The organism is Flavobacterium resistens (assembly GCF_900182645.1).
Taxonomy (GTDB): domain Bacteria; phylum Bacteroidota; class Bacteroidia; order Flavobacteriales; family Flavobacteriaceae; genus Flavobacterium; species Flavobacterium resistens.
In genome coordinates, this window is sequence record NZ_FXTA01000008.1 from 1 (window position 1) to 57,671 (window position 57,671).

Annotated in this window: 32 protein-coding genes (1 of these 32 running past the window's edge); 14 read left to right on the plus strand and 18 right to left on the minus strand. The window is 32.5% G+C overall.

Annotation, left to right across the window (positions count from 1 at the left end; genetic code table 11):
* Nucleotides 1-10,688 (minus strand): non-ribosomal peptide synthetase (locus tag FN795_RS20900; protein WP_142452429.1); only part of this gene is annotated, 10,688 nt, incomplete at its 3' end.
* Between the two features lie 1,026 nt (nucleotides 10,689-11,714).
* On the opposite strand from FN795_RS20900, the gene FN795_RS20905 reads away from it, so the two are divergent.
* The 3 genes from FN795_RS20905 (at nucleotide 11,715) to FN795_RS20915 (ending at nucleotide 17,450) form a co-directional block, all read left to right on the plus strand.
* Nucleotides 11,715-12,755 carry a glycosyltransferase family 2 protein gene (locus tag FN795_RS20905; RefSeq protein ID WP_142452430.1) on the plus strand — a complete coding sequence of 347 codons (1,041 nt, stop codon included), beginning with the start codon at nucleotides 11,715-11,717 and terminating at the stop codon, nucleotides 12,753-12,755.
* 1,106 nt (nucleotides 12,756-13,861) lie between these two features.
* Entirely contained in the window at nucleotides 13,862-16,660 is a 2,799-nt protein-coding gene (locus tag FN795_RS20910; RefSeq protein WP_142452431.1) for an outer membrane beta-barrel family protein, read from the plus strand.
* Between the two features lie 4 nt (nucleotides 16,661-16,664).
* Nucleotides 16,665-17,450 (plus strand): GLPGLI family protein, encoded by a 786-nt coding sequence (locus tag FN795_RS20915; RefSeq protein ID WP_142452432.1) that lies wholly within the window; start codon nucleotides 16,665-16,667, stop codon nucleotides 17,448-17,450.
* 169 nt (nucleotides 17,451-17,619) lie between these two features.
* Here FN795_RS20915 and FN795_RS20920 read toward each other — a convergent pair whose 3' ends face one another.
* Nucleotides 17,620-18,267, minus strand: a complete 648-nt coding sequence (locus FN795_RS20920) for an FMN-dependent NADH-azoreductase (RefSeq protein WP_142452433.1) — start codon at nucleotides 18,265-18,267, stop codon at nucleotides 17,620-17,622.
* Nucleotides 18,268-18,420: 153 nt separating this feature from the next.
* On the opposite strand from FN795_RS20920, the gene FN795_RS21505 reads away from it, so the two are divergent.
* Together FN795_RS21505 and FN795_RS20925 are read left to right on the plus strand one after the other, a co-directional pair.
* On the plus strand, nucleotides 18,421-18,561 hold the full coding sequence (locus FN795_RS21505) for a hypothetical protein (RefSeq protein WP_154275403.1): 141 nt from the start codon (nucleotides 18,421-18,423) through the stop codon (nucleotides 18,559-18,561).
* 52 nt (nucleotides 18,562-18,613) lie between these two features.
* Nucleotides 18,614-19,534 carry a hypothetical protein gene (locus FN795_RS20925; RefSeq protein ID WP_142452434.1) on the plus strand — a complete coding sequence of 307 codons (921 nt, stop codon included), beginning with the start codon at nucleotides 18,614-18,616 and terminating at the stop codon, nucleotides 19,532-19,534.
* Between the two features lie 240 nt (nucleotides 19,535-19,774).
* On the opposite strand, the gene FN795_RS20930 is transcribed toward FN795_RS20925, so the two are convergent.
* Nucleotides 19,775-20,899, minus strand: coding sequence for a LytR/AlgR family response regulator transcription factor (locus FN795_RS20930; protein ID WP_142452435.1), 1,125 nt, complete (start codon nucleotides 20,897-20,899; stop codon nucleotides 19,775-19,777).
* A 189-nt stretch (nucleotides 20,900-21,088) separates the two neighbouring features.
* Between FN795_RS20930 and FN795_RS20935 the strand changes: the two genes are divergently transcribed.
* Both FN795_RS20935 and FN795_RS20940 read left to right on the plus strand, forming a co-directional pair.
* Nucleotides 21,089-22,069, plus strand: a complete 981-nt coding sequence (locus FN795_RS20935) for a heme-binding domain-containing protein (protein ID WP_142452436.1) — start codon at nucleotides 21,089-21,091, stop codon at nucleotides 22,067-22,069.
* A 2-nt stretch (nucleotides 22,070-22,071) separates the two neighbouring features.
* Complete coding sequence (locus tag FN795_RS20940) at nucleotides 22,072-22,542, plus strand: hypothetical protein (RefSeq protein ID WP_142452437.1); 471 nt, start codon at nucleotides 22,072-22,074, stop codon at nucleotides 22,540-22,542.
* A 181-nt stretch (nucleotides 22,543-22,723) separates the two neighbouring features.
* Here FN795_RS20940 and FN795_RS20945 read toward each other — a convergent pair whose 3' ends face one another.
* Nucleotides 22,724-23,182 carry an RNA methyltransferase gene (locus FN795_RS20945; RefSeq protein ID WP_142452438.1) on the minus strand — a complete coding sequence of 153 codons (459 nt, stop codon included), beginning with the start codon at nucleotides 23,180-23,182 and terminating at the stop codon, nucleotides 22,724-22,726.
* A 225-nt stretch (nucleotides 23,183-23,407) separates the two neighbouring features.
* Here FN795_RS20945 and FN795_RS20950 point away from each other — a divergent pair, with 225 nt between their 5' ends.
* Nucleotides 23,408-23,998, plus strand: a complete 591-nt coding sequence (locus FN795_RS20950; protein WP_142452439.1) for a hypothetical protein — start codon at nucleotides 23,408-23,410, stop codon at nucleotides 23,996-23,998.
* Nucleotides 23,999-24,030: 32 nt separating this feature from the next.
* On the opposite strand, the gene ppk1 is transcribed toward FN795_RS20950, so the two are convergent.
* Nucleotides 24,031-26,055 (minus strand): polyphosphate kinase 1, encoded by a 2,025-nt coding sequence (gene ppk1 / locus FN795_RS20955; protein WP_167498112.1) that lies wholly within the window; start codon nucleotides 26,053-26,055, stop codon nucleotides 24,031-24,033.
* A gap of 435 nt (nucleotides 26,056-26,490) precedes the next feature.
* On the opposite strand from ppk1, the gene FN795_RS20960 reads away from it, so the two are divergent.
* Nucleotides 26,491-27,795, plus strand: coding sequence for a hypothetical protein (locus FN795_RS20960; protein ID WP_142452441.1), 1,305 nt, complete (start codon nucleotides 26,491-26,493; stop codon nucleotides 27,793-27,795).
* A 135-nt stretch (nucleotides 27,796-27,930) separates the two neighbouring features.
* On the opposite strand, the gene FN795_RS20965 is transcribed toward FN795_RS20960, so the two are convergent.
* The 9 genes from FN795_RS20965 to FN795_RS21005 all read right to left on the minus strand — a co-directional run bounded on the left by FN795_RS20965 (nucleotide 27,931) and on the right by FN795_RS21005 (nucleotide 46,855).
* Nucleotides 27,931-28,776, minus strand: a complete 846-nt coding sequence (locus FN795_RS20965) for an outer membrane beta-barrel protein (protein ID WP_167498113.1) — start codon at nucleotides 28,774-28,776, stop codon at nucleotides 27,931-27,933.
* A 40-nt stretch (nucleotides 28,777-28,816) separates the two neighbouring features.
* Nucleotides 28,817-34,444, minus strand: a complete 5,628-nt coding sequence (locus FN795_RS20970; protein ID WP_142452443.1) for an MBG domain-containing protein — start codon at nucleotides 34,442-34,444, stop codon at nucleotides 28,817-28,819.
* Nucleotides 34,445-34,503: 59 nt separating this feature from the next.
* Nucleotides 34,504-34,884, minus strand: a complete 381-nt coding sequence (locus FN795_RS20975) for a Crystal protein ET79 (protein WP_142452444.1) — start codon at nucleotides 34,882-34,884, stop codon at nucleotides 34,504-34,506.
* Between the two features lie 209 nt (nucleotides 34,885-35,093).
* Nucleotides 35,094-36,071 carry a helix-turn-helix domain-containing protein gene (locus FN795_RS20980; RefSeq protein WP_167498114.1) on the minus strand — a complete coding sequence of 326 codons (978 nt, stop codon included), beginning with the start codon at nucleotides 36,069-36,071 and terminating at the stop codon, nucleotides 35,094-35,096.
* Between the two features lie 702 nt (nucleotides 36,072-36,773).
* A complete protein-coding gene (locus FN795_RS20985) occupies nucleotides 36,774-37,724 on the minus strand; it encodes an aldo/keto reductase (protein ID WP_142452446.1) in 951 nt (316 codons plus the stop codon).
* 232 nt (nucleotides 37,725-37,956) lie between these two features.
* The gene (locus FN795_RS20990; protein ID WP_142452447.1) at nucleotides 37,957-38,796 is read right to left on the minus strand and encodes a porin family protein; all 840 of its coding nucleotides are present in this window, start codon (nucleotides 38,794-38,796) and stop codon (nucleotides 37,957-37,959) included.
* Between the two features lie 52 nt (nucleotides 38,797-38,848).
* Complete coding sequence (locus FN795_RS20995; RefSeq protein ID WP_142452448.1) at nucleotides 38,849-45,058, minus strand: T9SS type A sorting domain-containing protein; 6,210 nt, start codon at nucleotides 45,056-45,058, stop codon at nucleotides 38,849-38,851.
* A gap of 15 nt (nucleotides 45,059-45,073) precedes the next feature.
* The gene (locus FN795_RS21000; protein WP_142452449.1) at nucleotides 45,074-46,207 is read right to left on the minus strand and encodes an ABC transporter substrate-binding protein; all 1,134 of its coding nucleotides are present in this window, start codon (nucleotides 46,205-46,207) and stop codon (nucleotides 45,074-45,076) included.
* Between the two features lie 54 nt (nucleotides 46,208-46,261).
* Nucleotides 46,262-46,855 (minus strand): phage tail protein, encoded by a 594-nt coding sequence (locus FN795_RS21005; RefSeq protein ID WP_142452450.1) that lies wholly within the window; start codon nucleotides 46,853-46,855, stop codon nucleotides 46,262-46,264.
* A gap of 480 nt (nucleotides 46,856-47,335) precedes the next feature.
* On the opposite strand from FN795_RS21005, the gene FN795_RS21010 reads away from it, so the two are divergent.
* The 3 genes from FN795_RS21010 to FN795_RS21020 all read left to right on the plus strand — a co-directional run bounded on the left by FN795_RS21010 (nucleotide 47,336) and on the right by FN795_RS21020 (nucleotide 50,141).
* Entirely contained in the window at nucleotides 47,336-47,800 is a 465-nt protein-coding gene (locus FN795_RS21010; protein ID WP_142452451.1) for a hypothetical protein, read from the plus strand.
* A 602-nt stretch (nucleotides 47,801-48,402) separates the two neighbouring features.
* The gene (locus FN795_RS21015) at nucleotides 48,403-48,780 is read left to right on the plus strand and encodes a hypothetical protein (protein WP_142452452.1); all 378 of its coding nucleotides are present in this window, start codon (nucleotides 48,403-48,405) and stop codon (nucleotides 48,778-48,780) included.
* 80 nt (nucleotides 48,781-48,860) lie between these two features.
* Nucleotides 48,861-50,141, plus strand: a complete 1,281-nt coding sequence (locus FN795_RS21020; RefSeq protein WP_142452453.1) for a hypothetical protein — start codon at nucleotides 48,861-48,863, stop codon at nucleotides 50,139-50,141.
* Between the two features lie 168 nt (nucleotides 50,142-50,309).
* Here the strand turns inward: FN795_RS21020 and FN795_RS21025 are convergent, their stop codons facing one another.
* The 3 genes from FN795_RS21025 to FN795_RS21035 all read right to left on the minus strand — a co-directional run bounded on the left by FN795_RS21025 (nucleotide 50,310) and on the right by FN795_RS21035 (nucleotide 54,008).
* Nucleotides 50,310-51,386 carry a Ppx/GppA phosphatase family protein gene (locus tag FN795_RS21025; protein ID WP_142452454.1) on the minus strand — a complete coding sequence of 359 codons (1,077 nt, stop codon included), beginning with the start codon at nucleotides 51,384-51,386 and terminating at the stop codon, nucleotides 50,310-50,312.
* Nucleotides 51,387-51,477: 91 nt separating this feature from the next.
* The gene (locus tag FN795_RS21030) at nucleotides 51,478-52,749 is read right to left on the minus strand and encodes an MFS transporter (protein WP_142452455.1); all 1,272 of its coding nucleotides are present in this window, start codon (nucleotides 52,747-52,749) and stop codon (nucleotides 51,478-51,480) included.
* Between the two features lie 272 nt (nucleotides 52,750-53,021).
* Nucleotides 53,022-54,008: a BstXI family restriction endonuclease gene (locus FN795_RS21035; protein ID WP_142452456.1), complete on the minus strand. Its 987-nt coding sequence runs from the start codon at nucleotides 54,006-54,008 to the stop codon at nucleotides 53,022-53,024.
* Nucleotides 54,009-54,764: 756 nt separating this feature from the next.
* Here FN795_RS21035 and FN795_RS21040 point away from each other — a divergent pair.
* Nucleotides 54,765-55,667 carry an AraC family transcriptional regulator gene (locus tag FN795_RS21040; protein ID WP_142452457.1) on the plus strand — a complete coding sequence of 301 codons (903 nt, stop codon included), beginning with the start codon at nucleotides 54,765-54,767 and terminating at the stop codon, nucleotides 55,665-55,667.
* 78 nt (nucleotides 55,668-55,745) lie between these two features.
* On the opposite strand, the gene FN795_RS21045 is transcribed toward FN795_RS21040, so the two are convergent.
* Nucleotides 55,746-56,768 carry an LLM class flavin-dependent oxidoreductase gene (locus tag FN795_RS21045; RefSeq protein ID WP_142452458.1) on the minus strand — a complete coding sequence of 341 codons (1,023 nt, stop codon included), beginning with the start codon at nucleotides 56,766-56,768 and terminating at the stop codon, nucleotides 55,746-55,748.
* Between the two features lie 502 nt (nucleotides 56,769-57,270).
* On the opposite strand from FN795_RS21045, the gene FN795_RS21050 reads away from it, so the two are divergent.
* Nucleotides 57,271-57,671 carry the start of a catalase gene (locus FN795_RS21050; RefSeq protein ID WP_142452459.1) on the plus strand. It continues 1,741 nt past the right edge of the window, so the window shows 401 of its 2,142 coding nt (coding positions 1-401); its start codon is at nucleotides 57,271-57,273; the stop codon falls past the right edge of the window.

Genomic DNA, 57,671 nt, shown 5'->3' on the forward strand with positions numbered 1-57,671 from the left:
TTCAAGATCGCTAAAAAAATTTGTTCTACTGAAGCATCAAAAGCTATATTGGAAAATTGCGCAATATTTTCGTTCTCTTTTATGTTGAATTCCCTAGTTTGGTTTGAAATAATATTTACAATATTTTTATGTTCCACCATCACCCCTTTAGGATTACCGGTAGTTCCTGAAGTGTAAATAACGTAGGCCAAATCGTTAGGCTTATTTATCTTTAAAATATTTGATTTAGTATATTTATCTTGGATCTTGTAAAAGATTTCTAATGCCTGTTCATCGATAACAATTTTACAGTTACTATCTTTTTCTATGTAAGCAATCCTTTCTTGAGGGTAACTTGGATCAATTGGCACATAAGCGGAACCTGATTTTAGTATTCCCAAAATAGCCAGTATCATTTGCTCGCTTCGCTCTAACTTTATTCCGATTAGATCGTCGGCTTGTATTTTGTAGGTTTCTCTTAGATAATACGCTAATTGATTTGCTTTCTCATTGAGTTGTTTGTAGGTCAATTGTACTTCCTCAAAAACAACAGCGATGTTATCCGGAGTTTTATCGACTTGCTCTTCAAATAAATCGATGATGGTTTTATCTTTTGGATAATCAACTTTGGTACCATTAAAGTCTACTAATAATTGTTGTTTCTCTGCTTGAGATAAAATTACCTCCCTATTTAAAACATTATTTGGTCGAGTTACAAGTAAATTTAAAAAGTTATAGTAATAACTATGTAATTGCTCTACTGTTATTCCTCCTTTTAGTACACGTTGCTGATGCCATAATATATTTATACCAGCCTGTATAGGACAAATTGTCAAATCTAGAAAAGTATTGGATAATGTAAAATTAATATCCGTAAATTCAAATTCTTTAACTTTACTTATCTCTTGGAGATTAAGGTCATTCAATATGTGAAAATCGATATAATTAAAGAATGTATCAAAAAACGGATTCTCTCCCTGGTTATTAAGTGAAAATCGAGTATGTAATTCAAATAAACTAATTCCTTCAAACTGTTTCTGTACGTTTACAAAATGATTTACTTGTTTTACAAAATCTAATATTGTTCCTTTTGTTCCATTTAAACGAAACGGTAGTGTATTTAAAAAACACCCTAATATTTTATCACTATCTTCTAATAAAGGTCTTCCGTTTGTGACTAGACCGGCCAAAACATCATTATCATATGTTAACATTTGTAATGCATAGAGATAGGCTGAAAAATTTAATATTTTCATACTTATCCCTTGACTAACTACAAATTCCTGAATGGAATTATATAGTTTTCCTTCCAATACAAAATTGTAGTGATTGGATACAACTTCTTCAGTAAAAATATCTAGACGCTTATAATCATTTAACTTTTCTTTCCAATAATTATATTGATTGTCACTCTCTTTTATACATTTTTGATTAAAGACATAATCTTTATAGCTCAATGAAAGCTTTTCCAAAGTCATTATACCTTCTTTCTGTATGCTGATGTATGTATTATTAAGTTCGGTTATTAAAGATGCAAGGCTCCAACCATCAAGAATAGCATGATGAAATTGGAACAATAAATGCCATTGTTGTTCTCCCAATTTATAAATCTTCATACGCCAAAGACCTGGTATAGAAATATCAAATGGCTTTTCAGTTCGCTCCTGAATCATAAACTCATTGATCAGTTCCTGTTGGACCTTTTTATCTTTTGTCGAAATATCTTCGCTCTCCAATGATATATCAATATTCTTATAAACAAGATGTACAGGCACACTGTAATTGTCTATATTGAATGCGACACGAAGTATTTCGTGTTTTTCAACCAATAATTCTAATGCTTTGATAAATATGGATTCATCAAAATCCTGTATAGGAATAGGAATTAAAAACTGATCATGATATACACCTAGGTTTGTGTTCAGAAATGAGGAATATAACATACCTTGCTCTATATCACTCATGGGAAAAATAGCAATAATCTTCTCTGAATCTAATTCCTTAGATAAATTTTCAAAACTTGCTTCTACTTGTATCTTTATTAACGGAGAAATTGTACTTGTCTGGCGCTCTAATTTTATAGATAATAATTCCTTAATAGAAGGAAATGCATAAATATCTGATAATTTATAATTTAGCCCCAAGAAATTATTAATCCTGCTTAAAAGACGTATTGAACGTATCGAGTCACCCCCTAAATCAAAGAAATTATCCGTAATTCCTATTTTCCCCACTCCCAATACTTCTTTCCATATTTCAGCTAACTGCTCCTCAATTTCATTACTTGGGCCTAAAAATTCCTTTCTTATGATATCATTATCAGAGATGTTTGGCAAAGCCTTATAATTTATTTTCCCATTTGAAGTTAATGGTAATTTATCTAACACAATATAAAAACTAGGAATCATATAATCCGGAAGTTTATTTTGGAGAAAATGTCGCAATTCATTTTTATCGAAATCATTAGATGCAACCAAATAAGCCACCAGTACTTTTTCCTGATGCATTTCTTTTACGACAACCAAAACTTGATTAAAATTCGCTGAATATTGAAGTATGACATTCTCAATTTCGACAAGCTCAATTCTAAATCCTCTAATTTTAACCTGTTGGTCTTTTCTTCCTAAAAACTCAATATTTCCATCTGGTAACCATTTACACAAATCTCCTGTATCATACAATCTCTCACCTTGCACAAATGGATTTGAAATAAATTTTTCAGCTGTAAGTTCTGCTTTATTCAAGTAGCCTCTCGCTACTCCAGCTCCGGATACGTACAATTGACCTATTACACCGGTAACGACTGGTTGCAAATTTTTGTTCAATATATAGGCAAAACTATTTGGAATAGGTTTCCCTATCGGAATTGTGGTGTATTTTACATTTTGTATCTCAAAAGTTGTAGAAAATGTTGTGTTTTCTGTAGGTCCATAACCATTTACTATTTTTATGGCCGGATACCTTTCAAATACTTTTTCAGTATGCTTTGGTGACACAACATCGCCCCCAATAATTAGTTGGTCAATGTTTTCAAAAATCTTAATATTACTTTCTACCACTTGACTAAACCATGAAGCAGTCATCCAAAGACTATTCACCTTATGTGTTTTTACAACATCTTCTAATTTAGACAAATCAAGTAAATTGTCCTGAGTGGTTAATATTAATCTTGAGCCATTCAATAAAGTTCCAAAATACTCGATCGTAGTGGCATCAAAAGATACGGAACCAGTACTTAGCAAAATATTCTTTGGACTCAATGGAAAATAAGAACAAGGTTTAACTAATCTAATAACATTACCATGCTCCACCATTACTCCTTTTGGTTCTCCAGTCGAACCAGAAGTATAAATTACATAAGCCAAATCTGATGTTGAATTGATAAGATTTGGATTTTCACTATTAAATCTAAACCTTTGTAAATTAAAAAGTGCTAACTCATCCTCATCAACAATCACTTTACAATTGATATCTTTTTCAATATAAGCTATTCTTTCCTGTGGGTAATTGGTATCTATTGGCACATAAGCGGCTCCTGACTTTAGGACACTTAAAATTGCAATAATCATTTGTTCGCTTCTATCTAACTTTATACCAACAAGATCATTTTGCTCGATGAAATATTCGTTTCTTAAGTAGTGAGCCAATTGATTGACTTTTTCGTTAAGTTCCTTATACGTGAGTGATATATTACCAAAAACAATAGCAATATTGTCAGGAGTATTAATAACTTGCTCCTCAAATAAAGTAACTATTGTTTTATCGTTCGGATAAGAAACAACTGTATTGTTAAACTCTGATATTACTTGGAATTTTTCTATTTCTGTTAAGAATTCTACTTCTTGAATATCTTTTGTTGTTTCATCCAGTAATCCATTCATTAGATTTTCGAAATGATGAAACATTCTTTCGATTAAACTGACATCATAGATATCTGTATTATAATCAATCATTAATTCTAAGCCATCTTTTTCAGTAAAAGCAAAGCGAATATCAAATTGAGTAGTTTTTCTTAAAAAACTGTACTCATTTACTTCAATACCAATTAGTTCTTCGTTGTTAAGATTTTTTAATTGTTTTTGATTTTGTAAAACAACAATAACATCAAACAAAGCAGAACGACTGGTATCTTTCTTTAAATTTAATTTTTTAATTAATGCATCAAAAGGATAACCTTGATGATTGTATGCTCCTAATAAAGTTTCTTTTTCTTGATTTAATAAATCTAAAAAGCTATTATTCTCTTTAAAGAGTGTTCTTATTGCTAGTGTATTTAAATACAAACCTATTTGATCCTCTAAATCAGGATGCTCACGTCCTGCTATAGGAGTACCTACTACAATATCATCTTGACCACTGTATTTATGTAAAAGCACTTTGACTCCTGTCATAAGAGTCATAAACAAAGTGGATTGGTGTTTCTCTGAAAAACCTTTCAGTTTATCTAAAAATGGCTTGGAGAATTCATGTATTAAACTTGCTCCATTATAAGTTTGGACAGATGGTCGTTTTTTAAAACTAGGTAAATCTAAAACAGGTAACTCTCCTGAGAATTGATTCAACCAAAAATCTTCTGATGATTTTAGTTTTTCTTGCTGTAACTCATAATTAAGCCATACTGCATAGTCTTTATATTGAATTGTTGATTCAGGTAAATTGACTTGTTTTCCTTGCGTTAAAGCATTATATGTTTGTATAATTTCAGCGATTAATAATTCCAATGACCATCCATCTCCAATTATATGGTGCATGGTTAAGAAAAGTAGGTGCTCATTCTCTCCTAATTTAATCAGAGAGGTACGTAATAATGGTGCTTCTTCTAAAATAAAAGGCTCATTGTTTTTTTCCTGCAAATAATTGGCTACAACCTCTTCTTGATTTTCTACTGCGCTAAAATCGATTTCTGAAATTCTAAAGTTTACTTGTTCAATCGGTGTGATGTACTGAGAAATCAACTCCTCTTCATTTTTTTTAAAGTAAGTTCTTAAAATCTCATGACCTAGAATTAATAATCTAAAAGAGTCCTCAAACCTATTTATATCTATAGCACCAATTAACCTAACAGCTCCTGGCATATTATAGACTAATGAACCATTTTCTAATTGACTTAATATCCACAATCTACTTTGTGAAGCTGTTAATGGATAAGAGAGTGCTTCAGCTGCTTTGGGAATGCGTAAATATTCGCTTTGTTTTAATTGTTTGTTTAATGCTTTTATGGTTGGATTGGCAAAAAATATTTTAAAGGATATCGTTTGTCCTAATTGCTTAAAAATTTGATTGATAACTTGAACTACTATCAAACTATGTCCTCCCAATTCAAAGAAATTATCTGTAATTCCTATTTTTTGAACTCCTAATACTTCTTGCCATATTTCTACCATTTTTTGTTCAATGGCATTTCTTGGGGCTACATATTCTTTCTTAATGATGTCTTCTTCATTAATACTCTGCAAAGCTTTGCGATCTATCTTGCCATTAGGTGTTAATGGTAGTTCTTCTAAAACAACATAAAAGCTCGGCACCATATAATAAGGCAATCTCTCTTGCAAGAAACTACGCAGGTCGGATTTATCGATCTCACTACCAGATACCAAATAGGCAACCAGTATTTTCTCTTGGTTCATTTCTTTCGCCTCTACAGCTACTTGAATTAATTCCTTTGAATACTTTAAAATAAAAGTCTCAATCTCTCCCAACTCTATTCTGTAACCGCGAATCTTTACTTGATGGTCGTTTCTGCCTAAAAACTCAATATTACCGTCAGGTAACCATCTCCCGGAATCACCCGATTTATATATATTCCCATATTTAGATGTACATATAAATTTGTCCTTAGTAAATTTATCATTGCCTAAATAACCTAGTCCTAACCCAATTCCTCCAATACATATTTCCCCTATCACACCTATAGGAACTTGGTTTGATTCTTTATCTAATATAAAAATCTTCGTATTCCTTATAGGTCTACCTATTGGGATTAAATCTATTTCATCTTTTTTAAGCTGATACTCTACTGAAACATCACTCGCCTCACTAGGTCCATAACTATTGAAAATATCTACATCATATTTCTTTAAGAAATCTCTAATCAATTCTAGTTTAATTGATTCCCCTCCAAGTATAACCTTTTTTAACGAAATAAGGTCTTCCTGATTCTCCTCTAATAAACTGTAAAATAATGTAGGCGCGCAGTTAATAACTGTAATTTGTTGTTTTTTAATAAAGCTTTTTGCGCTTATTGGGTCAAAATCAGAATCTATATAGATCCTTGCACCAACAATAAGAGGTGCAAAATAATTTTTTTGAGTTAAATCAAAACTTAGATTACTGACAATACTTATTCTATCTCTTTCATTAATTTTCTCTGCATACCATTTTACAGTGTTTGTAAATCCCTTGTAAATATTTATCGCACCTTTTGGATTACCAGTAGATCCAGATGTATACATAAGATATACTATATCATCTAAATTTATTTTAATATTTGGTTTTTCTTTCGATTCGCTAATAAGTACATTTCTAGTTTCATCTCTAAATTTGTTGTCAATTAATAATTTACTTTTTGAATCATTTAAAATATAATTGAATCTTTCTGCAGGAAGAGAAGAATCAATTAATACATAAGCATAGCCTGCCTTTAAAATTCCGAATAGTGAAATAATTAAAAACTCAGATTTTTCGATACTTATACCAATGAAATCACCTTTAGATAGATTACTAAATTTTAATAAATAATTCGCTAATTGATTTGCTTTCTCATTTAGTTCTTTGTAGGTCAATTGTACTTCTTCAAAAACGACAGCAATATCATCTGGAGTTTTATCAACTTGCTCTTCAAATAAATCGATGATGGTTTTATCTTTCGGATAATCAACTTTGGTATCGTTAAAGTCTACTAATAATTGTTGTTTTTCCTTATCTGTTAGGTAATCTACATCTTGGATAAGTCTTTCAGGTTGTTCTAATGATTCTGTAAGAAGATTTTCAAAATGAAGAAACATTCTTTCTATCAAGTATTCATCATAAATATCTGTATTGTACTCAATTGTAAGATCCAATCCGTCTGCTTCAACGAAGGTAAAACTAATATCAAATTGGGATGTTTTATTCTTAAACTCGTAATTACTTACTTCAAGGTTAATGAGTTCTTCAATATTAAGATTATTTAACTGCCCTTGGTTTTGCAATACCACCAAAACATCAAATAAAGCCGAACGACTGGTATCTCTTTTTAATTTCAATTTCCCTAATAATGCATCAAAAGGATAATTTTGATGGTCATAGGCACTTAATAAAGTCTCTTTTTGTATTGCTACCAAATCTAAAAAGTTACTTTCGTCCTTTAACTGGGTTCTTATCGCAAGCGTATTCAAATACAACCCTATTTGATTCTCCAAATCAGGGTGCTCTCTTCCTGCTATTGGGGTTCCTATTATGATATCATTCTGACCTGTATATCTATGTAACAAAGCATTTATGCCCGCCATTAAAGTCATAAATAAAGTAACATCGTACTCCTTTGAAAAAGTCTTTAGCTTCTCTAAAAAAGCTATTGGAAATTTATGATTTACATTATTTCCGTTATACGTTTGCACCAGCGGACGGGCTTTAAAATTTGGTAAATCTAATACCGGTATTTCTCCAGTAAACTGTTCAAGCCAATACTGTTCTGATACTTTATATTTTTCCTGCTGCAATTCTGAATTAAACCAAACCGCATAATCTTTGTATTGAATGTTTAATTCTGGTAAATTGGCTTGTTTTCCTTGCATTAGTGCGTTGTACGTTTTTACAACCTCTGCAATTAATAGCTCAATTGACCATCCATCGCCAATAATATGATGAAGAGATAAGAAAAATACATGCTCGTCTTCTCTTAATTTGATTAAAGAAGCCCTTATAAGTGGTGCTTTTTCCAAATCGAAAGATTGACTGTTTTTCTCTTGTAAATAATTAGCAATTTCTTCCTCCTGATTTTCAACTGAACTATAATCTTTCTCAGTTATCTTAAAGTTTCCTTCCTCCGTAGGTGCAACATGTTGTTGAACTTCTCCCTCTTCATTTGTTTTAAAATAGGTTCTTAAAATTTCATGACGTTGAATTAATAATCTAAAGGATTCTTTAAATTTTTTGACATCAATAGTTCCAGTTAATTTAACAGTGGCAGGCATATTATAAGCCAAAGAAGATTCTTCTAACTGGCTCAATATCCACAACCTGTTTTGGGATGCCGTTAATGGATAAGAGAGTGCTTCCTGAGCTTTAGGTATTGCCAAATAATCATTCTCCAATAATTGTTTACTTAATTCCTCTATGCTCGGGCTTGTGAAGAATGCTTTAAAAGATACCGTTTTTCCTAATTGCTTGTAGGTTCTATTGATTACTTGGGCAATAATTAAACTATGACCTCCTAACTCAAAGAAATTATCGGTTACGCCTATTTTTTCTATTCCTAATACTTCTTGCCATATTTCTACCATTTTTTCTTCAATGGCATTTCTTGGCGCTACATATTCTTTTTTGATGATGTCTTCTCCAGTAACACTCGGAAGGGCTTTTCTGTCTATCTTGCCATTAGGTGTTAAAGGCAGACTTTCTATCTCTACATAAAAACCAGGCACCATATATTCAGGCAGCTTGTTTTGCAGATAAGTTCTAAGCTCTGATTTGTCAATCTCTGTTTTGGATACATAATAAGCCACCAAAGTTTTGTCCTGGTTGATTTCTTTGGCTTCCACTACAACCTGTTGTATCTCCTCTGAATATCCAGATATGGCCGTTTCTATCTCTCCTAGTTCTATACGATAACCTCTTATCTTGACTTGATAATCGTTTCTGCCCAAAAATTCAATGTTGCCGTCTGGTAGCCACCTGCCTAAATCACCGGTATCATACATTCTTGCTCCTTTTATAAAAGGATTCGAAATGAATTTTTCTGCTGTGAGTTCTGGTTTGTTTAAGTAGCCTCTGGCTACACCTACTCCCGATACATACAGTTTTCCTGCAACTCCTATAGGTAATGGCTGCAATGACTCGTCTAATATGTAAACCTGTGTGTTGGAAATAGGACTGCCGATTGGAATGATTGATTTATCAATATCATTTTTTGTCACCTTATAAAATGACACACAAACAGCACACTCTGTAGGGCCATATGCATTATAATAATCAATTCCTGATTCTAAAACAGCTATTGCTTTAGTAGGATTAGCCGATTCACCAGCTGTAATAATACATCTTAACCCAGAAATATCTTTTTCAGACAATAGCCCTAAATAACTTGGAGGAAAAGTAACTACTGATACTTTTGTTTCTTTTAAAAAACCTATAAATTGATCTTTGTATTTTATTGTCTCCTCTGATGGAATACATAATGTAGCGCCACTATATAAACTCATCATAATCTCGGATATAGATGCATCAAAAGCAACAGAAGCAAACCATACCACTTTATCATTTTCTGTAATTTCAAAAGATCTGATCTGGTCTAACGACATATTTACATTACTCGTATGTTCAACCATCACCCCTTTAGGTTGCCCTGTAGAACCCGAAGTATAAATTACATAAGCTAAATCTTTTGATGTAATACTTGCATTTATATTGTCGTTACTATAGTCCTCTAAATTTACTAGATTAACATTTAATATATCGCAATTGTCATTTTTCAACACGGCATCATCTCCAATTAGCAATTTTAAGCCACTATCTTTTATTAAATAATCGATTCTTTTCTGAGGATAATTAGTGTCTATTGGCAGATAAACGGCACCTAACTTTAATATTGCCAATAACGAAACGATTCCAACATCTGATTTAGGTAAAAAGACACCAATTATATCTCCTTTATTGATGGTATATTTAGACGAAATATAATTAGCTAGTTGATTGGCCTTTTCGTTTAATGCAACATAAGTTAATTCTACTTCTCCAAATACAACAGCAACATTATATGGAGTTTTCGTTACTTGTTCTTCAAAAAAAGTAACGATCGTTTTATCTTTTGGATAAGCTAGATCGTTATCATTAAAATCAACCAATAGTTGATGTTTTTCATTTTCAGAAAGTAGTGGATATTCCGATAAATTTACTTCAATATTATTTTCTAAATTAATTATGAAGTCTTTAAAATGCTGAACTAAATAGTCAACGATTGTTTTTTTTATAAAACCTTCTAAATAAGAAACATGAATTTCTATATCTTCTTTCTCGTTTATTTTTACATTAAACAAAACGCCATTGGAATCTAACTTAGAATTGGAGTTGATATTAATTCCATAATGAGATAATAAACTAAAGTCTTCAAAACCTGTCTTTTGAAATACTATATCTTTATTAAAATCAGCATTATTTAATGTGTCTAAAATTTCTAATTTAACGGTTTGAAGATAGCCTTTAAAAGATAAATTTAAATCCGTTGAAAATGATAACGGCAAAGAATTTGACTGATTTTTAAAATTTGAAACGATAAATCCATCAAATTCGCTTACAAATCTTTTCAATAAAAAATTATAAATAGCAATTATAACTGTATATTGGGCTAATGGATTATTATTCGTAAGTTTATTAAAATAATTTAATTCATTATGATTAATACTAATACTTGAAACATTATTATTTTTATTTTTCAACTCAATATTTATATCTCTATGAAACAATTTATTTTTCCAATATTTAGAAATTAAATTTGAATTGTTTTGATTCATTTTTTTTTAATTAAAAACTTATAAAAGCAAAAATATATAATTAATTTAATCATTTAACACGAAAAAATTTATTTATTTAACACAAAATTAAATTTAATCATTTGATAATATAAATTCAAAAACTTACTCCTGATTTACAATTAATTATAAGAAAATTACATTAATTACTTTAACTTTTTATTAACTAATTAGTTATCGTTTATCACATGATTTTCTATTAAAAGCAATCAAGTCAACCATTTTTTTGCATTCTTTAGCGCACTCGATTGCCATATAAATCTTCTAATTCTGATGTCGAAAGATTTGAAGTTATATTATAGGTTCATGATTTATTTTGAAAGCGATAATTATATACTTCTCGAGTAGTTTTATTTTATAATCGTATTTTACGTTTGTAAATATTTTTAACAATTGCATCAAAGATGTTTTGTCACATTTTGATGCACTGTCTTTCTGTTGTTCCAGATTAAATATCCCCTTATAAGGCCCTTAAATAGTCGAGATGACTTTGTTGAGTAGTCTCAATTCATGATTATGAATGAATTCTTGGTCGCGAAGTTGAAGTAATAAATACTTCATTTTTATAAAAATTGAATAATGATATAATCTTACAAATACGTTATTTTATTAAAGTGTTTGACTTTAATTTATGCTATTCTTTGATGACTGCATAGATCGGCTATCATCTTTTGATGTAATAAGTCCGTTTCTTTATCACTCACTTTTCTAACAACTATGATTATATTTTTTTTTTATAAATTCTCACAAATATTAGGATAGTTTTTTAGTATCTTCACTTCGTTATCTAGTAATAACATTCACAAATAATCGAACATTAATCAATGCACATTACAAGATTAAAACTGAGAATTTAAACTTCCTTTTTTGTCTCAGCTTATTAGTTTGTACTTAAAAGCGTTCTCCCTCAGAAGATTGGAACATTATCTTAAAGCTAAAAGCAATACTTATTTAATAACTCAAAAAGAAAACATACAATAAATTAATAATAAAATAATCTTTAAATAAATGGATATAATAAAAAAATTTGCGTTCAATAGGCTACGAGATATTTCAAAAATTGTACATTACATAAAAAGAAAGAAATCAGTTAAAAAACTAAAGAAAGTTAATTTTACAAATGTTCCAGATAATAAAGATGAAATAAGACTATTTGCAATAATGCGAAATGAAGAGTTAAGGCTCCCATATTTTTTTGAATATTACAAAAAAATTGGCGTCGATAGATTTTTCATAATAGATAATAACTCTTCGGATAATTCTGTATCTATTGCTTCAAAAAATGACAATGTCCATATATATTCAACTACAGATAATTTTAAAAATTTTTGGTTTTGGATGGAGTATTTACTGAAAAAATTTGGCTCTGACCAATGGTGTTTAGTTGTTGATATTGATGAACTGTTTGCATTTCCTTATTCGGAAAAATTAAAATTAGCAGATCTTATTAATTTTTTAGAGAAAGAAGAAAGTACCTCCATCAGAAGCTTTTTATTGGATATGTATTCCGAGAAGAGTATTAAATCTACACATTATAATGCAGGAGAAAATCCCTTATTACAAATTCCGTTTTTTGATTCTAGTTATGAAACTGGTAATTTTAGATTTATAGATAAAAAAAGTTATTCTTTCTTTGACACTAAATCATTTACAGGAGGAATGCGTAAAAGAGTTTTTGGGGATATATCAATCCCACATGTTTTATCAAAAATTTCATTATTCAAAAATCAAAAACAAACATATCTTACAGATGGCATGCATGCGATCAACAATTCACAAATAAGCAATATTCAAGGAGCAGTATTCCATACAAAGTTTCTATTTGACTTTATAGAAGAAGTTAACGAAGAAATTAAACGTGAACAACATTTCAGGAATGCCTTTTATTATAAACATTATGAAAAAGAAATTGCAAAGACAGAAGACATAAATCTATACTGCGAATCTTCAGTAAAATACATTGATACAAACCAGCTAATAAATTTAGGAATCATGGCAACGACTGCCAGTTTCGATAACTATGCCCAATTTTTAAATAAAGAAAAATAGACCTACATTACCTTCTGTCACACCTGTAAAAAATATAGTGATTTTGCAGCCTTAAATATTATACAGCCACCTGTAGTCGAGTTACCTCCAATTTTGCCACAAAAAACTAAGACGGTTTTTAATGATTTTCACCTTTCTAAAGTTTTGTGGCAGAATCGTGGTTTTAAGTCTCCACCTTGTACTTAATTCATTAAAATCAATCCATCTCGAATAAGGTTCGAATAACAGATCATCTCTGTCCAAAACTAGAAAACATGTGTTTTTTTTTTAAGAATAAGTAGAGTGCTTTTCTTACTAAACCACTTATTAATTTGCTGTTCTACTGAGGAAAAAGAAACATTTATTACGATGTTTGATGAAGATGATAATTAAAATGTTTTATTTCTAATACAAATTATTTCACCCGAAGTTAATTTAACTCCGAGAAATGAATTTTCCATTTTTTAACCGCACTAAATACATTTCAAGTACAATTAAGATACAATTTGAAAAAATACAACTAGAGTTGTTAATTAACAGAATTTTAGAAAATAGCCCTAAAAATTTTAGTAATCAAAGTTTTAGGGCAAAATCGTGGCGCAAGGCATTTTTACAAACAAGAATTCCAGCAAAATTAGCCATACCGAGTGTAAGTTTTCACATATACACTCTACTGATAATCAAGGCAAAAACTTAATTATTGTAGATAAACTTCCACTCTAGAATTTAAAATCAGCTTAACATTGAAAGATATTGGCAAAAAAAACAAGATTGTTAATAATTAATTATGTTAAAAAAAAGCAAAGTCATTTTTTATATTGTAGTATTTTTACTTAGATTTGAACCATGTTAATATTTAACTATTACACTAACGATTACTAATTAAAATCGTTAAAATTTACACTGCTATAAACCAAAACCTCAAAAAAAAATTATGAATTTCATAAAATCAAGTCACTATACTCCTGCAAACCTGTGTAAAAAAGGGCTATTTCAATTTCTATTATAGAATCTACAATCTATCTTCTTACTCAAAAACAAATTACATAACAAGTGCATTTATTTTCTATTTAAAAAAATAGAAATAGAACTATAATGCCTCTTTTTCAAAAAAACCATACCACTTAATGAGACAAACAATTCTATTATTATGTTGCTTTCTTTTTTTTTCAACTACTTTACAAGCACAAATATCAGGCACAGTTAAAGGATATATAACAGATACCATAAACAATTCTACTTTAACCAAAGCATCAGTCTCTTTGTTAAGAGCACAAGATTCCATTTTAGTAAAATTTACCCGAGCCAAAGAAAATGGCTATTTTGAGTTGAATAATATTAAATCCGGTAAATTTATTTTACTGGTTTCTTATCCTAAATATGCTGATTTTGTAGATCAATTTTCTATTGATTCCACAAATTTAATCAAGGATTATGGTAAAATTAATTTGGAAGATAAAGGAAAAATACTATCCGAAATAATTATAAAAGGCAATAGAGCCGCTATGAAAATCAAAGGAGATACGTTAGAATTTGATCCAAAAGCATTTAAAATAGAACCTAATGCAAAAGTGGAAGATCTTATAAAACAATTCCCAGGAATACAAATTGATAAGGATGGAAAAATTACCGCTCAAGGTGAAACTGTAACCAAAGTTTTGGTTGATGGTGAAGAATTTTTTGGTGATGATCCTACGTTAGTTACAAAAAACTTACGTGCTGACATGGTTGATAAAGTACAATTGTACGACAAAAAAAGTGATCAAGCCGCTTTTACAGGAATTGATGATGGTCAGAAAACCAAAACTCTGAATGTTAAACTTAAAGAAGACAAAAAAAATGGTTATTTCGGGAAAGTAGAACTCGGAGGAGGAACTGATAATTTTTACAAAGGTCAAGCCATGTTTAATAAATTTTGGGATAAGAAAAAATTAGCAGCTTATGGCATTTTAGGTAACACAGGACAAGTAGGATTAGGATGGGAAGATAAAGATAAATATGGACAAACCAGTTATCAAGTAACTGATGACGGCGGTATTTATTTTACAAACAGTGGAAATGATGAATTTGACAGTTGGGATGGACAATTTAATGGTGAAGGAATTCCAGTAGCTCAAACTGGCGGAATACATTTTGACAATAAATGGAACAACGATAAAGAATCTATCAATGTAAATTATAAAATTGGCGATATCAAACTTTCAGGAAATCGCAATGATATTAATCAGCAAAATTTAAGTTCGAGCAGCATTTATAATACTTCAGACAAGAGTTTTGAAAAAAACATGACTAAAAATAAACTTGATCTAGCTTATGAAATTAAAATTGATACTACTTTAACTTTAAAATTAAATGTAGATGGATTATTTAAAAAGAGTAACTCAAGTGACGCAGAAATGCGAAAAGGTACCGACGAACAAGGTAACCAATTGAATAATTTGAAACAGACAACTACAAACGATGTTGACGATAAAACATTTAATTTTAATGCTTTATTAACCAAAAGATTTCAAAAAAAGGGCCGAACATTATCTCTTAATTTAAACCAATCAAGTACAGATAGCAAAAGTGATGGTTATTTAAATTCTAGAGCTGAATTTTTTACGCCATCCGTAATTAGTCCAGATAGTACTAAAGTAGTCGATCAAAACAAAGTCAATAATATTAGCAATACGGCTTTTAAATCAAATTTAATCTATACTGAACCGTTATCCAAAAGTCTATCTTTAATTCTTAATTATGGATTCAACATTAGTAACGGGAAATCTGATCGTAAATCTTTTAATCAATCTCCAAATGGCGATTATAATGTTTTGGATTCCATCTTTAGTAATAATTATGAATTAGACCAAACGATGAACCAACTTGGAGCGATTTTTAATTACAGAAAAAACAAAACCGTTTTTAATTTTGGTTCTAAATTTAGTGATGTACACTTTAAACAATATGATGTTTATAGAGATACTTCTTTTAAGCGAAAATTTGTCAACTACATGCCTCAAATAACATATCAATATAATTTTAAACAAAGAGAATCACTGCGTTTGTCGTATAACGGAAACAATGATCAGCCAACATTAGAACAAATACAACCAATACCAAATAATCAAAACCCATTAAATACGATTTTGGGTAATCCAGATTTAGATCCTTCTTTTAAAAATACTTTTAGAGGTAGTTATTATTCGTATAAAGTACTTAGCAATCAATATTTTTCGGTTAATGGATCGTATAATTTTACGCTAAACCCAATAATAAGTAATGTGGTTACAAATGATAGAGGACAAAGTATTTCTCAATTTGTAAACCTAAAAGACAAAGTTTCAACAAGTTATTATTTCAATACTAATTTTGGCAAAACAATCAAAGCCATAGACATGAACGCAGGAATTGGTCTAAGCGCCAACAAAAATGTAAACTATAATTATATCAATACAAAACTGAATCAAACTAAAAATTCAACTTATTCCTTTAATTTTAACTTATCAAAGAATAAAGAAAAAAAATATAATTTGAATGCTAGCTTCGGACCTACTTACAATGTTGCTGATGCAAGCATCAACGAAAATAGTGATAGTAATGGCTGGGGCTTTAATGGAAATTTCTGGACCAGTGTACAATTGCCTTTCAAACTAGAAATTAGCACAGATGGTAATTATCAATATAATGGAAAAACGCAAGTGATTCAGGAAAGTTTTGAACGTTTTATTTGGAATGCATCTATCACCAAGAAGTTCTTAAAATCAGATAATTTAAGAGTTTCTATAACGGGAAGAGATCTTTTGAACCAAAATGTAGGATTTAACCGTTCTGCATTCAATGGAAATATCAACCAAAGTACTTATACAACTATCCAAAGATACTTTATGTTCTCTGTAAGCTGGGATTTCAGCAAAATGGGCGGAGGAGAAATTAAACAAAACTAAAACCATGAAAACACTAATAAATCACATCTTAATTTTAATAATTGTATTGACAAGTTGTAATACTTTTGCACAAAATGACCACTTTGTACAAAATGGCGTAATCGAATTTGAGAAAAAATCGAATATGTACGCTTTGATTACAAAAAAAATAAAAGGAGAAACTGAGAGTTACTATAAATTAGCTTTTGAGAGTTATAAAAAAACCAATCCACAATTTAAAACTGTAAAAAGTACACTCAGCTTTTCAAAAAACAAAAGTTTATATAAATGGGAGGAAACCAATGAATCACCAAGCAGCAACAGTTGGATTGCAGATGATGCAATGGCTAATTTAAAAAATGTTATCGCCACAGATTTAGATACCCAAACCAGTATTACCCAAAAAAACGTTTACGATGATTTATACTTAGTCAAAGATAGTTTACGCAAAATTAACTGGAAAATTACAGATGAAACAAGAGAAATTGCAGGTTATGAATGCCGCAGAGCAAATGCTATAGTTCTCGATTCTGTTTATGTTGTTGCCTATTACACAATTCAAATTCCATTTGCTGGTGGTCCTGAATCTTTTACAGGATTACCCGGAACAATTTTAGGATTGGCCATGCCACATGAAAATATGACGTGGTTTGCTACAAAAGTTACAGAAATTCCAGTTTCTGACAAAGATTTAGCTCCACCAATTAAAGGCAAACTTGCTGACAATAAAGGACTAAACAAAATACTTTTGGATGCTTTGAAAGACTGGGGAAAATGGGCTAGAAAGACATTACAAGCCTACTCCTTGTAAGAAGCCATTAAAACTTATTTCTGTACCAGGAAAATAGAGCAACAAAATAATTGAAAACAAAAAACCGAGTTGAAGCATTGTCTATAAATACTTCAACTCGGTTTTTAATTGCTTATAATTTTGAATATTAGGCGATACTTTGATTAAATTGAAAATACCGAATCCAATCCTAATGGCTGTAAAAATATCTTTCTATTAAACTTGTAACCTTTGCATTTGATTTTTCAATTGCAAGTTCAATTGCTTCTGGGCCATATACTTCGCCATCGACAGTAATTTCCTGAATATCTGTTATTCCAATAATGTTGAAAACCATCTTCAGATAAGGAGTTTGAAAATTCATATGCTCATTGTACTCCCCTTTTTCGTAACCTTGAGCTCCTCTGGAGGTCAACAGGAATAAGGTTTTATTTTTCAACAGACCAATGTAAGGATTCGAGAGATCTTCGGTATTAAGTTTCCATGTTTCGTTTACTCTTAAAACCTGATCAATATAAGCTTTGAGAGAGCTAGTAATTGTCCAATTATACATTGGAGCTGCAAGAACAATTACATCAGCCTCTTTTAACTCACTAATAAGTTCCTTACTTAATTTTAATGCTTCAATTTCAGTTTCTGTTCTATCGTTTTCAAGCCTAAATGCTGCAGCAATCCAAGTTTCACTGACATGTGGAACATTAGTCGATGCTAAATCTCTATAGGTTATTGACGTATCAGGTGCTTGCTTTTTCCAGATTTCAACAAACGTATTCGCAAGTTTTCTGCTGCGTGATCTTCCATCACGAGGACTTGAGTTAATTACTAATATTTTTTTCATGAGTTTAATTTTCTGCAAAGCTAAGTGGTGGCGTACATCAAAAAGTTAATGTAGTTCAAGAAATCAGTCAATGCATTTTATTGTTTGTTTTATTGTCTTCCAATAAATTTTGTAAGATACTGACAAGCCATAAAGTGAACTTGGAATAAAATCATGACAAAAGAAACTGGAATGAATGCACACGATCATATTCGTTATTTTTTGATTGAAGAAGCTAAGAATATACTTTTAAATACTAATAATTCAATTGGAGAAATTACCTACTCGATGGGGTTTGAATATCTTCAAATTTGACTGATAGCAATAAAAAGTTAATTCGTATTTTTAGGGTTAAAACAAAGTCAATATGAAACAACTAAAAATATTTATTGTATTGTTTGCAACCGCTCTTGCCTGTTCTTGTTCAACTGTTTTAAATAGTCCAAAAATTGAATACCTTACCAGCAATTACTGCCAGCCTACAATTGATTATGATTATTCTAAACTAGAAGTTTCTCAAACTAAATTACCAAAACAAGACAGTATATTAAATGCTAATCTATCCCAACATGATATCCTAATCAGCAATGCTATTGGTATTGAAACTTATTTGACAGAATATCTCCAAATAAAAAAAGACACTTTAAAAAAACTGGTTTTAAAACAAAAAATTACTGACCGCTTAATTCTTACCGGTATCGAAATTAATGCGCTCGCTTCAGAATTAGACTGTAATGGCGAGCGCATCAATAAATTAGCCTATTATGTTAACGGTATCAATAACAAAAAAACCAAAAATCTTACTGTAGCTTCAGTTACGATAGGTGCATTGACTACTGTAGCAACTGTTTTAATAAAAAACAATAATTCCAGTAATATTGTAGGTGTAAGTGGCGGATTATTAAGTGCAGGATTAGGAGCGATGACTATTTCTCCTAAAGGAAAAAAAATCAACTTAAAACTGCAGAGAAATCTGCTAAGAAATATTTGGTTCAATGACAATTCTAACGGTGCATATCCAAGATCTATTTGGGCGATACTAAACGAAAAACAATTTAGTAATTCTGGAAAAAATGATTTGCAGGAAAGTATTAAAAACAGATGGTTGCAATACAATTTTGATGGAAAAATAGATTCTGAAACCGAAAAACTTTTCTTCTATGATGGTGGTATTTACAACGCTGACGATTTATATTCTAGAGCTAATATGCTAAATGAACTACAGGCCACTATTCGCTCTTTAGAACAGGATTTAAAAAGTTTATCTGTAAAACTAAATTTGATTTAAATCGACTCATAAAATTGTATCGTCCTCATACTAATTGGCTTTAAACTAAAAATTCAATTAATTAAATTGTTGGAATTGTGCCACCATCGATTACATATTCTGCTCCAGTCAAATAGCCTGTTAGGTAATTGGGGAGATGAAAACCAAGAAAGACTTAGGAAGTTAATTATTAAAAAATTTCCAGCATCAGTCAACAAAGAAGAAATTTAAATATATCTGAATAGAATTAGTTTATACAGTTTATTGATCGAGCCAGTTTTTAAATTCCGATACTTTATTTTTACTGATAATAATGTCTATTTTGGGATCTGGTTTTATAATTAGTTTCAACTGATTTTTTCCATAAAGTAATATACTGCTAATAGAGCCTATATTGACTATAAACTGCCTGTTTGCTCTGTAAAAAATAGTTTGATCAAGCCATTTCATAACTTCATCAAGGCTGTTATTGCTGTTAAACTGACGATTGTCAAAAGTATAGATATAAGTAATTCCGGTATCCAGTAAAATATAGGCAATCTCTTCTATATCCAATTTTATCAATTCATCTTTATGATAAGTAAGAATTCTTTTCTTTGGAATTTCAGACTCTTTTGATGTATCATTTAGAATAGTGTTATCTGCAAGATTTTGTAATTTCTGCTGATTTGAATTTAACTGTAAATTCAAGATCTGGAGCTCATTTACTCTGTAATTCAAATCCTCTTTTTCAAGATCAAAAACCCTTTCATATTTTCTATAAATAAGTCGTATCATTAAGTAGCAGCAAACACTTATAAATATTGTACTTAAAAATAGGCTCACAACAAACTGCAAATACAAATCTGATAATTCTTCTTCTAAAACGGCCAAGTTAGCATGCGAAGCCACCATCCAGTCTGTTCCTGCAACGGGATTTATATTTATTATTTCCGATTTTCTTTTTGGATCATTAGGAAACGTACGTATCCCTCCTATTTTTTCTCCTTGTTCCAAAACGGTACTTAATGGTTTAAATTCTTGATTACTTATTCCATTTACCTGAGAATTATTCTCTTGGATTTTAACCCCAATTAACGCCGGATTAGGATGACAAAGTTCAATTCCTTTTTGATTGTACATACAAATAAAATCACTCTTTATATCTGTATTTTCAATGCTTAACTGAAGATTATGAATTACCTGATCTTTAGACAATCCGCTGCGAAGTTGCTGTTCTAAAAGACGTGAAATTTCCCGAACTTCCCTCTCACCCGATTCTAATTTACTATTACACAACTTTTCTTTGGCAGACAAATAAAGATAACTGGAAGAAATCAAACTAATAATTAGAACAACAATACTAATGCCTGTAAGTGTCAAAGTATAAAGGCGTGCTTTTTTCATGTAAATTTATAGTCCTTAAAATGAAATCCGTTTAGAAAATTTTACTTAGGCTAAAATAAGCAATTTATTTCGCTTTTAATATTTCGGCTTCAAGGTCAAAAAATCCCCTTTGAACCAATTAAATCTTTTAAACACTGGGATTAGGCCTAATTTTGAATTGATTATTTATTTCATCTAAAAATAAAACAAATGAAAAAAGGACTTAAAATCTTCGCAATTTTACTACTAGTATTTATTGCTTTACAATTTTGGAAACCTGAAGAAATTGAATATAGTACACCAACAAAGGACTTTACGAACGTTCCTGCAGAAGTAAATACTATTTTAAGAAACTCTTGTTTTGACTGTCATTCTAACACTGTGAATCTTGCCTGGTTTGATAAAATTACGCCTGCAAATTTTATAGTAGCTTCTCATATTAAAGATGGTCGAAAAGCGTTGAATTTTTCGGATTGGGATAAGTTAGAAAAGCCAAAGCAAAGTGCTACACTTTATTACGCTTTTAATAAAATACTATCGGGTGAAATGCCGCTAAAAAGTTATACAGCTCTTCATCCTTCCGCCAAATTAGAAGATAGTTCCGTCGAAGTTCTGAAGAATTATTTAACAACGATAGCAGTCCGAAAAACAAATCCGGCAATACCTTCTATTGCTGCTCCAAAAGGTATTGAAAAAATACTTCCAAATAAAAAAATAACCGATTACACTAAAGTCAAAGCGACACTAAATAATATTTCATACATACCCGATTTTAGAAACTGGAAAGCGGTTAGTACATCAGATCGTTTCGACAACGGCAGTATGCGTATCATTTATGGAAACGAAATTGCCGTAAAAGCTATTGCAGAACATCAAACTAATCCTTGGCCTGATGGTGCGATTTTTGCCAAAACAGCCTGGAAACAAAAAATAGAAGCCGATGGAACTATATCTGCAGGGGCATTCATTCAGGTTGAATTTATGATAAAAGATGCAAAAAAATATGAAGCTACAAAGGGATGGGGATGGGCAAGATGGAAAGGAAATGACTTAAAACCGTACGGTGATAACGCCAACTTTGATCAGGAATGTATTTCTTGTCATAATCCTGTTAAAAACAATGATTACGTTTTTACTACTCCACTGCATCTTGATATCAATAAATTTAATATCTACAATAAAAACAAATAATTATGAAACCAATTCATTCTATCATAATCGTGCTTATTATTATACTTTCTGGATGTAACAGAAATAATGAAAATAATATTAATGAAAAAGCTTCTGTATCAGCATTAGATGCGTTGCCTGAAAACCCTCTATTATTATCACCCATTACATTTTCTATAAATCCAAATAAAGCAACTATGTCAACTTTATATGGCAATAAAATTGCTTTTCAGCATGCAAAAATAAAAGCAGACAGTTCCTATCCTAACGGAGCAGTTTTATATGAAGTTACCTGGAAACAAAAAGCAGATTCACTATGGTATGGCGCAAATATTCCCGATAAGATTATTAGTGTAGAAAAAATACAATTTACAGGAAATACTGCTCCTAAATATGAATTGTATGCTGGACATCCATTAAAAAAAGTTTCTTCTAACGATGAAAACAAAAGAACAACTATAATACTATCTAAAGGTATGGTAGAAACTCCTTAAAATAATAATGTAATTTTAGAGACATTTTTATTCAAAAATAACTTTAAAAAATATTCCGCACAAAGCAATAGATCCCTTCATAATCGTATACTATTTTATCTGTTCTGCATCAGGAAGTAAATAATCTTTCGTTAATTGCTCGTTTTTTTTAGATCGAAGATGATTTCTAGATTTTTTTATTCTAAGACCGAGGTTTAGGCAAATTTCTGTCATACATAATAATCGTTCCCGCCACAGCCACATTTAAACTTTTTTCAGATTTAAATTTTACTAAATGATGACATTTCTCCATTGCTTTTTTAGACAAACCATGATCTTCTGCTCCTAATAAATAAACGCAACGTCTTGGATGTTCAAAAGTTTCTAAATCAGATGCATTTTCAGATAATTCAACACCAACCAAACGTGCTCCCTTTGGTAAATTTTCAAAAAAAGCTTCAAAAGTTTCATAATGGAAATAAGGAATTGCCTTTACCGCATCATGAGTATCGCAAGCTTGTTTAGCATATCGATTACCTATGGTAAATATAAAAGTAGCACCTAAATTTTGGGCCGATCGCCACAAAACTCCTAAGTTTTCAGGTGTTTTACCATTTTGTATTCCTATGCCAAAATATTCATTTATAAAATTATCATTCATAAACGCAAAAGTACAAACTGCAAGACATAAATGTTATTTTTTTGACAATTAATTATCCTCATAATCCCTTTAAAAAACAGGGATGAACAATATTCCTGCTAATTTTTTATCAACAAAACACATTATAAACAACTGTATATCAAAATTTTATTTAACTTTAGCTTCCCCCTAATCTTCAGCTTTGATTTACAATCTGAGCGCTTCAACCATCTAAAATGTTAGTATATGAAATGGTTTGTCAATTTAGGAATGCAGTTTAAAAATAAATTATCAAAGTCAAATCCTACTCAAGATCTGATTGATTTAAAAAAGGGAAGGCAACTTTATTTAGCCAGCAAATTTCATGATGCCATACTCCATCTTGATGTTGCCGTAAGCTCCGGACTCGATATTTCGGTATATGAACTTAGGGCAAAATGTTTTCAAAAATTAAACCATCACTACAAAGCAATTGAAGATTTTGACAAAGTAATTGAAGATAATCCTCTAAAATTTTTAAATTATTACAGACGTGCAATATCAAAAAATGCAGTATTTGATCTTCAGGGACAAATAGAAGATCTTCATAATTGCATTTACTACTACAAGAAAAGTAAAAACATAAAAAGCAATATTTTAAAAAATCTTGAAAGAGATTTATTAACAGCAGAAAATTATGTTGACGGGATAAAAAATAATATCGCTTCAATTCATAATGTTTCTTATGTTGAAATAAAAAATCTTATTACCGACTGCTTAATTCAGATAAAAAGAATAAAAATTCGCACCAGAAGATTTAACTCTCAAAGAAACCGTAAAATCCTTTTAGAAAGCTAATGCTTCTGTCAAAATTAAGCTTAAATATTCTCTTAGCGCAATTCATTATTGGCCTCAGCAATCGAATTATAAATTTCGGTCTGTGCGCGTCTTGATTCATCTAAATTTTGAATATCCATCTCATTTTTTCCTTCACTGTTTATAATTCTCCTTTTTGTATTATCTTCTAATTGTAATCGAATGATAGTATTAATTGCTGCAATATGTTTTTCATCAGATAAAGGAAAAGCAACCTCTATTCTTCGGTTTAAGTTTCGGTTTAACATATCTGCAGATGATAAATAGATTTTTTCATCACCATTATTGGCAAATTTGTAGATTCTCGAATGTTCTAAAAACATATCTACAATGCGATAGATTTCTATATTTTCTGATACATTTTTAATTCCTGGCAATAACGTGCAAATTCCGCGTACTATCATTATCACATCTACACCTGCTTTGCTTGCTTCAATAAGTTTATCAATAATATCTTTTTCATCAACTCCATTTACTTTTAAAAAGATATAAGCTTCTTTGCCTTCTTTTTTATTGTTGATTTCGTTATCTATTAATTCTATTAATTTATCTTTCATATTAAAACCTGCTGCTAAAATATGTTTTGGCGCAGCTGTTTTTTTCTTGGATTTCAAAAATGCAAAGACTGTTTTCAAATCATCTGCGTATTTTTTTTCTGCTGTAAAGAATCCAAAATCCGAATAAATATTTGCTGTACTTTCATTAAAATTTCCGGTAGATAAATAACTGTAGTTCTTTTTATTTCCATATTTATCCTTCATTGTAACCATTGCAACTTTAGCATGAACTTTTAAATTCGGCATACTCTGAATGATTTTTATGCCGGCATTTTTCATTTCCCTAGACCAGAATAAGTTATTATATTCATCAAAACGCGCTTTTACTTCTACAAAAACAGTAACTTTTTTACCATTTTTTGCTGCACTTATCAAGGCATTTGCAATCAACGAATCTGATGAGATGCGATATAAAGTAATTTTTATCTCAAGAACATTTCTATTAATTGCTGCCTGATTAAAAAACTGAAGTACATAATAATACGATTGATACGGAAAATGCAACAATTGATTTTCTTTATTAATAATTTCGAAAATTGATTTACTGCTTTCAAAAGGAAAATGTTTAAGACCTGGATAATTTGCGCCTTGAAGATTCGGTTTAACTGGATTTGGAAACTTGAATAAATCATAAAGATTATGATGACTTCCTCCTTGTATCATTTCCTCTTTTTTAAGTCGGAAAGCTTTTTTACATATCGAAATTGTATCAGAATCCATATTAGAATCATAGAGAAATCTTGTTGATGAGCCTCGCTTACGTTCTTCAATTTTTGCTTCAATCTTTGCTATTAAATCTCCTGAGTTTTCATCTTCTATTAGATAATTTTCATCTCGGTTTAATTTAATTGCATTACAGGAAATAACTTTTCCAGTAGGAAATATGAGCGACAAACAATGTTTTATTATAGTGTCAATCGAAATAATATAATGTGTATCTCCGTGACTTTGCAATTGTTTATAGCGATCGAGTTTATCCGAAGGAATATTTAAATAAGCGTAATTATCATTTCCAGAAGTATCTTTTAATTTTACTAAAAAGTATAGACTGCGATTATTTAAAAAATAAGTTTTAGGCTGATTTACTGAAATATAAATTACCTGAATATAAGACAAAATAATACTTTTAAAATAATATTCAATCTCCTGTAAATGTTCGCTTAAGAGTTCTTGATTTTCATAATAGATAATATTATTAGCTTCTAATTCTGGCAATATCGAAGTATTCCAGATCGTTCCAAATCTATTCTGTTGGAGATTAACTTCAGTTAAGATTTTAGCAAGAAGCTCTTTATTCTTTTTTGAATTTTTGATCAGTAGTTTTCTGATTTTTACTCTAAAAAATTCATCCAAATTAGACGAATGAATAGCTAAGAATTTAATCCTTTCATATAATGAATTACTTGGGTCATCAGCCTCACCCAAAATACAATCATTGAAAGAAAGCCAGGAGATTTCTGAAGGTATAAGATAGTTTTGCACGTTGAATAAATATAAATTGATTGCTGCTTTTAATACACTTGTAAATTTGAGAATTAATAATTTAAAATGTAACGGCAGACAAGCAGTTAACTATAATTTAATTTATTCATAACATATCTTAATCACTACAATATCAAAAACATAACCATACACATCTACTTCTTTTAGGTCATCTCAGCAACAAGATTCTTCTTTTTCTTATTAACTTTTTGTTAATGGTATTATAATACAACTCAAATAGTACGATTTCTCTTTTATAGTACTTACAAGTAGTAAGAATTATAACTCAAAACAAAACGTTCTATCGACAAATTTTTCAGAAAATAAAGTTCCTTCTGCTGGTGATTATTTTTATTTCTCAGTTGATTATTGCTATTAAATAATTTATCAAAATCCATGAATTTAAATATGTTATAAACAATTAAAACTAGAATTATGAAAAAACAGAATCAAAAAAAGATGTTAAGTACAGCTTTAGTTATTATGCTGTCGGCTATTACGTTCTCCTGTGAGGACACGACATTAAATGAAACAGAAACTACTGCTGTAGTAAAAGAACAGCAAAACTTTACAAAAAAACTAAGTATAGCAGCAAGTTCTGATTTGGCCAGAAGATGGGCTCCAATTCATTACCAAGATGTAGATGCTACAGGAACTTATGCCGAAGGCGGAAAATCGGATTACCTGACTGCTATTACTTATGATAATGACTGGAAAGGCGAAAACAACTGGAACAATCTTCCCGTTTATGCCAATTATTTAGCTGCTCATTGCTATTATTCTGTAGTAGAATCAAATACGCACTGGTTTATTACTTATGCTTTCTTTCATCCGCGTGACTGGACGGATAATCCATTTTTATACTCATTAGACCAACATGAAAATGATTTAGAAGGTGTATTAATGATTGTAGAAAAAGATGGCACTACTTATGGCGCTTTAAAAGGAGCTGTTACAATAAGTCATTCTGATTTCTTTTCTTATGTGCCATCTGGAAGTTCTTACGTTAGCGGATTGGAAAGTGTTGACGGAACCTTGCAAATGAGAGATTATAATGGTGAATTACATCCTATTACAGCACAAGATTCTAAAGGACATAGTCTTAAAGCGTGGCCACAACACGATATAGATGGAGACGGAATTATATACTATCCTTCAGCAAGCGGAGTGGCACAAATACCATCTGATAATTATGATAACTATGTAGAATACAAACTTGTTGATATTTTTGAAAACGGAGGATTATGGGACCAGCGATTTAATACAGAATTATTTTCAAGCCCGGCTGGAGGATTTAAAGGAAATGATTTTAAAACTGGTGGAGCTAATGCTCCGTGGGCATGGGACGATGGAAATGATGCCATTGTACAAGGTGGAGAATTTGCAACTGATCCTGCAAAATTAGCGGATAATTATTTTGATGGTGTTGGCAATTTATCACGTACTTATACTGATAATAAATACAATGCTTCTGCCGGAGGTATTGTAACAGTTTACCAAAATTGTAATTACACAGGTTATGCGATTGCTTTACCTGCAGGGAATTATACATTGGCTCAGCTAAAAGCATACGGTATTGCAAATGATGATTTGTCTTCTGTTCGTTTAGAAAGTGGATACAAAATTACAATGTATCAGAATGACAATTTTGGAGGAGAATCTGTTGTAATAACAGGGAACAATAGCTGTTTGGGAAGTTTTAATGATAAAACGAGTTCTATAAAGATTAGTACTATATAATCTGAAAAATAGAAAACTCCCATCGATGGCATATTATTAATTTCTATGCAAAAAAATTATAAAATAACAAAAGGTGCGTTTCGTTACGAAACTGCACCTTTTATTTTTCAAGTATTTATTATTAATTTTTTATTTCTAATTCTCTTTCGCTTTTTTAAGTGAAAATCCTAATTTGACTTGTAGCCCAGCAGAAAAATAATTACTCTTTTGTACTAATGTTTTATTTCCTGAAATACCGTTTGCCTGCGTATTTTCAATTCCGTTTGGGTCATACAAAACAATATTAGTATTTTCAGTATTTTTTGCTAAATCAGAAAAACCATAATCAGCAAAAATACCAGTATAAAGCTGTAGATTTTCTTTTAGTTTGAAAGTTAAGCCTGTCTCTAAACTTACTAATAATGAAGTCTTAAGATCTGCCGATGTATTGTCCTGCCAATTGTTGACTTTTCCAAATCCGTGTGAAGGCAAATTTTCAACAAGAAGATCCATATCTGGATAATAACCGCTTAACTGTAATTCGTCAGCAGAAGCTTTTATGGTTTGTTTTCCAGGAAATAGAACTTTCCCGCCAAAACCCAAATACCATTGTGATTGGCTTGACATTGCAGTTCTATACTGTAAAAGAACAGGAATTGCCAAAGAAACAAAATGTTGTTTTTCCTGATAATTTTTCGGTGAAACTCTGTATTCAAATGCTGTCATTTGATCATCAACTTCATAAGAATTTATAGTTGTTCCTTCTTTCAGCTTAAACGCATTTTGATTGTAAAAAACATCGATGCCTGTATTAATTCCCCAATGATTATTTAAGAAATAAGTATATCCAATTCCTAAACCTCCGCCAGTTTTTAAATTTCCATTTCCTTCAGAACTCTCATAAAGAATTCCTGATGGGCCTCCGCTAAGGTTTATACTAATTTCTTGTGCTTTTATTGAACTGCATAATAAAAATATTGCGATTGCTATTTTGATTTTCATTTTTATCTTGATTTTCATTGACTTTAAATTAAACCTCATTTTACTTTACCAACACATTAATTGTTTTTTTCTCCCCATTTGATAAAGTAAGCAATACAACATAAATAGAAGTTTGTGAAGGCGCAATTATATGGTTCTGAGTCTTTATATTAGAAACAGTCTGAATCAATTTTCCGTTTATATCAAAAATCTCAATAGTAGCACCTTTTAGTTGTACTTCACTAAAATTACATTCTAAAGTAAATTCAGTAGACGCTTTTACCGGATTCGGGTATATTTTGATATTATTTGAAAACACTTTCCCAGTTATTTCAAACAAACAAGATTTAATTTTATTTCCATCTTTATCTGTAGCAATAACATAGTAAGCCCCGTTTAAAGCTTGATTTTCGTTGAAATACTGTCGAGTTGCACCCGAAATCGCTGTTCCGTTTTTATACCATTGCCAAGAAACAAAATCTTTATTTTTATTATCAAAGAAAAGAACATCCGACCAATGCTGCGTTATAAGTCCGCCCTGTGTAACTTCAATAGGTTTTATAACCGCCACCGCTGGATTATGATTTTGATCTCCAATCTGAAATGCGGTAATTGATGTGCTTCCAGAATTTTTTATCGCTAAATTATTCCCTGAAACCTCAGCAATATTAGTATTCACAACCGAATAAGTGATTGACAATCCACTGTTTGAAACAGCGTTAAGATTTATGCTATTTTCGGTTTCACAGCCAAATTCCAAATCTTGATTCCACGTAATTAGTTGATCGGCTTTAGTAATCTCAAAAACCGCACTTTCAAAAACAATTTTATAATTTTTGCCAGCATCAATTGTACCCGCATTAATTTTGTATTTTCCCGCATTTTCACCAGCTTCTCTTGAAAGATTTCCTGTTACAATTGCATTTGTATCACCATTTGCAAGTCCTGAAACAGTATATTTAAAAACTGGATCAGTTGTGCCAAAAACTTTCTGATGTTCTGTCGAAGCAGTAATAGTAAGAGTGTATTTATCTGTGGTAAAACTAACCTCATTTCCATAAGCTACAAATCCATTACTATTTATCGCATAGGCTTTTACATAATAAATTGTATTTCCTTTTAAATTAGTCAGCGTTGAGTTAATTGATCCTAATGAACTGCCTACAATAATTTTATTATCTGTTAGCAGCGGATTTGATTTAAGTGAATAAACAAATCCTGTTTCAGTTAAACATTTTCCATCATTATTTTCTGAAGAAATTGTTCCAGAAATTACCGCTCCAGAAACCGTTATATTTGTTGCAGCCAAAGTATTTACAACAAAAGGCGTAGGCTCTTCAATTACTACTGTTTTTGAGATTGAGCAAGAATTTGCATCAGTAATTATTATAGAATATGTTCCTGCTGTAAGTCCGCTTGCGATGGCTTCGTTTCCTCCTTTTGGTGACCATAAGTAAGTATAAGCTCCTTTTCCTCCGCTAACATTTACAGATGCAGTTCCATCATTTCCATTGTAACAAGATACATCCGTTTTTGAAGTTACAGCGTCTAGTATTGCTGGCTCAGTTATAGTAAAACTCTGCGTTGTTGTACAAGAATTTGCATCGGTTACCGTTACTGTATAAGTTCCTGCGCTAAGTCCTGTTGCTGTTGCTGAATTTCCTCCAGAAGGAGCCCAAGAATAACTGTATCCCGGTTTTCCTCCACTTACGCCAATTGTCGCTGATCCTGTATTTGCTCCGTGACAAGCGATATTTGTTTGAGAAACTGCTGTTGCTATAAGAACATTTGGTTCTGTAATTGTAAAACTCTGCGTTGTTGTACAAGAATTTGCATCGGTTACCGTTACTGTATAAGTTCCTGCGCTAAGTCCAGTTGCTGTTGCTGAATTCCCTCCAGATGGAGCCCAAGAATAACTGTATCCCGGTTTTCCTCCACTTACGCCAACTGTCGCTGATCCTGTATTTGCTCCGTGACAAGCGATATTTGTTTGAGAAACTGCTGTTGCTATAAGAACATTTGGTTCTGTAATTGTAAAACTCTGCGTTACTGTACAAGAATTTGCATCAGTAACGGTTACTGTATAAGTTCCGGCGCTAAGTCCAGTTGCTGTTGCTGAATTTCCTCCAGAAGGAGCCCAAAAATAACTGTATCCCGGTTTTCCTCCACTTACGCCAACTGTTGCCGATCCTGTATTTGCTCCGTGACAAGCGATATTTGTTTGAGAAACTGCTGTTGTTGTAAGAACATTTGGCTCTGTAATTGTAAAACTCTGCGTTGCTGTACAAGAGTTTGCATCAGTAACGGTTACTGTATAAGTTCCGGCGCTAAGTCCTGTTGCTGTTGCTGAATTTCCTCCAGAAGGAGCCCAAGAATAACTATATCCTGGTTTTCCTCCGTTTACGCCAACTGTTGCCGATCCTGTATTTGCTCCGTGACAAGCGATATTTGTTTGAGAAACTGCTGTTGCTGTAAGAACATTTGGCTCTGTAATTGTAAAACTCTGCGTTACTGTACAAGAATTTGCATCAGTAACGGTTACTGTATAAGTTCCGGCACTAAGTCCAGTTGCGGTTGCTGAAGTTCCGCCAGAAGGAGCCCACGCATAAGTATAAGATCCCGTTCCTCCGCTTACACTTACACTTGCTGATCCCGTATTTACTCCATTACATAGTAAGTTAGTTTGAGATGGAGTAACTGTTAATGCAGAAGGTTCTGTGATTGTAAAGTTTTTTACAATCGAACAGCCATTCGCAGAAATTATCGTAACACTATAATTACCTGCTGCAAGATTGCTTGCAGTATTGCTTGAGCCACCAGTTGGTGCCCAAACATAAGTAAAAGGACCTGGCGCTCCAGATGGAACTACCGAAGCAGAACCCGTGTTTGTACCATTACATAAAATATCGTTTTTACTTGTTGCAGCAATTAAGGTATTGGTTGTATTAATTAAAAAAGTTTTAGAAATTTTACATCCATTACTGTCTGTAATTAAGCACGAATGGCTGCCACTATTTAATCCTGTTGCCACTGCTGCTGTTTGACCAGAAGGCGACCATGAATAAGTATAAGGACCTACTCCTCCACTAACATTAACAGCCGCTTGTCCTGCCGACATACAGGTTGCATCTATTTGACTTGTTGTAGCGCTTAATATTGTAGGCTCATCAATTCTGATTGATCTAGTTACGAAACAACCATTAGAATCTGTAATTTTACAGTTGTAGGTTCCCATTGCCAGACCGATTGCAGTTGCTCCAGTACCGCCCGAAGGTGACCATAAATAAGAATATGTACCTGTCCCGCCTGAAGGAATTACTGTTGCTGTTCCGGTAGCTCCACCATTACATAATATATCTGTATGAGAAATTGATGCTGTTAAAACAGATGGTTCATCTATTGTAACATCAACTGTGTATACACATGAATTTCCATCTTGAATTGTTACGGTATAATTTCCCTTAGAAAGTCCTGATGCGGTAGCGGCATTACCTCCCGTAGGTGACCAAGAATAAGAATATGAACCAACGCCACCAGAGGCGGTTACAGTTGCAGAACCATTCGATCCTCCATTACATGAAACATCTGTTTTTGTTATTGTACCAGATATTTGAGCTGGAGTACCAACAGTAACAGTTTTTGTCAATGTACATCCTTTTGAGTCTGTTATTGTACAAGTATAATCTCCGGCACTAAGTCCTGTTGCCGTTGCTGCAGTTCCGCCAAAGGGAGCCCATGAATAAGTATAATTTGGACTTCCACCTGATACACTTACACTAGCGCTACCATTTCCTCCACCAAAACAACTAACTCTAGCTGATGCTATTGTTGCTGAAAGACTTGATGCTGGTTCTGTGATAGTAAAACCCTGAGTTGTTGTACATCCATTACTGTCGGTTACCGTTACTGTATAAGTTCCGGAAGCTAATCCTGAAGCTGTAGCTCCTGTTCCTCCAGAAGGTGCCCAAGAATAAGAGTAAGAACCAGTTCCTCCAGTTACATTTACAGTAGCTGAGCCGTTTGCTTCTCCGTGGCAATTTACATTGGCAATTGTTCCTTTAGAAGCAGTTAATGGATTTACAGGTTCTGTAATAGTAAAGCTCTGCATTGCTGTATATGCATTAGCATCGGTCACTGTTACCGTATATGTTCCTGCGTTCAGACCTGTTGCTGTTGCTGAAGTTCCGCCAGAAGGTGACCAAGAATAAGAATATGAGCCTGTTCCTCCGGCTACACTCACTGTTGCTGATCCTGTTGCTTCTCCATGACAGGCAATATTTGTCTGCGAAACTTTCGATACTATAAGTTCATCTGGTTCTGTAATAGTAAAACTCTGCGTTGCAGTACATGTATTATCATCGGTCACTGTTACTGTATAAGTTCCTGCGCTAAGACCTGTTGCTGTTGCTGAAGTTCCGCCTGATGGAGCCCACGAATAATAATATGGCCCTGTTCCTCCGGTCACATTTACGGTTGCCGATCCTGTCGCTGTTCCACGACTAGCAATGTTTGTCTGAGAACCTTTTGATGCTACAAGTTTATCTGGTTCTGTGATCGTAAAACTCTGCGTTGCTGTACAAGAATTTGCATCAGTTACTGTTACAGTATATGTACCTGCTGCAAGCCCGGTTGCTGAGGCATTTCTTCCACCGGAAGGAGACCATTGATAGGTATAGCTTCCTGTGCCGCCTGTTACAATTGCACTAGCTGAACCATTAGCACTCCCCCTGCAACTTAAATTTGTTTGTGATGGAGTAATAGTTATTGCATTTGGTTGGGTAATAAGGACACTAGATGTAGCAGTTTGTCCTATAGCATCAGTTACTTTTAATGTGTATGTACCAGCTGTTAAACTGGATATATTTTGTTGTGTGTTACCTCCGGGTAACCATTGATAGGTTAATGGAGATTCACCGCCAGAAGTTACTGCAGTTGCACTTCCGTTTAGCATTCCATTACAAGTTAAATTGTTAGAAATAATTGATGCATCCAACAAAGGCACTACAGTTACAGTTGATTTTGTTCTGCTGCTTGTTCCAGATGCATTGATAGCTTCTGCATAAAAGTTATAAGTTCCCGTTGTTATTGTGTTTGGTAAGACAGATGTGCCTACAGTTTCAAGAGTATTTCCTGTTCCTAATAAGTTGCCTCCTGTACTTGAGTCATACCATTTCGTAATAGAATAGGTGTAAGTTAACGTTATGTTTTGTACTGTTGCGGATGTTGTATAAAAACCATTGTGATAATCATCGTAAACAGTTAGTGTAATTGTTCCGTTAGTAAGGTTACTAATAGGTTTTGAATATGTTTTATTGCCATTCGCTCGACTAGAAATAATACTGTTTTGAAGAGTTCCTGCGCCTGAAGCTCCTGCATAAAAATCATACATTATTGAGCCACCAGATAGATCGAAACCCGTGAAAACGACATTAGCAGAAGTGACAACTGCACCGGGAGGTATGGCAACATTACCGGTAAGGGTAATAGCTCCATAATTCGGAATAGCTACATTTGTGCCCAAAACAACATTTTCTGTAGTAATTTCATTGTTTGTTGCAGTTAAAACAGCGGAACTGACACCTGCAGCAATTTTTTTACTGGTCAAAACAGGTTCGGCTACCTGTGCCACAGAGTTGTAATTTGATAAGAAAAATGAAAAATATAAAAATAAGAGTAAAGTTTTCTTCATAAGTGTGTTATTAAAATAAAAACCGGAGAAGTCTTTGCTGATGTTAATAGTTATAATTATTAAACATTCATCGAAAGCGTAAAAGTTACCGAAGTATTATCGCCGCTACCACCACTGTTTGTAATAGTATAGTTATTACTCGAAACATTTTGTGAGTATCCATTACTTCCTGCATAGGGATTATCCCAACCAATGTTCAACGAACCTTCGTATGTAGGCGAACCATCAGTAATTCCAATTATAGCATAAGTTAGAGATCCCTGATCACCTGTCATAAAGCCATCAGAGTCATTTTGACCGATTAGCAAATCATAAACTTCAGGCTTAATTATTATTGTTGGGCCCCCATTCCATTCGCCATGATTTAAATTTGAACCTGTAAGTACTAAAACACAATTTGTGATATTAGTAAATTTAATTTGTGTACTCCTTGCAGACATATAATAAAATTTTAGTTGGTTGTTCCTACTTATAGACGTTTCAGTTACGCCCATTTTTATAGTGTTTTTTTGGATCCTCATAATCCAACACAAACTTATTGCATGAAGTATATACAGGAATACTCCAAAAAGTTTTGATAAAGAAAATCTATAGCCCAAAAAGTTTTTTTAGGGGAAGAAAAAAATAGGAAGAAAAAAAAAATTAGATTTTAAATTGCAACATCAAATTCCTGCTTTTGCAGTTCAGATGGCAGAATATCGTGGTATTTTTTAAAAGCTGCTGTAAATTTGCTGGTATTTTCATAACCGAACTTATACGAAATCTCTTTTATCAAAAGTTTGTTTTCTATAATAAGTTCTTTAGCCAGTATCATCTGTTTTTCTTGAAAATACTTGTAGATTGGTTTTCCAAAAAACTGCTTAAATTCAGACTTAAGCTTACTTTCTGAAATTTTAAATTTTTCAGCCAGAAAATCAATTCCAGGAAATTTATCATAAAGATTGCTCGTCAAATAATTTTCAACTTTGTTGATGCTGAATTTATTTTCGTAATCAATTGCAAAATGTTTTTCAAACACTTGCTGATCTCTACAAGTTCTTAAAAAACCGAAAATAAGATTTAAAGTGCAGAGTTTAAACTGAAGAAAATCAATATGATTGGCTTCATTATTCATATTCATAACCTCATCAAAAATACCGAAGTTTTTCACCAGCTCATCCTTCTCATCAACAGGCCAAGCAATATAAGGCTGATCAGACATTATAAATTTATCCAATCCAGCTTCTGAGAACAAACTATTTTGAAGCAAGTTTTTTTGCAGCCATTCTTCATTAAAATACAAAGTGATGTATTTGTTATTTGCTCCTTTAAAATTTACATCGCAATTGCGTTCTTTTGGCTTAAAGAATGTCCAGCTATAATTTGCAAAACATAATTGCTTTTCACAAATTTTCAAATCGATTATTGGCTGACTTGTAACATTATTAAGACTGAGCATATAGTAGCCTTTATCCTCAATTTTCATTTCCGCCGGGTCATCATAAACGAGATCAAAAGCTACATTAGTTTTATACCTCATTTTAGAATAAATAACCCAAAGTCCTTCTTCTAATTTTTGATAATTGAAGCCTCCCGAACAAAATGGCGTATTAGCGTAAACACTCTGTTTTACTCTATCATGCTTCATAAAGGGGTAATTAGCTAAACTCTCCACAAGATCTTCTGGAGTTTTACTGCTGTAAGGAAGATGATAGAAGCCGTTGCTGTACGTAAAAAAGTACTGCTTAAACTGGTTCAACCATTTTTTTAGTGTTTGTTGGAGCATTTCAAAGTCAAAGATAAAATTTATTTAAATTTTACCAAATCATCATAAAATTAAAATCTAAATAAAGTACCCTTCAATAAAATACTTAATGAAAAGTTGCTCTTTTTATAACTCAATCTTCGAAGATGAATAAGACACTATTAGTACTAGAAGGTTGACGAATGTAAATTTTAAAACACTAAATGAAAATCATATAAATTTCTCTTCTGATAAAAACTTAGTTTTAAATTATTCTATTGGATAATAGAAAGTTTAGAAAAAATTAAAATCAAATACTCTTATGGAATACGAAAAACAATATTATGCGCCCGAAGGATTTGGAACCGATACTACTTCATATGAAGAAGACCTTTTGTACTATGAAAATGACTGGGAAAAGTAAAATCACCTAGTTTTATAAAAAAAGACTATATATATTATTCTTTTCATCCTATTGAAAAAAATTCCTCCTCTCTTCAATAAAAAATTAACAATTTCAGGCTAAATAGCAAAAAGGAAAAGCCTCCAATAAAAGAGGCTTTTATAATAAAAATATAACGATATACTTTTTTTAAAAGCGCTGCTTTAGCTCCATTCCGGAAACTGAGTTTTATTTAAATCCAGCTTTTCAATTGCACTTATGTCTTCATGATTAAGTTTGAAATCAAATATATTCAGATTTTCTACAATATGTGCTTTTTGGGAAGATCTTGGAATGGCAACAATACCACGCTGATAATGCCATCTCAAATTGACCTGAGCAATGGTCTTGTTGTATTTTTTCGCAATTTGAGCAAATACTTCATCTGTAAAAAGTCCATTTCGACCTTCAGCAAAAGGTGCCCACGCCTCCATCTGAACATTATGTTTCTTTAGCAAATTATATGAATTGCCTTGCTGAAAATAAGCATGTGTTTCAATCTGATTCACTACCGGTTTTACCTGAGCATAAGACAAAAGATCGGCCAGCTGTTCTGAATCGAAGTTACTTATTCCTATAGCTCTGATTTTTCCAGCCGCGTAAAGTTCTTCCATTGCTTTCCAGGATCCTTTTACATCACCTCTTGGACGATGTATAAGATACAGATCGAGATATTCAAGTCCTAATTTTGTAAGTGTCTCTTCAAAACCTTTTTTAGCATTCTCATAACCAGCATCATCAACCCATAGTTTCGAAGTAACAAAAAGTTGTTTTCTATCAATTCCACTTTGCTTTATTGCTTTACCTACCGCTTCTTCATTTCCATACACTTTTGCAGTATCAATAAGACGGTATCCTACTGATATAGCATCGGCTACAGATTGCTGACATACTTCTCCTCTAAGTCCATAAGTTCCAAATCCAAGCATAGGCATTTTTACGCCATTATTCAGCTTAACATCTGGGATGTTGGCAGCACCTTTATCCATTATAACATTTCCAAACAAATTAGGCATACCAAACATGCCTAAGTAAATGCCGGCAGCTGCAAGTTTTACACCGCTTTGTAAAAATCTGCGTCGGTTTATTTCATTTTTTTGGTTTTGAGAATTCATGTTGTTTTTTGTATTAGTCAATTCATATCAGTTAATAAAAGTATATATTATATTTTAAATAAAATGTTTAATTTTTTAATATAACGTAATTATTAAAAGAGAATAAAAAAAGCTATTATTCAATGAAATTATGAATAAATTTTTCTTTCTGTTTTTATTAAAACCTTTTGTTTACCGAACAAAAAAAAAGAGCTGTTAGTTAAAACAGCTCTTAGGATAGATTTTATTTAATTTATTGTAGTGCGAATCTTAATTTAAGTCCGTAAGAGACTAATCTTCCATTTGTTGCGAAACCTGAACTAGAAACACTGTTGTATTTTAAAACAACAGGTATTTCAGGATTATATTGGACAAGATTTTTAGCTTCATTATTATCATAGATGTCATTCAATCCATAATCTAAATAGGCTCCAATATATATCGAATTCCTGGTACTGATTACCTGTTTTAAACCGGTTTCAAAAGTTACTGAATATGAAACTTTGTTATTAAGATCCTGTTCTGGCGTTTCTACATTATTTGTGCTTGCGAAGCCGGCAAATGCAGGGCCAAATAATTCTACATTATATTGAGGATAATATCCACTTGTTGTTAGATTTGAAATTGTCGATTGATAACTTCCGCTTGATGCGAAACCAATTTTTGCTCCGGCCGCAACATATAATTTTGATGTACCGGGAGTTTCAAACTGAATGCCAATAGGAACATTAATATATCCTAATTTTTGTTCCTCTCTATAATTTGCTGCTTTGTATCTAAATTCGAATGATTCATTTTCAGCATCAACAGTATTATATTGACCTCCGAGTGAGCTAAATTTAAAGTCAGAATTATATGTCTGATATTCCACACCAATACCAATACTTAATCCTTTATTTAGATAATAAGAATAACGAAAACCAGCATTCATTCCATTTCCATCAACAGACTGACCAATTGTAGTAGCTTTTACAAATGAAAATGGACCTCCAATTGATATTGAGAACTCGTGTTTTTTATCCTGACCATAATTGTTAAAACATGCCACTAAAAATGCAACAATTACAAGAAGTGATTTTATATATTTTTTCATCTTAACTTAATTTATGCCAATGCCTTTTGATCAAGCATTGGCAGGGTTTAATTTATTTTACAATTACTTTGAAAGATTTTTTTGCATTTGGAGTTTCGAGAACTACAAGGTACATGTTGCTTTCAGTTGTTTCAGGTAATTGTATTTCGGTAACGACTGTAGATGATTTTACAGTTTTGATTAACTTGCCTGTAACAGAATAAAGACTAATTTGCATTTTATCTAATTCTTCTTTAGGAAAATCAGCTTCTACGGTAAGCATCTTTCCTACCTCAACAGGGTTAGGATAAAGTTTTGCCTGAAGCGAATTTGTAAGTTTGATTTTTGTTGAACACGTTTGTAAAACTTTTCCATCTTTGGTAGTCATTTTTACCATATAATCTGCATTAGCATCTAAAGTTGAACTTGTTTCATTACCGGCTGAATAATATTGGCCAGTGCCAACTAATTGTCCGTTTTTAAACCATTGGTACGATACAAATTCATAACCTCCGTTTGTTTGAGGATTATTGTTTACAAGCAATACATTGTTGAATTTTTGATGTACTATATCGTAGAAACCAAATGGTTTTTCAACTGTAATAGAATAAGTGGCAGATGTACTTCCATCTTCGGATGTAATCGTTGCGTTTTGAGTATAAATTCCTGGTTTAGGAGTTTGCAAAGTAAAGTTTACAGAAGGCGTAATTGTCGCATTTGATTCGTTGACAATTGAAACTGTTGGATTATTGTCACCGCAAGGTAATAAATAGTTTATTGTTTTTCCTGGGTTTACAAAAACTTTAGATCCTATTGTAATGCTCTTAACGTCGATATTGTTGTTAAGAATTACTAATAATTGCGAAACATCTGTTGCAGGAAGATAGTTACTATTTCCAGCTTGTTGAGCCGTTATTAATATTTGACCAGATCTTAGCATATTAACAGCACCAGTTGCTGAAACTGTAGCTGGTGGCAATGCAGAACTATATGTAGATGTAAAAGTTATTGGCAAACCAGCACTTGAAGTTGCTACAAGATTAAAATTGTTATTTGCTCCAAGTGTTTTAGCCGGAATAGCACTGAACGTAATTTGTTGTAAAGCTTTTTTGATTACAAGATTAGCTGTTAGTACTATTGGTGAACAATTTGGTGAACTAGCTGATGGTGTAATTGTAGCTGTAACGGCGTAAGTTCCAGCATTTGTCGAAATATTATTTGCAGAATAGACTACACTAGCTCCAACTGGCAAATTAGCAACCTGAAGAGAATGCGGATTTCCATCATATGTAAATTCAGCATTACTTAAAGCAACCACACTAATTGGAGAAGCAAGTACTTTTACAGTTTGTGTTTGTGTAGTACTATTTCCACTTGCATCTGTATATTTCCATGTTATAACATAAGTTCCTACGGCATTATAAGTCAAAGGATCAGTTGTAGTTCCATTAATAACTCCTGTGCAATTGTCTGTTGCAGTTGGAATAGCAATCTCAGATGTTAAAACTGAACAATAGTTCGTAATCTCCGGAAGACTGGCAACGTTCGGTACTGGAGCTGTTACATCTGGAGTTGTGATTATGTTTATTGTTTTAGTAATAAAACATCCATTAGCATCAGTAATTGTTACGGTATAAGTGTTTGGACTCAATCCTGTTGCAGTTGCTGCAGTTCCTCCAGATGGTGCCCAAGAATAAGTGTAAGCTCCAGTTCCTCCTGTTGCAGTTACTGTTGCGGTTCCGTCATTTGCACCATTACAAGAAACATCAGTTTTAGAAGTTGTTGCAGAAAGTAATACAGGCTCAGTTATAGTAACATTTATTGTTGTCTGACATGCATTTGCATCAGTAATAGTTACTGCATAAACTCCTGCCGTCAAGCCTAAAGCTGTAGGAGTAGTTCCACCCGAAGGAGACCATGCATAAGTATAAGGGGCAGTTCCGCCAGTTACATTTACTGTTGCTGATCCGTTTGAACCACCATTACAAGAAACATTTGTTTGAGATGCTGTCGCAACAAGTGCTATAGGTTCAGCTATAATTACGGTTGTTAAAGTCTCGCATAAATTAGCGTCAGTAACCTTTATACTATAATTTCCCGGTGCAAGACCAGTTGCAGTTGCAGCAGTTCCCCCAGAAGGAGACCATAAATAAGTATAGGTACCTGTACCTCCTATTGTAGTCACAGTTGCAGACCCGTTATTTGCACCATTACAAGAAACATTTGTAGAGGTAACAGTTGAAGTAAGCAATGTAGGTTCTGTAATAGTAACGCTAGCAGTAGTTTGACATAAATTTGCATCTTTAACGGTTACAACATAAGTTCCCGGCGCAAGGCCAGAAGCTGTAGCTGCTGTTCCGCCAGAAGGAGACCATGAATAAGTATAAGCGCCAGTTCCGCCAGTTACATTTACAGTAGCCTTTCCGTCATTTGAGCCGTTACAAGTAACATTTGTTTTAGATGTTGTAGCCGCAAGAGCTATAGGTTGTGTAATAGTAACGCTGGCAGTAGTTTGGCATAAATTTGCATCTTTAACGGTTACTGTATAAGTTCCAGCTAATAATCCTGTAGCTGTAGCTGCTGTTCCGCCAGAAGGAGACCATAAATAAGTGTAGACTCCAGTTCCGCCAGTTGCATTTACTGTTGCAGATCCGTTTGAACCACTATTACAAGAAACATTTACTTGAGTTGTTGTTGCAACAAGTGCTGCAGGTTCTGTAATAGTAAAACTTTGTGTTTTAGTACATAAGTTGGCGTCTTTTACCGTTACAGTATAAGTTCCTGCAGAAAGCCCTGAAGCTGTAGCAGCAGTTCCACCAGAAGGAGCCCATGAGTAAGTATAAGCACCTGTTCCTCCTGTCACTGTAACACTTGCGGAGCCATTAGTTCCGCCATTACAAGAAACATTTGTTTGCGGATTAGGAGTAACGACAAGTGCTGATGGTTGAGTAATTGTAAAGTTTTTTACAATAGAACAGCCATTGGAAGAAGTAATTGTTACAGAATAATTACCCGCCGTAAGGTTAGTTGCGGTATCTGTATTTCCTCCAGATGGTGACCACACATAAGTATAAGGTCCCGGAGCACCACTTGGAACTACATAAGCAAATCCAGTTGCGGCGCCATTACATAATACGTCAGATTTCGAAGTAGTGGCGACTAAAGTATTTGTACTAGTGATAACAAAGTTTTTAGTTAATGTACAACCATTGGCATCTGTAATCAAGACACTATGATTACCAGCTGTCAATCCAGTTACAATTGCTGTAGTAGCACCAGATGGCGACCATAAATAAGTATATGGAGTAGTTCCTCCACTAACTGACACCGATGCTTGACCACCAGTTGAACAAGTTGCATTGATTTGACTTGTTGTTGCTGATAAAACTGATGGCTGTACAATGGTGAAGTTTTTTGTTACACTGCATCCATTAGCATCAGTAACTAAACAACTATAATTTCCTACTGTTAACCCTGTAGCTGTAGCAGCAGTTCCGCCAGAAGGAGACCATAGATAAGTATATGAACCGGATCCACCAGATACATTTACTGTACCTGTACCTGTAGCACCACCATTACAAAGGACATTTGTTTGTGATTGTGTTGCTGTAAGAAGAGCAGGTTGATTTATAGTAACGCTTTGAACAACCTGACATATATTAGCATCTGCGATTGTTACGGTATAAGTACCAGCTACAAGCCCACTAGCAGTAGCAGCAGTTCCTCCGGTAGGAGACCATGAATAAGTATAGGCACCAGTTCCGCCTGTTACGGCTACTGTTGCAGTTCCATTCGCTCCTCCATTGCAAGAAACATCAGTTTTTGTAATTGTTGGTGATAATGCTGCGGGAGTATTAATTGTAAGATTTTTTATAAGAGTACAACCGTTAGCATCTGTAATAGTACAAGTATAATTTCCTGCTGGTCTGCCATTAACTGAGCTTGTTGTACCCCCCAATGGAGCCCAAAGATAAGTATATCCCGGAGTACCACCAGATACTGTTACACTTGCAGAGCCATTACTTCCTCCATAACAACTTACGCCTATTGCCGCAGTTGTTGCTGATAGCGCTGCAGCAGGTTGAGAGATCGTAAAGGCTTGAGTTGACTGGCATAAATTTGCATCCGTAACAGTAACTACATATGTTCCAGCTGTTAATCCTGCTGCTGTAGCTGCAGTTCCTCCTGAAGGTGCCCATGAATAGGTATATGCCCCAGTTCCGCCAGTAGCTGAAACAGTTGCAGATCCTGTCGCGTCTCCATAACACCCAACATTTGTTTGAGCTACAGGTGTAGCAATTAAAGCCGTCGGCTCGCTAATAGTAAAACTTTGGGTAGCTTGACAAGAGTTTGCATCGGTGACAGTAACAGTGTACGTTCCAGCTGTCAAGCCTGTAGCTGTAGCCGCAGTTCCTCCTGAAGGTGACCACGAATAAGTATAAGCGCCAGTTCCTCCTGTAACATTTACTGTTGCAGATCCTGATGCAGATCCATTACATAAAATATTAGTTTGAGCTCCAGCTGAAGCTATTAAGGCATTCGTTGGACTTCCCACGACAATATTGCTTACCGTTGTTGAACACGAATTAGCATCGGTGATTGTTACACTATAAGTTCCGGCAGACAATCCAGTTGCAGTTGCAGCAGTTCCTCCAGAAGGCGACCAAGCATATGTATATCCGGGAGTACCTCCTGAGGCTGTCACAGTTGCTGTACCATTTCCTCCTCCAAAACATGAAACTGAAGTTGTACTAGCTGTACCCGACAATACAGGTGGCTGATCTATTAAAATATTATTAATTGTTTTAGTGCAAGAATTCGCATCAGTAATTGTTACACTATATGTTCCAGCTACAAGATTTGATGCGGTTGCAGTTATAACGCCATTTGACCATAAATAAGTATATGGAGTTGTACCTCCAGATGGCGCAACGGTTGCAGAACCATTTGTATCTCCGTTACATGAAACCGAAGTTTTAGAAACTGTGCCTGATAATATATTTGGCTGATTAATAGTAACGTTTCTTGTTATCTGCGTTGATTCACCATCTGTAACGGTCACGGTGTAAGTTCCAGCGGCAAGATTAGATGCTGTTGCACCAGATCCGCCAGAAGGAGACCAGGAATAAGTATAAGGAGTTGTTCCTCCTGTTGGCGCTACTGAAGCTGAACCAGTAGTACCACCATTACAACTTACATCAGTTTTTGAAGGAGTAGGCGCAGTTAATGCTGCTCCAGTAGTAAACGTTAAATCATTACCATAACTCGTTCCCGCGCTATTTGTAGCATATGCTCTAAAATGAATTGTTGTAGCAGCAGGAAGTCCGGTTATTGTAGCACTAAATGTACCAGTCCCGCTGCCAATTGGAACTGTTGTATTAGTGGTAACAACCGGATTTGCTGATGTAGACCAAACAATTCCTCTAACCACAGATGAATCACCTCCATCAGCAGATACGGAACCTCCGAGCGTAGCTGAAACTGATTTAATATTTGATGCTGCAGCAGAACTTACTGTTGCCACTACAGCCGTAGATACATTAGGAACAGAAAAGTTTGATGGTAAAATTCCTAAATCTGCAGTATTGCTCTTACTCCAGTTTGCTTGATTATTAATACTTGCCAATAAATCAGCAGAAGTGCCGGTTAAGGTACCTGTATATTTAGCATTTGCCATTTCAGTTACTCCGGGATATAATGAAATACAATTTACACCATTAGTTAATCCCATAGGAAGAGCACTTGAATTCCCTCCACTTGTATTATCAGTATTCCAAGTTGTAACAGGATCATAATCTGAAGAATTATAATCTGCATGTACACCTGCAATAAATGTAGGTGCATTTGGAGAAACAGGTTGCACTCCAGCAGCAGAAATATAGGCTAGCATTTGATCTCCCCCACTCAAATTAAAACCAGTAAAACCAGATACCAAACCTAGACCTGTTGTACCGGTAACAGTAAGCACGTCAGCTGTTGTTGTTTCTATTACCGAAACAATAGTTCCGGCGGGAACTGTACCTGGTACATTCCATTGCAAATGCATTTCAGTACTTCCTGTTACCCAAGTAGAAGTAGTTCGATTCCAACCACGATCAGTAAAATAGATAGTGGTCCCCGCTGGTATTGCTTTTAAGGTAATAAAAGTAAAACCATCTTGGGCAGGCGCTCCGGTTTGATAACCTATAAAGGCAATATCTCCAGCGCTGACTTGTGCATTTATTTTTTGCTCTACAAAAAACGAACACAAAAGCATAATAAATAAGAGTAATTTTTTTTTCATAACATACGATTTAGTTTAATGACACAGATAAGCATTCTGCCAACCGCCTAATTTTTCAGGTCTTGTAGTTGAGGTAAAAGCCTTAATAAAATGTCCGTCATTTATCAATGTTTCAATTTTTTTAAAGCTTATATTATCAGGAGAATCTAGATTTATTTCATAGATATGATGATTAAATATTGTTCTGTTTGTTTCCTTGTCAAAGCGAATTGTTCCTCTAGGTCCGGCAATATTTAATTCCGTAATGGCATCAATTAAAGAGTTTTTAGTAAAATTACTTGCATTATGAAGTATGCTCTTTAATATCAGTCCGTTTTCATATCCTAGAATTGAAAAAACAGATGGATTCTCTGAATAAGTATTGAAATATTCGTTAGTAAAATCTAATGTTTCAGTATCATTTTGCATCCATGAACTGACTACATAAAGATTATAAGGATTGCTTTTATATTCTTCCAGAATTTTATCATTAATAAAAAACGGAGTAACATAAAAAGGATATTTTTGAGTAATTTTATTTTGAGTCATAAAATTGGCATTCTCCTCGGCATATAAGCCACTGTAAAATGCAAAAACAGCATCGGGTTGGTGATTGCTAATAGTATAATCCATATATAAAGCTTCATTTTCTCTTGGCAAAAAAGGAGTTATATAATGCCCTGAAAAAGCAGTATTTTCTGTTAATGCTTGTTCAATAGCTGTAAGCATACCATAACCGGAATCATAAAAAGAAGTTGAAGTAACAATTTTTTGATAATTCTTGTTTGAAAAATAGATACCTAAATGAAAGCACGATTCACTTAGCCCAAATGAATTAATATATACTCCCTTTTGAGCTTTGGCTTCATAAGGTACAGTTGCCCCAAGATCTGCTGCTAATAATAGAATATCATTTTTTGACGCATAATTATATACTTCTGTTATATTATAGTGTCCAAAAAAGCCAATAATAATTGATATATCTTCCTGAAAATTCATTTTTTGAATTTTCTCAATTATCATATTCTCATCTGCACCAATACCAATGCTTTCAACGAAAAACTTTACATTAAGAGCATTAAGTTTTAATCCTCTCATAAAATCTTTATCTAAACCGGGATACTGTTGCGACTTTGGAATTAAAATTCCTATTTTGATTTCGTTATCCATAAAATAAGATTAAAAAACAGAGGCAAATATTTCACCTCTGTTTTATACTTAATATTAGCTACGTGGAGGAAAAACTCCTTCCATAGCAATACAAAAATTAGTACCCAAATATGGATTTCTAAGTCCAAACGGCTGACTGCCTCCAGCTATAGATGTAGAACCAGCTATACTAGAAGTGATACCTCCAACCTTAACTGTAGTTCCAGTTGGTTCACAATAAATATTTGGTGTAGCACCAGCTGCCCCTAAATAATTAGAACCACTATCTGTTTCATTAGAATTTGTTCCACCACTATAAGCAAGTGCGCTCGTAGCTAAATTTACCTGATTAGCACCAGTTCCAGCATTGATTTGGTGATTGTGCATCGGCATGTTGTTGATTGTTAACGTAACACTTTCCGTTCCGCTAACTTCTCCCAATGTAATAGGACTTAAACCAGGTCCTTGACCAACACCTACCATGCTGCGGCCTCTTAAATCTGGTAAAGCAAATGTAGTTTGTCCATTTCCACCATAAGTAGTTCCTAGTAATGAAAAAAGCGCAGTATTTTGAGCTATAGATATTAATTGTCCAGCGCATGGTGCCCAGCCTCTTGGTGCAAAATTAAAACCAAAAGCCATAATTGATCCTAAAAAAATGTCATTCATAATTTTTTAATTAATTGGTTAATATTTGTTTTTTGATTTGTAAATAATTTGTCAGATAAAAAAGTAGTTCTGACAGTTTTTTATTACATCGCTAAATTAATTTATATAAAGAGTTTTAAAACAGGTGTTTATACCTGTTTTTGTATAGAGTGCAGACATAAACATTTGAACAATAATGTTTTGAAAATTATACTTATCTTAAATTGATTGTGAAAGATCTAAAAAAAGATACAGAAACACTGGGAATTTGGTAGCAAAACACAAATACAAACTAATCTTAGTGCAAAATGAAAAAGGGATTACAATATTTGTTATGAGTTTCCATATTTATACACGTTCAATTTTTTGTATCGCTCCAATTTTATCATTTAATAGCTATAAATTCTGATTTAAATCTTATAAAATCTAAACCACTATTTTATAATCTAAATTCTTTAAGGAAATCTAAATTTGAGATAATCAACTTAAAAAAAATAGGCTATGAAAAATCTTGGATTTTTTTTAATACCAATTTTCTTTTATTCCTGTCAACAAAAGGGAATTAGAAATGATTCAGTTCATACTCGAGATACAATTGTCAGTCAAAAAGAAAGAGAAGAAAACAAACAAATAGATGATACTATTTTTATGAATTTTAAAGATGCCAAAGGTTTATATTTAGCCGAAGGTCAATTAGATTCAATTCACCCCCGTGTATTTATTAAATTCAAAAATGAAAATCTGGGTGAATTAAACGGAAAAATTATTTTGGCAACAGATAATGGAAACATCCGTTTTAACCAAATTATTTTTCCAGATAACTCTTCAGACGGCCCTTTTGGAAAAGACTTGCAAATACAACTCACTCAAAAAGGAAATCACATTATTATAGTTGGACATTCACAAATGGCAGATAATCCATATTGGGGTAAATTTAAAGTACAACTTGAGAATTCAAAAGAATAAATATATCCATCAAATTAATTATATACCAATAAGATTTTGATACCTAAATTTTAGTTTTTTTTCTTCAAATTTCAAAAAATAGATAAAACCAAGAGTAATCCACTATTTTACCTTACGTAAAAATACTTGGTTTATTAAGCTTATTTTTAATTTTTCCTACAATTTTAATTCTCAAAAAAGTTTTTTTATAATTCCAACACCACGTAAAGGCTAAAATTATAAGCTTAAAACTATAATCACCACAAAAACAAAACCTTACAAAAAACAAGAAAAACAAAATCAAAATTCTTCCACCATCATATGGTAAAAAACAAAAAACACAAACATTTCATTTACAAGTAATTAGATCAAAAACAACGAAAATTTTAATATTTTAAAAAACAACCACTAAATGGTGATAAAAAAATAAAACATAAACACCTCATTGTCAGTATTTTTTTAGAAAACATTCCAAGAAAAAGTTATAACTCCAAAAAAAAGTAAGAAAAAAGAAGAAATCAATTTATAGAAAATTGATAGCTGGATATTTTTAAAAATATATTTGTAAAGTCGACAACAGCTAAAGATAAAAACAAATATTAACCAATTAAATACACCCAATTATGTCAGATTTTTTAAAACAATTCGGAGATGATCTAGAAAAAAATGTACCAGGATTTATCGCAGTTTCAATTGCAGAAATTCAAACAGGAATGTCTTACTTTTCACTTTCAGTAGTTCCAGAATTTGATCCAGAATTAGCATCTGCTTTTAACCTTGAAGTTGTAAAAGCAAAAATGAACGCTGTAAGTGCTTTAGGACTTAAAAATCAGATTGTTTCAGACATCATGATTACGTTAACCTCCCAAATTCATATTATTGATGTTTCTGAGAACAACTTATATATGATCTATCTCGCAGTTGACTCTACTAAAGCGAACTTAGGGATGACAAAAGCAATTCTTAACAAATACAAAAAAGAGATTGCTTCTAAATTATAATGATTTGAAATTGTGAAATGGCCGACTTTTTTTAAAGTTGGCCTTTTTAAAATATTAATTAATTTAAAAAGTGAGACGTTATGAAGAATAAATTAATATTGCTTGTATTTTTTACTTTCACAATCCTAATTAATGCACAAAATACTAAAGGCATTAGTGGCGATGCCAATTGGTTGAATATGTGGACAAATTTTAATCCTAAAACGACCAATTATAATGAAGCCTCTATAATACTAAATGGTACTATTAGTGCAAATATGACATTAAAAAAAGAAAATGTTTATGTATTAGTCGGTACTGTTTATGTTGCCCCAAATGTAACTTTGACAATTCAGCCTGGTACGCTCATAAGATGTGATACTGATACTTTGACCACATTAGTAATTACAAAAGGCGCCAAAATTATTGCTGAAGGTACTGAGACCGATCCTATTGTTTTTACTTCAAATAAAAACTCTGGAGACAGAAATGCTGGGGACTGGGGAGGCATAATTCTTTTAGGAGATGCACCAATAAACAAAACAGGAGGAGTTGGTATTTTAGAATTTGATCTTGACCCACAAAAAGCACAATATGGTGGTGATAATAAAGAATGTGATTCTGGAATTTTAAAATATGTCAGGATTGAGTTTTCTGGAAAAAGAACACCTGCTAATAAACCTATCAATGGGCTATCATTAGCTGGCGTTGGAAGCAAAACAAAATTAGAATATATTCAGATTACTTCATGTGATGACGATTCGTTTCAATTCTATGGAGGATATGTAAATGCCAACAATTTAGTATCTGTGCGATCTGCAGATGATGATTTTGATTTTACACAAGGTGTCCAATGCAATCTCTCTAACAGTATTGCTATTAGAAGTCCGTTCCTGTCCGACAGTTACGGATCTCGTTGTTTTGAGATGGAAACAGTTGACACCAGAAAAGGAGAAGTTTTAGACAGCAAAAAAGAAATGACCCGAGTAAATGCAACAAATATCACAATGATGCACACAGAAGATATTGGCACTGAAACTGAAGGACTTAAACACGAAGCAATATTAATCAGAGAAAATACTTTTTTAACATTGACCAATTCTGTAATATCAGGATTTAGCCACCTCATTATATTTTCAGATACTGTGACAATTTCCGATGAATTCTTAGGAAAAATAATTTTAAAAGATCTGCTTATTAATGATACCAAGATTATTGGAACAACGCAAAATACTGCTACCAATGCCTTCATTAGTAATTGGTATCAAGGAAAAGAATTCGGAATCGATTTTATAAAACTCAAAAACGATGAATTATTTGCCAGTTCATCCATGAGAAAAAAGCCTGATTTTAGAATTAAAAGCCAAAACTTAACTAATTAAAATCAATAAAAAAGCCAGTAATCTAAACGATTACTGGCTTTTTTATATCATTTCACTTTCTCTTTACATATTTATAAAACTACTATTTGGAATTTGATTTATAAATAACTAAGCTTCAAAATCCCTTGTTTTCAACCTATATAAAGAATTATAATTTAAAAGTCATCCTTAGCGAATATTTTTTGCTCTTTTTGCCGAATCAGCGATATAAGAAAGCAACCATGCCATTTGTCCCTGTTTCGTAAAATAGATTTTTTTAGATTTGACATCTGGAATTTTCTCTAATACAGTCAGCAATATTGAATTTGCTGCAATTAAGTATTTTTGAGAATACGTTTTTAATACTTTCTCAACATCCTTATTTTGCGAAGCTAATGCTTCAAATTTTGCGTAATCTGTTTTTATCATATTGTTGTAATCTGCAACTTCCTTAATTTCAAACGGACTAAAATTTTCTGTTGCTCCTTTTCCCTTATACAGCGTATAGAATGCCCAAACTGCGCCTCCGGACATGTATACATTTTTTTTGTTATTGATTTTAGGACTTTGCTGATATAAATGATCTGTCTGTTCTTTTAATTCAGGCAACGCATTAACTAGTAGCTCATTAAATTCATCAACCGAATTGGTTTTGGCATTTTTATTTATTTTCTCCGTAAAAGTTACTGTGCCTAAATCTAAAGTTACAGGATAAAACACTAAAATATCATCCTCATTAAATTCTTCTACATATCCGCCCTTAGTATTCCCTCCTCCAATATCCAGAATTAAAGAATCCGAATACTCTTTTGGCGGAATGCATCCTTTTAGCAATAATTTTGCTTCCGTATCAGAAGTAATTATGGCTACATTAATATTTGTAAAAACATATAGTTTTTGAAGCAATACGTCTACATTTTTGGCCATTCCTACACCAGAAGATACAACTATAAATATGTTTTTTTCCTCAATTTTGAATTCCTTTAGTAGTTTGGTGTAATTTTTCACTGTCACATTAAAGGCCGTTTCAATATCATTTTCTGCTAATTTTCCGTCTATGGAAATCCCTTTCGCGATAGCAATATTTTCTGTCCAAAAATCAACTACTTCGTACTTTCCTTTTTTAATGTTTTGGACATTTATTACCGACATTTTTATTCCCTTGCTTCCTATTTCAATTCCTGCATAAAGTTCTTGAGAAATCAAGTTCGAAGGAATCAAAAAAATAAAAATAATTATGGCTATGAATGCAATATTTTTTTTCATCTTAATTGAGTGTTTTTTAATAATAGGAGAAGCTCATTTTTATTCAAACATTGAAAAGGAAATAATAGGTTCATTTTCAAATCAAAGCCAGTTATAGCTTCTTGTTTTTATCAACAAAAATGGATTGCACTATTTTTATTTTAGTTTCTATTGTTTCTTTTTCAACCGTTTTTACCAGCCAATAACAAAGCGAAATAGCAAATAAACCGATTAAACTCATAAAAATGAAATCTGCTCTGTAGCTTGCGTAGGCTACAATTTCCATACCTGTCTTAGCGCTTAAAATATGAGCAAGACTAAAACTCATTGTAAAAACAGACATATACCTGCCCTCTTGATTATTGTGTGATCTCGTCATAGCAAATGAATTTGCAAAAGGAAAAGTCAACATTACCCCAAGTGTCATAAAAAACATCATTACATACAATATTCCGTACCATTTGTCATTCGTTAATAAAAGAATATAGCTAAGAACCATAAAACCCAAACCTACCATGATGACATTCAACTTATTAATTCTGTTTCTTTCTACATAATTAACAATCGGCAATTCAAACAATAATGTCAATATTCCGCTAAAACTTAAAATCAAACCGCTGTTTACTTCTGATAAATTAAATTGTTCTCTGTGATACAGGGTCAATGTAGTAAATACCTGAAAATACATAATTCCTGTTATCAGCGAAATGAACATATGCGTTAAAAAAGCTCTATCTTTTAATATCGCATATTTGTCTACTCCAATATTGTTTTTTTTGAGTTTAAAAGGCAGTTTTCTTTCTTTAACTAAAAGAACAAAAACTAAAACCGCAAGTATACAAGTAGCCGAATCTACATAAAACAGATATTTATAACCTATCAACATAATTATAACACCGCCTAAAGGAGGACCAAATAAAAAGCCCAAACTTGTTGCTGATCTTACCAAAGCCAATGCTCTGGTTTTATTTTCTTTACGAGTATATGTATTTAAGGACACCAGCATTGCAGGCCTGAACATATCTGCTATAGTTGTTAAAAGTAGAATTGAAAAACAAAATCCTTCAAATGAAGTTATATACTGCAACATAAAAAAGATGATACCGCTTCCAAAAAGGCTGCCTATCATTACTTTATAAAATCCGATTTTATCAGACAAAACGCCGCTTAGCCAGGTTCCAATAAAAGAACCCACACCAAAACAAACCATAACCCATCCGATCTGATTATATTCAAAATGCAGATTCTCTCGCATATATTTTGAGAGAAACGGAATTACCATTGTTCCGGTTCTGTTTATAAAGGTTATTAATGTCAAAATCCAAATTTCCTTTGGAAAACCACTATAATTTTCGATGTATTTTTTTCTTAAGTCGCTGATCATTTCTTTATTTTTTTTGATGATTTTTTATTTTTTTTGATACCACTTTTAAATAAATCCAAAGAGAAACTTTGTAAATCACTAATCAAGATTTATATTTTTTTGTCTTTAGACAGAAAAATATAAACCGCAATTACTGCAAACGAGTATACCTTGCATTTTGACAAATTGCCGTTCTTTCTTTTAAATAGTGGATTTATGATTTTATAGATTTATGTTGTTTTTAGGGTATATATATTTTCAATGAAAATATATCTCAACATATTTCTATACTCTTAATTGGATGAATCTTTATTGAAAATAATGGTATTTACCACCACTTCTTTCATCCATTTAATAGTTTCAATTACCCCAGTTTCCTTACAAATCATGTTGCAGCTTTGATGTCCCCAAGCCAAATTATACGGTGAATGATTGAATTCTCCCGTTTTCAACTGATTAATGTAAAAAAGGTTGATCTGACTAACTTCCTTATCGATATCTGATGATTTCTCAGCAGATTCAAAGAAATTGATCATAAAAGCCCCTGCACTTAATTTTTTTAAGCAAAGAGGGCAAATAGTGTTTTTCACATTATCAATAATTCGCGTCTTGTAAAGTCGGTCGGTATTAGATAGTTTTTGATTATTACAGGCTGTAATTATAGCTGCCCTTCGATTTTCGATATCACTTTCCGTCATGCCAGCGTTGAGCGCCACTTCATCGGAATCGTAGCAGAGCCAGAATAAATATTCTAATTGCAAATGACAGGATTTGATTGTTGAAAGTGGAGCATATTCTGCAACTCTAATTCCGGCACCTTTGCAGTTACTGGTATTAAAACCGAGAATAATTTTCTCCTCGCCTTTTATTCCTGATGATACTATTCTTGCTACAAAATGACCATCAATAGGAACTGCCCTTTTCTCAGCTACAGAGAGCTTATTTTTATAAGGATTAAAATTATTCCATTGAGATCTTGTCTCATAAAATAAAATAGTATTAACACCAAGTTTTAGTTTCTTGGCTTTCATTGTAATTAATGCATCCGGATTTGAGTAGTAATCTTCAGGACTCATAACCACAATAAATCCGCTTTCAAATTTTTGAGAAGTTAAAACGGAAATGTCGAATAAATCAATTGATTCAAAAGGAATCAAAACAGTGCCATTTCTATTGGCTCTATTTTGAAAAATCACATCATCATTCGCGCTTCTTGTTTGTCCGGTTTTGTAAATTTTACTTTGCAGTAAAGGAGGTAGTTTGGGTAGTCTTTTTGCCATAGGTTAAGTTAGTTGTGTGTTAGTTTTATTTTAGATTTGGCAGCATTATCTTCTTTACATTCTTTAATTTAACTTTAAAAATTCATAGTAAAATGTCGAGCTTTTTTTTGATTAACTTTTAGGTATTATTTTTTCATTCAGGGTTCTTTTTAAATATTTGACAATATATTTTTGTAATTTTATAAAAAACTAAATATCAATAATTTAACATAAAGTTATTTTTTAAAAAGTAATAAATTTCAAGCAAACACTTAAAACTTAATCTTTTTTTCAAACTTAAACATTTGTTAAATATAAACAAATCTATTTTATTCGCGTCTGAAAATAAATGGACTATTTTATTATTATGATGGACAATCTTACTATTATCTCATTTGCTTATTTTAAGAAAATACTTTTATATACCTATAAAATTACTAGGAAGAGTTTAAGAAATTACCGTAATGGATTATCTTATTATTACGTTATTAAAGGAAAAAATAACCTAATATTTTTCATACAAAAAATTATTACTTAAAATGTTAAAATATAAAAGCCTTTTAAATTCTTAAATCAATCATCAAAAACACAATGTAAGAACTTAACTTACAACACTATAAAACCTAAACTAGATTAAAAACATTTACGCCTTAAGAAATAACTAAGACGATTAAAATTATAATTTACAGCTCATTCAAAAATCATTTTAAAATTAAAACAGAAGAAAATAAAATCGTATTTTAGCAATAAATGCTTTTTTGTTCATATTAAATTATCATGGAAAGTTTTAAACAACACGATGAATTTCGGACGGAAAAATTAATATCGTTGCCCAATAATGTTTGGCAAAAAGCAATCGAAGAAAATCCTGTATTAGGTAATTTGTATATTACTCATATTGGATATTTCCCTAACGCAACTTATTATTACAGGGAGCGAAAAAAAGGATGCACAGATAATATTCTAATTTACTGTGTACGTGGAAAAGGATGGCATATTGTAAATGGCATTCGTTTTGAAATTCGGCCAAATCAATTTTTTATAATTCCCGCAACAAATCAACATATAATTTATGGAGCCGATGAAGATGATCCCTGGACAATATATTGGGTTCATTTTAGCAGTCGTAAAATAGACATTTTTAATAAAAGCTTCAATATTGGCTTATTCGACGGTCCCCGACAAATCGCTTATAATGAAAAAGGAATAGAATTATGGAATATTATGTACCATAGCCTTGAAATGGGTTATGGAAAAGAAAATATTACCAAGGCAAATTTATGCTTATATCATTTTCTTTCTTCTTTTTTATATCCTGATGTCAACGTCAATGAAAAAAAACAGGACGAAAAAGACTCGATAAGCAACACTATTACCTACATGAGAAATAATCTAGGCGGAAAAATCACTTTAGAAGATTTGGCTTTAATAAACAATTTATCGCCTTCACATTTCTCACTGCTTTTCAAAAAAAGCACCGGAATGGCACCGTTGGATTATTTTATTCACTTGAAATTACAACAAGCCTGTTTGTTACTAATAACCTCCGAAGTTAAAGTAAAAATTATTGCTGCTGATTTGGGATATGATGATCCGTATTATTTTTCTCGTCTATTTAAAAAGCATATGAAAATATCTCCATTGCAATATCGTTTTTCTCCTCAATCAAAGTCGTCATAAAATTTTATAGAGATTTTAAAATGCCCCAAAATAGTATCTAACTTTTTGGGGCATTTTAATAATTATATATTTTAAAAACTATCGCCAGCCCATCTCTGGAGCAATATATTTTAATATCGAAGAGAGTATATGCACATTATAGTCAACACCCAATGTATTTGGAATTGTTAAAAGCAATGTATCAGCTTCCTGAATAGCCTCATCTTGTTTTAACTCTTCAATAAGTTTATCCGGTTCAGCTGCATAACTCTTTCCGAAAATGGCTCGTTTATCACTTTCAATATTTCCAAAACTATCAGAGCCTTTTCCTTGATCGCCAAAGTAATACTTGTCCTGATCTGTGACAAGTGCAAAAATGGAACGGCTGACAGAAACTCTCGCCTCGCGATCATGTCCAGCTTTTTTCCAGGCTTCTTTATAGAGTCTGATTTGTTCTGCCTGTTGGATATGAAAAGGCTTCCCGTTTTCATCATATTTAAGCGTAGAACTTTGCAGATGCATTCCGTTTTCAGCTGCCCAGACAGCAGTAGCATTAGATGCTGCTCCCCACCAAATTCTTTCTCGTAATCCTTCAGAATACGGTTCCAGGCGCAACAAACCAGGCGGATTTGGAAACATCGGATACGGATTTGGCTCTGCAAATCCCTCACCATTTAGTTTCTCTAAAAATTCTAAAGCTTTTTTGCGTCCCATATCGGCATCTGTTTCACCTTGTTCGGGTTCATATCCGAAAGAGCGCCAACCATCAATAACCTGTTCTGGTGATCCTCTGCTTATTCCTAATTGTAAACGTCCCTCTGAAATTAAATCAGCAGCACTGGCATCTTCAACCATATATAATGGGTTCTCATATCGCATATCGATAACTCCTGTCCCAATCTCAATTTTGCTTGTTTTAGCACCGATGGCAGAAAGTAAAGGAAATGGTGAAGCCAACTGTCGTGCAAAATGATGCACACGGAAATAAGCGCCATCCAAACCAATTTCTTCTGCCGCAACGGCTAAATCAATGGATTGAAGCAATGTATCGCTTGCTGTACGAGCTTTATAAGAAGGATGATTTGCCCAATGCCCAAAAGATAAAAATCCAATTTTCTTCATTGATAGCAATATTAATATTATACTCCCAAATATAAGCATCATTATTGAAGGAATCTAGAATCCTTGCGGAGAAAGTGCTTAACTTCCTTGTTTTTTGATTGAAAAAATTTCTTAGTATTAATATAAAAACAATTCTATATAAATTATAAAATCAGATTTTTAACTTGAGGGATACTTTTCATATTTCTCCAACTGACTTCACAAAGCCCTAGCAGAAAATCAAAAAAGCACCTCGAACAAAATCTATGCGCTTTTAATTTTTATTTCTTTTTCATTATTTAACTGATCTTCAAAATCATTCTTCCACGAAATAACTACCTTATTTACAAAACAATTAAATGGTAATCCTATAAAACAACACTATTAAACCTATAAATATTTTAAGTATTCTCTTACTAGCTTTGAAATGACTTCATAATAAGGTAACCACCATTTACAGCTTATCAAAAAAGTCAGTTTCTTCAAGTTGCTGCATTCAGGAATTAACCTAAAAAATATATTTATGAAAAATTTTCAAGACGATAAACAACGTGATTTATCCACAAACAAATCAGACGGAACAAACAAATTTTTAACCACTGATCAGGGCGTTAAAATCAATGATGATAACAATTCGCTCAAAAGTGGCGAAAGAGGGCCTTCATTACTGGAAGACTTTATTTTAAGAGAAAAAATAACGCATTTTGATCATGAAAGAATTCCAGAAAGAATTGTTCATGCACGTGGATCTGGAGCGCATGGTTTTTTTGAAGTTACGAACCCAATTCCAAAACTAACCAAAGCGGGCTTTTTACAGGAAAAAGGTTTAAAAACTCCCGTTTTTGTCCGATTTTCAACCGTTGCAGGATCAAGAGGATCAACAGATTTGGCTAGAGATGCAAGAGGATTTGCCGTTAAATTCTA

Coding starts and splice junctions, on each gene's coding strand:
- FN795_RS20920 (WP_142452433.1), bottom strand. CDS start 18,267: ATGAAAAAAATATTAGTAATTAACTCAAGTCCTCGTGATGGAAGATCA.
- FN795_RS21010 (WP_142452451.1), top strand. CDS start 47,336: ATGAAAAATCTTGGATTTTTTTTAATACCAATTTTCTTTTATTCCTGT.
- FN795_RS20965 (WP_167498113.1), bottom strand. CDS start 28,776: ATGAAAATCAAAATAGCAATCGCAATATTTTTATTATGCAGTTCAATA.
- FN795_RS20925 (WP_142452434.1), top strand. CDS start 18,614: ATGAAACAACTAAAAATATTTATTGTATTGTTTGCAACCGCTCTTGCC.
- FN795_RS20905 (WP_142452430.1), top strand. CDS start 11,715: ATGGATATAATAAAAAAATTTGCGTTCAATAGGCTACGAGATATTTCA.
- FN795_RS20910 (WP_142452431.1), top strand. CDS start 13,862: ATGAGACAAACAATTCTATTATTATGTTGCTTTCTTTTTTTTTCAACT.
- FN795_RS20935 (WP_142452436.1), top strand. CDS start 21,089: ATGAAAAAAGGACTTAAAATCTTCGCAATTTTACTACTAGTATTTATT.
- FN795_RS20975 (WP_142452444.1), bottom strand. CDS start 34,884: ATGTCTGCAAGGAGTACACAAATTAAATTTACTAATATCACAAATTGT.
- FN795_RS21040 (WP_142452457.1), top strand. CDS start 54,765: ATGGAAAGTTTTAAACAACACGATGAATTTCGGACGGAAAAATTAATA.
- FN795_RS21005 (WP_142452450.1), bottom strand. CDS start 46,855: ATGAATGACATTTTTTTAGGATCAATTATGGCTTTTGGTTTTAATTTT.
- FN795_RS21015 (WP_142452452.1), top strand. CDS start 48,403: ATGTCAGATTTTTTAAAACAATTCGGAGATGATCTAGAAAAAAATGTA.
- FN795_RS20950 (WP_142452439.1), top strand. CDS start 23,408: ATGAAATGGTTTGTCAATTTAGGAATGCAGTTTAAAAATAAATTATCA.
- FN795_RS20940 (WP_142452437.1), top strand. CDS start 22,072: ATGAAACCAATTCATTCTATCATAATCGTGCTTATTATTATACTTTCT.
- FN795_RS20985 (WP_142452446.1), bottom strand. CDS start 37,724: ATGAATTCTCAAAACCAAAAAAATGAAATAAACCGACGCAGATTTTTA.
- FN795_RS20990 (WP_142452447.1), bottom strand. CDS start 38,796: ATGAAAAAATATATAAAATCACTTCTTGTAATTGTTGCATTTTTAGTG.
- FN795_RS21030 (WP_142452455.1), bottom strand. CDS start 52,749: ATGATCAGCGACTTAAGAAAAAAATACATCGAAAATTATAGTGGTTTT.
- FN795_RS21035 (WP_142452456.1), bottom strand. CDS start 54,008: ATGGCAAAAAGACTACCCAAACTACCTCCTTTACTGCAAAGTAAAATT.
- FN795_RS21505 (WP_154275403.1), top strand. CDS start 18,421: ATGACAAAAGAAACTGGAATGAATGCACACGATCATATTCGTTATTTT.
- FN795_RS20915 (WP_142452432.1), top strand. CDS start 16,665: ATGAAAACACTAATAAATCACATCTTAATTTTAATAATTGTATTGACA.
- FN795_RS21020 (WP_142452453.1), top strand. CDS start 48,861: ATGAAGAATAAATTAATATTGCTTGTATTTTTTACTTTCACAATCCTA.
- FN795_RS20970 (WP_142452443.1), bottom strand. CDS start 34,444: ATGAAGAAAACTTTACTCTTATTTTTATATTTTTCATTTTTCTTATCA.
- FN795_RS20980 (WP_167498114.1), bottom strand. CDS start 36,071: ATGAAGCATGATAGAGTAAAACAGAGTGTTTACGCTAATACGCCATTT.
- FN795_RS20960 (WP_142452441.1), top strand. CDS start 26,491: ATGAAAAAACAGAATCAAAAAAAGATGTTAAGTACAGCTTTAGTTATT.
- FN795_RS20930 (WP_142452435.1), bottom strand. CDS start 20,899: ATGAAAAAAGCACGCCTTTATACTTTGACACTTACAGGCATTAGTATT.
- FN795_RS20995 (WP_142452448.1), bottom strand. CDS start 45,058: ATGAAAAAAAAATTACTCTTATTTATTATGCTTTTGTGTTCGTTTTTT.
- FN795_RS21045 (WP_142452458.1), bottom strand. CDS start 56,768: ATGAAGAAAATTGGATTTTTATCTTTTGGGCATTGGGCAAATCATCCT.
- FN795_RS20945 (WP_142452438.1), bottom strand. CDS start 23,182: ATGAATGATAATTTTATAAATGAATATTTTGGCATAGGAATACAAAAT.
- FN795_RS21000 (WP_142452449.1), bottom strand. CDS start 46,207: ATGGATAACGAAATCAAAATAGGAATTTTAATTCCAAAGTCGCAACAG.
- FN795_RS21025 (WP_142452454.1), bottom strand. CDS start 51,386: ATGAAAAAAAATATTGCATTCATAGCCATAATTATTTTTATTTTTTTG.